We start from the raw sequence: 57671 nt of genomic DNA, 5'->3' as shown, positions 1-57671 counted from the left end.
GGCGGGCCGTGCCTCCCCGGCGGGCAGCACCCGCTGGAACACCCGGCCGTCGCGCTCCGCGAACACGGTGCGCAGGGCCTCGTGCCGGGCCGTGACGTCGGCCAGGGCGGCCTCCCAGGCGTCGGCGTCGAGGGGGCCGCGCAGCCGCAGGACCAGCGGGAAGTTGTAGGCGGCGGAGCCGGACTCGATCTTCTGGACGACCCAGAGGCGCTGCTGGGCGTGGGAGAGCGGCAGCTCGTCGGGGCGCTCGCCCGCGGTGAGGGCGGGCCGGGCGGGGCCCGCGGCGCGGTCGGCGCGCTCGATCAGCTCGGCGACCGTGGGGGCCTCGAACAGGTCGCGGATGGCGAGTTCGGCGGCGAGCGCGGTGCGGGCGCGGCTGACCAGGCGGGTGGCGAGGAGCGAGTGGCCGCCGAGGTCGAAGAAGTCGTCGTCGATGCCGACGGCCTCCCCGGGCAGTCCGAGGGCCTCGGCGAAGAGGTCCCGGAGGGTCTCCTCGCGCGGGGTGCGCGGGGCGCGGCCGGTTCCTCCGGCGCGGGCGGGGTCGGGGGCGGGCAGGGCGCGGACGTCGAGCTTGCCGTTGACGGTCAGCGGCAGGGTGTCCACGGCGGCGAGCGCGGCCGGGACCATGTAGTCGGGCAGGGCGGTCTTGAGGTGGGCGCGGAGCGCCTGCGGGTCGAGGGCGTCCTCCTCCGGCACGTAGTAGCCGACCAGCCGCTTGGTGCCGGTGTCGGTGTTGACGACGACCGCCGCGTGGGCGACCCCGGGGTGTGCGGACAGGGCCGTGGCGATCTCGCCGAGTTCGACGCGGTAGCCGCGGATCTTGACCTGGTCGTCGGTGCGGCCGAGGAAGTCGATCAGGCCGTCGGGCCGCTGCCGCACGAGGTCGCCGGTGCGGTACATCCGCTCGCCGGGCTCCCCGAAGGGGTCCGCGACGAAGCGCTCGGCGGTGAGGCCGGGGCGGTCGTGGTAGCCGCGGGCCAGGCCGGTGCCCGCGATGTACAGCTCGCCGGGGCAGCCCGGCGGGACCGGGCGGAGCATGGCGTCGAGGACGTGGGCGCGGGTGTTGCGGATGGGCCGGCCGACCGTGGGGGTCGCGCTGTCGGCCGTCGAGCCGCCGAGGGTGTTGATGGTGTACTCGGTCGGCCCGTACAGGTTGTAGCCGTAGCAGCCGTCGGTGTCCCGCAGCCGGTTCCACACCGTGTCGGAGACGGCCTCGCCGCCGAGCAGGACCAGGGCGGGCCGGTGCTTCCCGGCCGCCTCGTCCTGGTCGAGCAGGCCCTCCTCCACGAGGAGCTGGGCGTAGGTGGGGGTCACGTTGACGACGTCGACCCGGTGCCGGTCGCAGTAGGCGACCAGGGCCTCGGCGTCGCGGCGCAGCTCCTCGTCGCAGACGTGGACCTCGTGGCCCTCGACGAGCCAGAGCAGCTCCTCCCACGACATGTCGAAGGCGAAGGAGACGGTGTGCGCGATGCGCAGGCGCCGTCCGCCGGCCGAGGCGATGGCCGGGGCGAAGATCTCCTCCTGATGGTTGAGCTGCATGTTCGTCAGGCCCCGGTAGGGGGTGACGACGCCCTTGGGGCGGCCGGTGGAGCCGGAGGTGTAGATGACGTACGCCGGGTGTTCCAGGCGGTCCGGTACGTCGTGCGCGAACGCGGGCCGTTCGGCGTCGGTGACCGCGCCGCCGTCCAGGGCGTCCAGCTCGGCGGCCACGGCCGGGTCGTCCAGGAGGAGTCCGGGCGCGCCGGTGTCCAGGGCGGCGGCGACGGAGGCGGTGGAGACCAGGCAGAGCGGGCCGGTGTCCTCGACCATGAGGCGCAGCCGGTCGGCCGGGTGGTCGAGGTCGAGCGGCAGGTAGGCGGCGCCGGTGCGCAGGACGGCGAAGAGGGCGGCGACCATGTCGAGGGAGCGGGGCAGCGCGAGCGCCACGACCTTCTCGGGTCCGGCGCCCCGGGCGAGCAGCAGCCGGGCGATCCGGTTGACGCGCGCGTCGAGTGCGGCGTACGTGAGGGAGGTCTCGCCGAAGACCAGGGCGACGTCGTCGGGGGTGCGGGCGACCTGGGCCGCGAGCATGTCGGCGACGGTCTCGTTCGGCACGGGGTCGCGTCCGGCGGCGAGTCCGGCCGTCAGGGCGGCGCGCTCGGCCGGGAGCAGCAGGTCGACGGCGGCGGTGCGGACGGTGGCGGCACCGGGCCCGTCGAGGAGGTCCGCGAGCCGTTCCAGGACGGCCGTGAACCGGCCGAGGACCGTGGTGGCGGCCTCGGCGTCGAACAGGTCGGGGCGGGCCGCGAGGGTGACCCGGATCCGGGTGCCGGGGGTGACGATCAGGGTCAGCGGGAAGTGGGTGCCGTCGACGTTGGACACGCCGGTGATGCCGTGCCGGCGGCGGAGTTCGGCGGCCCGGTCCTCGCCGTCGGCGGAGCGCAGCACGAAGAGGGTGTCGAAGAGGCGGCGGTGGCCGGTCTCCCGCTGGAGGGTGCCGAGGCCGACGTACTCGTACGGCATGACGGCGGCCCGCTCGGTCTGGAGGCGGCGCAGCAGGCCGAGCAGCGGCTCGTCGGGGGCGAACGCGGTCCGGGCCGGGACGGTGTTGAGGAACATGCCGATGATGCCGGCGGCGTTCGGCAGGTCGGCGGGGCGGCCGGCGACCGCCGTGCCGAAGGCGACGTCGGGGCGGCCGGTGGTGGTGGAGAGGACCAGGCCCCAGGCGGCGTTGAGGACCGTGTTCGGGGTGAGGCCGTGGCGGCGGGCGGCGGCGCGCAGCCGGTCGCTCGTCCGCTCCGTCAGGACCGCGTCGAAGTCGGCCGGGATGACCGGGCCGGCGTCGCGGCCGGTCGGGGCGACCAGGGTCGGTTCGTCGAAGCCGGCGAGGGCACCGCGCCAGGCGTCGACGGCCTCGGCGGTGTCCTGGCCGTCCAGCCAGGCGAGGTAGTCGCGGTACGAGCCGGGGGCGGGCAGCCCGGTGGGGTCGCCGCCGTTCTCGTACAGGGTGAACAGCTCCTCCAGGAAGAGCCAGGCGGACCAGCCGTCCCACAGGATGAGGTGGTGGGTGACGACCAGCCGGTCGCGTCCTTCGGGGAGGCGGATCAGGTGGAGGCGGCAGAGCGGTGGGGCCGACAGGTCGAAGCGCCGCCGGCGGTCGGCCGCGAGGATCTCCTCCACGCGCGCGTGCCGCTCGTCGGCGGGCAGCGCGGACAGGTCGGTCTCGGTCAGCGGGACCTCGGCGCCGTCGACGACGAACTGGACGGGCCGGGGCAGGCCGTCGCCGGTGAACCCGGCGCGCAGCCCCTCGTTGCGGTCGAGGAGCGCCCGGCAGGCGGCGCGCAGCCGGTCGGCGTCGAGGCGGTGGTCGAGGTCCAGGGTCTCCTGCGACAGGTAGACGTCGAGGGCGTCCCCGGCGTCGTAGGTGGCGTGGAAGTACATGCCCTCCTGGAGCGGGGAGAGCGGCCAGACGTCGGCGACGGGCAGTCCCGCCGCGACCTCGGCGACGCGGGCGGTCTCCTCGTCGGTCAGCTCCAGGCCGCCGAGCGGGGCGGCCGGGGTCTGCGGCTCCTGCGGGGGCGCGGCGGCGGTGAGCTGGTCGAGGAGGGCCTTGAGGGCCGGGTCGACGGCCGCGCCCGCCAGGCTCTGCTGCGCGAGGACGGCCTGGAGCGCGGCGGCGGCCTGTCCGGCGTCGGTGGCGGAGACCGTGACGGCGGGGGCCCCGGTGCTCTCGCGGGGTTCGGGCTCGGGTTCGGCCGGTGCCGCCGCCGCGAGCGCGGCGGGGGTGCGGTGCCGGAACACGTCGCGCGGGCTGATCGTCAGTCCCCTCTCGCGGGCCCCGGTCGCGACGGCGATCGAGGTGAGGCTGTCGCCGCCGAGCACGAAGAAGTCGTCGTCGGCGCCGATGCCGGGAATGCCGAGGACGGCGGTGAAGACCTCGCACAGGGCGCGTTCGCGGGCGTCGCGGGGCGCGCGTCCGCCGGCCCGGGGGGCGGTGGACGGCGAGGGCAGGGCGTTCTGGTCGAGCTTGCCGCTGGGCGTCAGGGGCAGCGCGTCGAGGACGACGACGGCGCTGGGCACCAGGGGGGCGGGCAGGGCGCCGGCGAGGCCGTCGCGCAGGGCGTCGGCGTCCGGCGCGGGCGCGCCGGGGGCGGGCACCGCGTAGCCGACGAGGGCGCCGTCGCGGACGACCACGGCGGCGCGGGCCACGCCGGGCAGGCCGGCGAGGGCGGTCTCGATCTCGCCGAGTTCGACGCGGTTGCCCCGGATCTTGACCTGCCGGTCGGTGCGGCCGAGGTACTCGACGGCGCCGTCGGCCCGGCGGCGGACGAGGTCGCCGGTGCGGTACATGCGGCTGCCGGGCGCCCCGAAGGGGTCGGCGACGAACCGCTCGGCGGTCAGGGCGTGCCGCCCGTGGTAGCCGCGCGCCAGCTGGACCCCGGCGAGGTACAGCTCGCCGGGCACGCCGTCCGGGACGGGCCGCAGGAAGGAGTCGAGCACGTGCAGGCGGGTGTTCCAGACGGGCCGGCCGATCGGGACGGCGGGCCCGTCGGCGCCCTCGTACGGGAAGTGCGTGACGTCGACGGCGGCCTCGGTGGGCCCGTACAGGTTGTGCAGCGGTACGGGTCCCCGGCCGGGCCGGGAGGTCAGCTCCGCCCAGCGGCGGGCGTCGGGGCCGGTGAGCGCCTCGCCGCTGCAGAAGACCCGGCGCAGGGGCACCGCCCAGTCGGGGCCGCCGGGCGCGGCCTCCAGGGCCTGGACGAAGGCGGCCAGCATCGAGGGGACGAAGTGCAGGGTGGTGATCCGCTCGGCGCGGATCAGTTCGGCCAGGTAGCCGGGGTCGCGGTGGCCGTCGGGGCGGGCGAGGACGACGGCGGCGCCCTCGGTCAGGGCCCAGAAGAACTCCCACACGGACACGTCGAAGCTCGCCGGGGTCTTCTGGAGGACCCGGTCGTCGGCGGTCAGCCCGTACTCCCCCTGCATCCAGGCGAGGCGGTTGACGATCGCCCGGTGGGTGACGGCGACGCCCTTGGGGCGGCCGGTGGAGCCGGAGGTGTAGATCAGGTACGCGGGGTGGTCGGGGCCCGCGTCCGTGCGGGGCGCGTCGGGGGCCTCCTCCTCCCGGTCCACGAGGACGGCGTCGAGGCCCGGGACGCCGGGCAGCCGGCCGGCCGCTTCGGCGGTGGTGACGACCGTGCGCGCGCCGGAGTCGGCGAGCATGAACGCGACCCGGTCGGCGGGGTAGTCGAGGTCGAGGGGCAGATAGGCGGCGCCCGCCCTGTGGACGCCGAGGAGGGCGACCATCAGCTCGGCCGAGCGGGGCACCGCGACGGCGACGAACTCCTCGGGGCCGGCGCCCCGGGCCCGCAGCCGCCGGGCGAGGGCCTCGGCGCGGCGGTCGAGTTCCGCGTACGTGAGGGCGGCGCCCTCGTACACGACGGCGGGCGCGTCGGGGATCCGGGCGGCCCGCGCGGCGAAGAGGGACGCGAGGGTGGCGTCCGGGTCGGGGAGCGGGCGGTCGGTGGCGTTCAGCGCGGCGAGGCGCTCCTCCTCCCGGTCGGAGAGGAGTCCGACGCGGGCGGTCGGGCGGTCGGGGTCGGTGGCGAAGGCGCGCAGCAGCGCCTCGAAGCGGTGGGCGACGACGGCGACGGTCAGCCGGTCGAGGCGGGCCGGGTCGTGGGTGAAGCGGAGCGACAGGTGTCCGTCGCGGGGCTCGGCGACGAGCGCGAGCGGGTAGTGGACGGCGTCGAGCACCTCGGTGCCGGTGACCAGCGGGGTGGCGGCGGGCGGATCGGCCGGGTGGTTCTCGAACACCACGAGGGTGTCGAAGAGTTCGCCGCCGCCCGCGAGCCGCTGGATGTCGGCGAGGCCGAGGTGCTGGTGGTCGAGGAGCGCCGCGTGGTCGTCCTGGACGCGCCGCAGCAGCGCGGCGAGGGGTTCGCCGGCGCGCAGCCGGACCCGGACGGGGACGGTGTTGATGAAGAGGCCCACGGCCGCGTCCAGGCCCTCGACCTCGGTGGTGCGGCCGGAGACGGTGCTGCCGAAGACGACGTCCCGGGCGCCGGTCAGGCCGCCGAGGAGGAGGGCCCAGGCGCCGTTGAGGACGGTGCTCAGGGTGAGGCCCTCGCGCCGGGCGCGGGCGGTCAGTTCGTCGGTCAGGGCCTCGGGCAGGCGCACGTCGACGCGCTCGGTCCGGGTGCGGGGGGTGTCCGCGTCGCCGCCGGTGGCGGACGCGTCGGCGGCGGTCCCGGAGAGGGCGGGCAGCCGGGTCGGGCCCTCCAGGCCGGTCAGCGCCTCGCGCCAGGCGTCGCGGGCGGCGTCGCGGTCGCGCGTGGCCAGCCAGGCCAGGTAGGGGCGCGGGTCGGCGGGCTCGGGCAGGGTCTCCCCCGCGTACGCGGCGGTCAGTTCGCGCAGCAGGACCGTGACGGACCAGGCGTCGGCGACGATGTGGTGCAGGGTGAGCAGGAGCCGGTGGCGGTGTCCGTCGCGGACCAGGGTGGCGCGCAGCAGCGGCGGTTCGGCCGGGTCGAAGCCCCGGGCGCGGTCCTGCCGCAGGATCTCGTCCAGGCCGGTGCGGGCCGTGTCCGCCTCGTGCCACGGGAGGGTCGCGCGGTCCGCGAGCCGCTGGACGACCTCGCCGCCGGAGAGCTGGCGGAAGGAGGCGCGCAGCAGCGGGTGCCGGTCGAGGAGCAGTCGGAGGGCGTCGCGCAGCCGGTCCGGGTCGACGGGGTCCGCGAGGTCCAGGAGTTCCTGGACCACGTACAGGTCGTCGGCGTCCTCGTCGTACACCGCGTGGAAGAAGAAGCCCTCCTGGAGCGGTGAGACGGGCAGGGCGTCCTCGTCGAGGGCGACCGCCGGGAGCGGCGCGGGTCCGGTGGCGACGGGGGCGGCGTGCGCGGCGAGGGCCGCGACCGTGCGCAGCCGGAAGACGTCGCGCGGGGTGAGCGCGAGGCCGGCGGCGCGGGCGCGGTTGACGAGCTGGATCGCGACGATGCTGTCGCCGCCCAGTTCGAAGAAGCTGTCGTGGACGCCGACCGACGGCAGGCCGAGGACCTCGGCGAAGAGCGCGGCGAGCGCGGTCTCGTCGGGGGTGGTGGGCGCGTCGTCGCCGGCCATCGCGGTCCACCGGGGCTCGGGCAGGGCGCGGCGGTCGAGCTTGCCGTTCGGGGTGAGCGGCAGGGGGCCGTCGAGGCGGACGAGGGCGGAGGGGACCATGTGATCGGGGAGGGTCGCGGCGATCCGGGCGCGGGCCTCGGTGACGGCGGAGTCGGCGTCCGTGCCGGCCCCGGCCACGAGGTAGCCGACGAGGCGCTTGACGCCCCGGTGGTCGTCGCGGACGAGGACGGCGGCCTGGGCGATGCCGGGGCAGGCCATGAAGGCGCTCTCGACCTCGCCGGGTTCGACGCGGTGGCCGCGGATCTTGATCTGGCCGTCGGCGCGGCCGAGGAATTCGAGGTTGCCGTCGGCGCTCCAGCGGACCCGGTCGCCGGTGCGGTACATGCGGGCGCCGGGCTCGTCGGCGTACGGGTCGGCGACGAAGCGCTCCGAGGTGAGTCCGGGCCGGCCCAGGTAGCCGCGGGCGAGGCCGCGCCCGCCGACGTACAGCTCGCCCTCGGCGCCGACGGGGACGGGCCGCAGGGCCGAGTCGAGGACGTAGGCGCGGGTGTTGGGGTCGGGGCGGCCGATGGGGGCGGGGCCGGGCCGGTCGGCGTCGGCGAGCCAGAGGGTGGAGTTGACGGTGGCCTCGGTGAGGCCGTAGGCGACGACGACGCGGACGCGTCCGGCCCAGCGGGCGATGAGTTCGCCGGGCACGGCCTCCGTGCCGACGACGAGGACGGAGCCGTCGGGCAGGTCGCACTCCGGCGGCAGCGCGGAGACGAGGGAGGGCGGCAGGATCATGTGGGTGGCGCGGTGGCGGGCGATGTAGTCCGTGAGGGCCGGTCCGGCGACGCGGCGCTCGGTGGGGACGAGGATCACCCGGCCGCCGACGCACAGCGACATGACGAGGTCCCAGACGGTGACGTCGAAGCCGGCGGAGGCGAACTGCACGATCCGGCTGTCGGCGGTGACGCCGATGCGGTCGGTGGCGGTGGCGATCAGGCTGCCGACGCCGTCGTGGGAGACCACGACGCCCTTGGGGCGGCCGGTGGAGCCCGAGGTGTAGATGACGTACGCGGCCCCGTCGAGCGTCACGGGGACGGCGGGGTCGGAGGGGTCGAGGGCGGCGAGCCCGGCGGCCGTGGCCGGGTCGTCGAGCAGAACGCGGGCGACGCCCGGCGCGTCGGGCAGGGCGTCGGACAGCTCGCGGGTGGTGACGACCGTGCGCGCGCCGGCGTCCTCCAGCATGTAGGCGATGCGGTCCTGGGGGTGGTCGGCGTCCAGGGGCAGGTAGGCGGCGCCGGCCTTCATGACGGCGAGGAGGGCGACCACCAGGTCCGGGGAGCGGGGCAGGGCGACGGCGACGACGTCCTCGGGGCCCGCGCCCCGGGCGGTGAGGAGCCGGGCGAGGCGGTTCGCGGCGGCGTCCAGCTCGGCGTACGTCAGCTCCTCGTCCTCGCAGACGAGGGCGACGGCGTCGGGGGCGAGGCGGACCCGCTCGGCGAAGGCGGCGGGCCAGGTGGTCTCGGGGGCGGGCCGGGGCGCCGTGCCGAACGCGCCGAGCAGCCGGGCGCGTTCCTCCCCGGAGGTCAGCTCGATGTGTCCGACGGGCCGGTCGGGGTCCTCGGCGAGGGCGTCCAGGACGGCGAGGAAGCGCCGCCGGTGCTCGGCGAGGGCCGCTTCGTCGCAGACGTCGGCGTCCGCGTCGAGGTGGAGCCGGAGGCCGCCGCTCGCGCCGGGGTCCCCGAAGGTGAGGGTGAGGTCGCCGACCGGGCCGAGCCAGTGCGGGACGAACTCGGCCTCGGCGCCGTCGAAGCGGACCCCGTCGGGCTGGGGCAGGATGTTGACGGTGGGGCCGACGAGTTCCCGTACGCCGTCGGTCAGGCCTAGGTCCCTGGCGAGGTCCTCGGCGCGGTAGCGGCTGTGGGCGAGGAGGGCGGAGACGCCCGTGGCGACGTCGGCCAGGAGCCGGGCGGCGGTGGTGTCGGGGCGGACGGTGACGCGCAGCGGCAGGATGTTGGAGACCATGCCGGGGACGTCCCGCACGGCGGGGTCGCGGCGGGCGGTGACGGGGAGGCCGAGGACGAGGTCCTGTTCGCCGGTGGCGCGGTGCAGGTGGGCGGCGGTGGCGGCGAGCAGGAGCCGGGACAGCGGCACGCCGGCGCCGTCCGCGCGGGCGCTCAGCCGGGCGACGGTCGCGGGGTCGAGGAGGGTGGTGTCGCGGACGCGGCGGCGCATGGGGGCGGTGGCGCGCGGCAGGAGGCGGACCGGCTCGGGCCGGCCGGCCGTGCGCTCCCGCCAGTGGGCGCGGTCCGCCGCGTACTGCTCGGAGGAGGTGTACGCGGTGTCGGCGGCGACGAGCCGGGCGAGGGACCAGTCGGGGGCCGGGGCCGCGTCGCCGAGGGTGTGGAGGTCGCCGGCGCGGCGGCTGATCAGGGCGACGCCGGCGCCGTCGACGAGGAGGTGGTGGTAGCGCTGGTACCACCAGATCCGGTCGTCGGCGAGGCGGAGGAGGGCCTGGGCGAACAGCGGGCCGCCGACCGGGTCGGCGGGGCGGTCGCGGTCGGCCTCCATCCAGCGGTGGGCGGCCTCTTCGGGGTCGGCCTCGCCCCGCAGGTCGACGCGGGCCACGTCGACGGGGAAGCGGGTGGGGACCTGGCGCGGGGTGCCGTCGGCGTCGGTGATCCGGACGTGCAGGCTCTCCGCCTCCTCCACGGTCCGCCGGACGGCGGTCGCGAGGCGGTCGGGGTCGATGTCTCCGCGGAGTCTCAGGACGAAGGCGATGTTGTAGGCCGAGCCGTCCGGCTCGATCTGCTGGGCCAGCCAGATTCCGGACTGTCCGCCCGTGAGGGGGAGTCCGGCGGCGGTCGTCCGGTCCGACTCGACGTCAAACATCGTTCGAGGGTGCCTTTCCCTGGTGGTGCGTCGGTGGGTGGAGCGGGGTACGGCCGCCCGTCCGCACTCCGCCCGTCCGCCGGCCGGCCGTGGGGCCGGCGGCGGACGGGCGGAGGGGGGCGGAAGGGCCGTCGACGGCTACTTGACGGCCGTCAGGAGCGGCTCGATCTCGTCGATCGCGTAGGGGATCGAGAGGACCGTGTTGAAGGAGAAGGCGGCGCCGATGTCCGGGTCCTGGTAGGGCACGAACAGGTCGCGCTTCTCCTGGTTGACCTTCAGCTTCTTGTAGAGGGGCTCGGCCTTGATGCGGTCGTTGGCCTCGGTGCTGGAGGTGACCCAGACCAGGCGGTCGGCGTCGAGCACGTTCAGCTTCTCGGCGCTGAGCTCGGCGACGTTCCAGCCCGGCTTGGCGAGGGCGTCGATCTCGGGCTTCAGCTTGAAGCCGAGCTCGGAGAAGAAGATCGACTTGGGGTCGGTCTTGGTGAAGGCCGAGTACTTGCCGGCCTCGAAGCTGTCGGCCACGGTCAGGGCCTTGCCGGCCCACTCGGGGTGCTTCTCGCGGACGGCCTTGAAGCGGGCGTCGATGTCGGTGATCAGCTTCTCGGTCTCGGGGCCCTTGCCGAGCGCCTTGCCGATCTGGCGGGTCATGACCTGCCAGGGGGCGCCGTAGTCCGGGTGTTCCTTGGGCTGGGCGACGACCTTGGCGATCTTGGAGAGGGTGTCGTACTGCTCCTTCTTCATGCCCGAGTACTGCGCGACGATCAGGTCGGGCTTGAGCGCCGCGATCTTCTCGATGTTGTACTCGTCGCGCTCGCCGACGATCTGGGGCGGGGTCGAGCCCCACTTGTCCTTGGTCCACGGCCACTTGCCGTACGGCTGCTCCTTGAACCAGTCCACCGAGCCCACCGGCTTGACGCCCAGGGCGAGCACCGCGTCCTGGTCGGAGAGGCCGAGCGTGACGACCTTCTTCGGCTCGGCGTCGATCGTCGTGCTGCCGTACTTGTGCTCGACGGTCACCGGGAAGGCTCCGGCCGACGACGTGCTCGCGCTCGGCTCGCCCGACGGCTTGGCGCCCTCGGTCTTCTCCGTGCCGCCCCCACAGGCGGCCAGAGCGAGCGCGGCGACGGCGGCGACGGCCGCGCGGGGGACGTTTCTGACGAACCGCGTCAGAGCGGGGCGTGTGCCAGTGGACACGTGTGTTCCTTTCACGGGGACTTCACGGTGCTGCCGCGCACGCCCGGCGCGAGGCGCTGCCGGTGGTGCGCGGCGGTGTGGGGGGGTGGAGCGAGGAGGCCGCCCGGGTCGGTGCGATCCGTCCGGCGGGACGGGCGGTCAGGCGGTCAGGCGGCTCGTGCCGACGCCGCCGGCGACCGGGCGGACCGGATCGGAGGAGTCTCCCAGTCCCCGTTCGAGGATCGACTCCAGGATCTCGCCGACCCTGATCGCGGTGTTGGAGAGCAGGGACGACGTGATGCCGTGGGTGTGCTCGGTGCCGCCCTGGAGGTAGATGCCGCAGCGCAGCTCGGGGTCGGCGGCGACGCGGTAGTCGCGTTCGACGCGGACGCGGCCGAGTTCGTCGCGGCGGCAGCGGTCCGCGACTTCGCCGAGGAGGCCGAGGCCGTCGGCCTGCCGGTAGCCGGTGGCGAAGACCACGACGTCGGCCTCGATGACGCTGTCCTCGCCGGTGACGAGGTTGGCGACGGTGGCGCGGACGCCGTCCGGTCCCTCCTCGACCCCGGTCAGGCGGGACACGTTGATGAAGCGCAGCCGCTCGTTGCCGAGGACCTTCTCCTGGTACGCCTGGCGGTAGAGGTCGTCGATGAGGTCGATGTCCACCACGGAGTAGTTGGTGTTGCCGTGGTACTCCATCAGCTTGCGCTTGATGTCGTCGGGCGCCGTGTAGTACTCGTCGACCGCCGCGGGGTCGAAGATCCGGTTGGCGAAGCTGCTGTCGTCGGCGGGGCTGTAGCCGTAGCGCGAGAAGACGGCGCAGACCTCCGCGTCCGGGAAGCGGCGGTGGAGGTAGGCGACGTTCTCGGCGGCGCTCTGGCCGGCGCCGACGACCACGAAGCGGGCGGGGTCGGCGCCTTCGAGGCCGTCGACCTTGGCGAGGAGCTCGGAGTTGTGCCAGACGCGGTCGCCGCGCTCGACGCCCTCGGGCATGAGCGGGCGCAGTCCGGTGCCGACGACGAGGTTGCGGGCCCGGTGGACCACGGTCTCGGTGCCGGAGCGGGCCGTCACGTCCAGGTACTCGATCACGCCGTCGCGGACGACGGGTTCCACGGAGACGACCTCGTGGCCGTAGGAGACCATGTCGTCGACCTTGGCCGCCGCCCACTCGAAGTAGTCGTGGAACTCGACGCGCAGCGGGAAGAGGTTCTTGTGGTTGACGAAGTCGATCAACCGGCCCTTGCTCTGGAGGTAGCGCAGGAAGGTGTACTCGCTGCTCGGGTTCCGCAGGGTCACCAGGTCCTTGAGGAAGGAGACCTGCATGGTCGCGTCGTCGATGAGCATGCCGCGGTGCCAGCCGAAGCGGGGCTGCCGCTCGAAGAAGTGGGCGGTGACCGTGCTTTCTCTTCCGACGCTCGCGTTGTGCTCGCTGAGCGCGATCGCCATGGCCACGTTGGACGGCCCGAAGCCGATTCCTATGAGGTCGTGGATCAGCGGTGCGTCATCAGGAAGAGCCTGAGACATGTCACTCCCATCGTGCGGGACAGCCGCCTGTCAGGCGCACTGTCAGGCGTGGGGAAGGGCGGGGTCCGGACGCACCGGTGACGGGGGCGCCACCGATCCGAACTTAGGTAAAGCTAACCTGATCTGCCTGGACTGTCGACGGGACGAATCGGACATGAGCCATGCCGGCCCGGCCAACTGGCCGATAAAGGCACCCCGTTGCATCCTTAGGTTAGCCTTGCTTTACTTGCGAGTGATCCACCGCTCTCCCGAGGAGGAACTTGCCCATGCGGGTCGTCATGTTCGGCTATCAGACCTGGGGCCATCGCACCCTGCAGGCGCTCCTGGACTCCGAGCACGACGTGGTGACGGTGGTGACCCACCCTAAGAGCGAGCACGCCTACGAGAAGATCTGGAGCGACTCCGTCGCCGATCTGGCCGAGGAGCACGGCGTTCCCGTGGTCATCCGCAACCGGCCGGACGACGAGGAGCTGTTCCAGCTCCTCAAGGAGGCCGACCCGGACATCATCGTGGCCAACAACTGGCGCACCTGGATCCCGCCGCGCGTCTACACCCTGCCCCGGCACGGCACGCTGAACGTCCACGACTCGCTGCTGCCCAAGTACGCCGGCTTCTCACCCCTGATCTGGGCCCTCCTCAACGGCGAGACCGAAGTCGGCGTCACCGCCCACATGATGGACGAGGTGCTCGACGCCGGCGACATCGTGCTGCAGCGCGCGGTCGCGGTCGGGCCGAAGGACACGGCCACCGACCTCTTCCACAAGACCGTCGACCTCATCGCCCCGGTCACCGTCGGCGCGCTCGACCTGATCGCCTCGGGACACACGGACTTCACCCCGCAGGACCGGTCACAGGCCACCTTCTTCCACAAGCGGGCCGAGGAGGACGTCCGGATCGACTGGACCTGGCCCGCCGAGGTCCTGGAGCGGCTGGTCCGCGCCCAGTCCGCCCCGTACCCCAGCGCGTTCACCTTCCACCGGGGCGAGCGCCTCGAAGTCGTCTCCGCCGTCGTCTCCGAGGGCCGCTACGGCGGCACCCCCGGACGGATCTTCTACCGGGAGGGCGAGGGCGTGGTGATCGTCGCCGGCGCCGACGCCCGCACCGGCCGCAATCGCGGGCTCGCGATCACCCGCGTCCGCACCGCGGACGGCCGGGAACTGCCCGCCACGGAGTACTTCACCTCCATGGGCGGCTATCTGACCGCCCGCCCCTGACGGACGGTCACCGAGAACACCGGTCCGCCCCGGACGGTCCCGGGGCGGACCGGCATCGTAGAGCAAAACTAGGTTAGGCTCACCTAACCTCGATGGTCCGTGCGGCAGTTCGGGCCCGCTTACGGCATGTGGACAGCGAGGAACAGCGATGGAGCAACCGGTCTTCTCCGGCACCGCACACGACCCGAGCGGCGCGCGGTTCGCCGTCGTCGGCATATCGAACATGCCGACCGACTGGGCGCAGGTGCTCAAGGGCCTCGCGGGCGCCGACCTGACGCTCCTCACCGCCCCGCCCGCCACCGCCGTGGCCGGCGCCGCCGTCGTCGGGGCCGCGGACCCGGAGGCCGGCGCGGACCGTCCGGCCGCCGGGCCCCCGTCGATGAGCATGACCCCGCCCAGCGTGCTCGGCCTCAACGCGTACCTGATGTACGCGCTCGGCAAGGCCGCGCGGCGCAGACTCCAGGACCGGCTGACCTCACGGGGATTAAGGCTCTGGCACCTCACCGTGCTCGCCCTTCTCTCCGATCTGGGCCCCCAGATGAAGACCGTCCTCGCCGCGCGGCTCGACATGAACGCCAGCGACCTGGTGCGGATCGTCAACGACCTGGTCAAGACGGGGTACGTGGTCTGCGCCCGGGACCCGGAGGACCGGCGCCGGATCGTGGTGCGCCTGACCCCCGAGGGCGGGTCCGCCCTGGCCGAACTGGGCGCGGACATCGCCTCGGCCGACGACGACGTCCTCGCCCCCCTCGACGCCGAGGAGCGCCGGCTCCTCTCCTCGCTGCTGCGCCGCGTGCACACCCACCTGGAGGCGGGAGCGAGGACGGCCGCGCGCCCCTGACGCGGGGCGCGCGGCCGTCCGTACCCGGGTCCTCCCCGGAAGACCCGGGACCCGGTGGTCCTCAGCGGCGGCTGCGGACGAGCAGGTGGAGGAAGTACGGCGTGCCGATGACGGCCGTCATCATGCCGGCGCCGAGCTGGGCCGGTGCGATCACCGTCCGGCCCACCAGGTCCGCGGTGCAGACGAGCACTCCGCCCAGGAGCACCGCCACCGGGACCACGCGCGCGTGCCGGCGGCCCACCAGGGCGCGGGCGGCGTGCGGGGCGACGAGCCCGACGAAGCCGATCGTGCCGGCGGCGGCCACCGCGGTGGCGCTGAGCAGGACGCTCAGCACGAGGAAGCCCAGGCGCCCGCGGCCGAGGTCGAGCCCGAGGAGCCGGGGGGTGTCCTCGTCGAGCGAGACGAGGTCGAGCTCCGCGCGCCGCAGGACGGCGACGACCAGACCCGCCGTCAGGACCACGGCGAGGGGCACCGCGTCGGGGAAGGTCCGCCCGTAGGTGGAGCCCGACAGCCAGGTGAGCGCCTTCGCCGCGTTGAACGGGTCGGTGAGGACGATGAGCAGGCTGATGAGGGCGGCGCTCGCGGTGGCCGCACCGAAGCCGACGAGCACGAGCCGGTTCTGCTGGAACCCGCCGCGCGCGGCGAGTCCGAAGACCAGGACCGAGCTGACGGCGGCGCCCGCGAACGCGGCGCCGGCCACGCTCCACGAGTCGGCCAGCGGCACCGTGGTGACGAGGAGGACGGCGCCGAGCGCGGCGCCGTGGGAGACGCCGAGGATGCCGGGCTCCGCGAGCGGGTTGCGGGTGACGGCCTGGACGAGCGTGCCGGACAGGGCGAGGGCCGCGCCCGCGAGGAGCGCCGCGACGACCCGGGGCACCCGGGTGTCGAGCACGAAGGTGACGGTCCGGCCCGCCCGGCCCTGGGCCCAGTTCACGACGTCGCCCAGGAGCAGCTTGGAGTCGCCGAGCAGCACGCTCGCGACGACCAGGACGACGACCAGGACGACGAGCACTCCGGTGGTGACGAGGAAGGCGGTCCGGCTCCTGATGCGCAGCTTCTCGACCGGCGTGGCTCCGGCCGTGTCCTTGACCCTGACGGCCATGGCGATCAGGAAGACGGCGCCGACGAGGCTGGTGACGATGCCGGTCGGCACGGCGACGGCGACGTCCGCGGGGATGACGGCGCGCAGCAGCACGTCCGAGCCGAGGACGAGGGCGGCGCCGGTGAGGCCCGCGACCGGCAGGCCCACGCGGGAGCGGTGCAGCCGCTGGGCCCGGCGCGCCAGGCCGCGGACGAGCGCGGGGGCGCAGAGGCCGACGAAGCCGATCGGTCCGGCGAGCGTGACCGCGGCGGCCGAGAGGAGCGCGGCGAGGACGACGGCCGTGACCCGGGTGGAGCGGACGGGGACGCCGAGGCCGCGGGCCGCGTCGTCGCCGAGGGCCAGGGCGTCGACCCGGCGGGCGAGCAGGATCAGTCCGGCGAGGGCGGCGAGGGCGACGGGCGCCATCTGCAGGACGCCGTCGAAGCCGTTCTGCGAGATGCTGCCCTGGTTCCACTGGTAGAGGCCCTCGGTCTCCTTGGGGAAGAGCAGGAGCAGGCCCTCGGTGACGGCGGTGAGGCCGAGGGTGAGGGCGCTTCCGGCGAGGACGAGCCGGACGGTGCCCGCGCCGAGGCCGGAGAGGCCGAGGACGACGGCGGCCGCGGCCAGGCCGCCGGCGAAGGCGACCCCGGAGGTGGCGAAGAGCGGCAGCGAGACGCCGGTGACGGCGGCGAGGCCGAGCGACAGGTAGGAGCCGGCGTTGACCGCGAGGGTGTCCGGCGAGGCGATGACGTTGCGGCTGACGGCCTGGAGGGCGGAGCCCGCCATGCCGAGGGCGGCCCCGACGAGGAGTCCGGCGACGGCCCTGGGCAGCCGGGAGGCGATGACGACGGACGCGTCGGTGGGGTCGGCCCGGCCGGTGAGGGCCTTCCAGACCTCGGCGCCGCCGACGGCGGCGGTGCCCTGGGTGACGTCGACGAGGGCGAGGCCCGCCACTAGGAGGGCCAGTGCGGCCGTCACCGCGGCCGCGCTCCTCCGGGACGTGACCGTCGTCGGACGGGTGGAGGGGGTGGTTGCGGTGACGGCCATGGTGTTACTTCGTCAGCTCCCCGACGGCGGAGTCGATGTACTTGCCCATCGACTCGGGTCCGCCGAACATCCAGATGCCGTCGGGCAGGCGGTGGACGTTGCCCTTCTTGACGAACGGCAGGGAGGTCCAGACCTTGTCCTTGGTGAGGACGCCGCCGAACGGGGTGCTGCTCGGGTCCTGCTCGTTGGCGATGTACGCGAAGTGCACGTCGCCGAGCTTGGTGAGGCCTTCGACGTCGGTGCTGCCGAGACCGTAGGCCGGGTCGCCCTCGACGGTCCAGGCGTTCTTCAGGCCGAGCCGCTCGTTGACGGCGCCGATGAGCGAGCCGCTGGTGTAGGGCCGAATGGAGACCTGGTTGGAGACGAGGTAGCCGTCGGCGAAGGCGTACCGCGCACCGGCGAGACCGGCGGTGGCGAGCTTCTTCCTACCGTCCTCGATCCTGGTGTCGAAGTCTTTCTTGAGCTGGTCGGCCTTGGCGGTGGTGCCGGTGGCCCGGGCGATGAGGTCCAGGTTCTTCGTCATCTGCCCGATCGGGTCGGCCCCGTCGGCGGCCTTGAGCTCCAGGACGGGCGCGACCTTGCGCAGCTGCTTCACGACGGCCGGCTTCAGGTCGTTGGTGGCGACGATGAGGTCGGGCGCGAGGGCGGCGACGGTCTCCACGCTCGGCTCGCCGCGGGTGCCGATGTCCTTGGCGTCGTTCTTCAGCGGGACGGCGGTGTCCCACGCCTTGTAGCCCTTGACGTCCGCGACGCCGACGGGGGCGACGCCGAGGGAGATCAGGCTCTCGACGACGTTCCACTCGGTGCCGACGACCTTCTTGGCGGGGCCGTCGAGGACGACCTTGGCGCCGGTGGAGTCGGTGAGGGTGATGCTCTCGGCGGTCTTCTCCGCCTTCTTGTCCGCGGCGGGCTCGGTGGTGCCGCAGGCGGTCAGGGCGAGGGCCGCGACGGTGGCGGTGGCCGTGGTGAGGAGGAGGCGTCTCATGACGGAGTGGTGAGCCTTTCGCTTCGCGTGTGGTGCCGTCCGACGGCGCGCGTGCGCAGCCGGCCGGTCAGGGGGTCGGTGTCGACTTCGATGCGGATGCCGTACGTGTCGGTCAGCCGCTCCGCCGTCAGGACGTCCTGCGGGGAGCCGTCGGCGACGACCCGTCCCGCGTGGAGGAGCACGACCCGGTCGGCGACGGCGGCCGCCTGGTCGAGGTCGTGCAGGACGGCTCCGACGGCGATGCCGTGGTCGTCCGCCAGGTCGCGGACGAGGTCGAGGAGTTCGACCTGGTAGCGGAGGTCGAGGTAGGTGGTGGGTTCGTCCAGGAGCAGAACGCCGGTCTCCTGGGCGAGGCAGCTCGCGAGCCAGACGCGCTGGAGCTGTCCGCCGGAGAGGTGCTCGGCGCCCCGGTCGGCGAACTCGGCGACGCCCGTCAGGGCGAGGGCGCGGTCCACGGCGGCGCGGCCGTCCGGGTCGGCCTTCCCCCAGCGGCCCCGGTACGGGTAGCGGCCGAACTCGACCACGTCGCGCACGGTCAGGCCGCCGGGGGTGGGGCGCCCCTGGGTGAGCAGGGCGACGTGGCGCGAGAAGTCGCGGGGGGACAGCGCGAGGCCGTCGGTGGCGTCGTCGATGACGAGCGTGGCGGTCCGCGGCTTCTGGAGCCGCGAGATCGTCCGCAGGAGCGTCGACTTCCCGCTGCCGTTCGGGCCGACGAGGACGGTGACCTCACCGGGGCGCAGCGTCAGCGCAGCGTCGTGGACGACGTCGACGCCCTCGTAGGCCACGGTGACTCCCGTGGCCGCCAGTTCGTGACCGCGGGGACCACCGACCGCGGATCTCTCTTCTCCAGCTCGCACAGCCGTAGGTTAGCCTAACCTAAGTGTTAGGCGAAACGGGGGGTTGCGTCTGCGCGGACAAGAGGAAAATCCGCCAATCCGTCGGCCATCGGCGCACGGCGGGTAGGGGGCCGGAGAGGACTTCCCCCTTCCGGACGGAGCGGACCGACCGTGTGCACTGCCGAGGACTACCCCGCACGGGCCGCCGCCCGGGCGCGCACCCCCGCCGGCCTCGACGCGCGGCTCGTGCGGTGCCGGGCCTGCCCGCGCCTGGTGGACTGGCGGGAGGAGACCGCCCGCACCGGGCGCGCCGCGTTCCGGGGCCAGGAGTACTGGGGGCGCCCGGTGCCCGGCTTCGGCCCGCCGGACGCCGCCCTCCTGATCAGCGGCCTGGCGCCCGCCGCGCACGGCGGGAACCGCACCGGCCGGATGTTCACCGGCGACCGGGCCGGCGACCTGCTGTACGCGACGCTGTACGAACTCGGCCTGGCCTCGCGGGAGACGGTCACGGGCCTCGACGACGGCCTCGAACTGTACGGGGTGAGGGTCACGGCGCCGGTGCACTGCGCCCCACCCGACAACCGCCCCACACCCGGCGAGCGGGACGCCTGCCGCCCCTGGCTGGTCCGTGAGGCCCGGCTGCTGCGCCCGACGCTGCGCTCCGTCGTCGTCCTGGGCGGCTTCGGCTGGCAGGCGGCGCTGCCCGCCCTGGCCGAGGCCGGCTGGCTCCTGCCCCGGCCGCGCCCGAAGTTCGGGCACGGCGTGCGGACGGTCCTGGCCCCAGCCTCCCCCGGGGACCCTCCGCTCACGGTGTTCGGCAGCTACCACGTGAGCCAGCGGAACGTGTTCACCGGCCGGCTCACGCGGGAGATGCTGCGCGAGGTGCTCGCGGAGGCCGCCCGCACGGCCGGCCTCCCGGTGCCGGGGTGAAGGGCGTCACACGTCCTGGACCCGCCGGAACGGCCGGTCCGCCTCCAGCTCGAACGCGATCTCCAGCAGGGTCCGTTCGGCGCCGGGCCGCCCCGCGAACATGACGCCGACGGGCAGCCCGTCCTCCGTCGCGCCCACGGGCAGGGACAGCGACGGCGTGCCCACGACGTTGTCGATCGGCGTGAACGCGACGTACGCGAGGATCCGCTCGATCAGCGTCGGGTACGGGACGCCCGGGGCGAGGTGGCCGAGCCGGGGCGCGGGGTGGGCGAGGACCGGGGAGAGGACCAGGTCGAGGCCGCGGAAGGCCGCCGCGTACGCCTCCTTCGTGCGCCGCAGCCTGCGCAGGACGCCCGGGGTGCTCCGCCAGTTCTCCAGGTAGGCCGCGCGCAGGCCCCGGCTGAGGCCGTCCATGCGGTGCCGGTCGAAGTCGGCGCCGAGGGTGCGGCCCGTGGTGCCGAGGAGGAACGACAGGAAGCCCCAGTAGGTGAGGAAGTCGCCGGTGAAACGGGGGTCGACGGCGATCCGCACCGGCTCCACCGCGTGGCCGAGCCGTTCGAGCCGCGCCGCGGTCTCCTCGACGGCCGCCCGGGTCGCGTCGTCGGAGGTGACGCCGGTCGGCGAGTCGAGGAGGAAGCCGACGCGCAGCCGGCGCCCCGAGGGGCCCTCCACCAGGCCGAGGGGCGGCATCTTCGGGTTGCGCCAGTGCAGCTCGGCGGCGGCGAGGAAGGCGGCCGAGTCCCGTACGGAACGGCTGACGATCCCGTCGGAGACGATGTCGAGCGGGAGTTGGCGGCCCTGGGCGCTGGGCACGACCCGGCCCCGGCTCGGCTTGAGCCCGACGAGGCCGCAGCAGGCGGCCGGGATCCGGATGGAGCCGCCGCCGTCGTTGGCGTGCGCGATCGGCACCGCTCCGGCGGCCACGAGCGCCGCGCTGCCGCCCGAGGAGCCGCCCGCCGAGCGGTCGGTGTTCCAGGGGTTGCGGACGGGCTCGGCGCCCTCGTACTCCGTGGACGGGCTGAAGCCGAACTCGGGGAGCCTGGTCTTGCCGAGGACGGTGACGCCGCTGCTGAGGAACTGCCGGGTGAAGGCCGCGTGCCGGCGGGCGGGCCCCGGCGTGAAGGCGGCGCTGCCGTGGCCGGTGGGCAGCCCCCGGTAGTCGGTGTTGTCCTTGACGAAGGTGGGCACTCCGGCGAGGAGGCCCGTCCCCGGTCCGGGCAGCGGGTGTTCGGCGTGCGCCTGGACGGCGTGGAGCCGCCCCTCCACGGCCCGTACGCGCTCGGCCGCGTCCCGGGCCGCCTCGGCGGCGCTCACCTCGCCCCGCCGGATCGCCGCCGCGAGGCCCACCGCGTCGTGCTCCCCCAGGGCGTCGTCCCGGAAGGCGTGCACCGTGGTCCGTTCGTCGAAAGTCGTCACCGCTGCCCCAAGTCCCCGCGTGTGGTCGGTCGGACCCCATCATCGCGTACCCACGGGTAACAGGCGAGTCCCGGAAGGAAGGTGAGTTCTTTTCAACCATCCCGAAGGGCAAATAGTTAGGTTAGGCTAAGCTAACTGGATTTCACGCGACCGGCCCACGGCCGCCGCGGCAGGGAGGGAACAAGCCATGGGACTGCCGGCCATCGATTCCTACGCCATGCCCGACCGGTCGGACCTCCCCCGCTCCAGCGCCCCCTGGCGCATCGACCCGGAGCGCGCCGCCCTGCTCGTCCACGACATGCAGAACCACTTCGTCGGGCGCTTCCCGGCCCAGCAGCCGCCCGTCGTGGACCTCGTCGGCAACATCGTGGCGCTGCGCGAACTGGCCGGGGCCCTCGGCCTGCCCGTGGTCTTCAGCGCCGAGCCGACCGTGCAGCGCGGGCTCGCCGCGGACGTCTGGGGCCCGGCGATCGGCGACGGCCCCGGGGACGCCGCGATCATCGAGCCCCTCACCCCGCGCCCCGGCGAGCACCTGCTCCCCAACGCCCGGCAGAACGCCTTCCTCCGCAGCCACCTCGGCCGGCTGCTGCGCGAGGAGGGGCGCGACCAGCTCATCATCTGCGGGGTCTACGCCCACCTCGGGGTGCTGCTGACCGCCGCCGACGCCTTCATGAACGACATACAGCCCTTCGTCGTCGCCGACGCCGTGGCCGACTACTCCGCCGAGGAGCACGAGATGGCCCTGCGCTGGGCCGCGCGCAGCGGCGTGGTCTGTACGACCGACGACCTGCTGCGCGGCCTGCTCCTCGGCAGGAACCGGCGCGACGCGTGATGCGGGCGGCGCCCCCTCGGAAGGGGGCGCCGCCCGCCGGGCCTTCTAGGAGGCCGCGCGCTCCAGGACCCAGAGGCGGTGGTCCCAGCCGACGTCGGCGCGGGAGCGCACGGCGAGGCCCGCGGCCGCGGCGAGCGCCGCGACCTCCTCGGCGTCGCGCACCCCGGAGCCGAAGGCGCACTTGAGGCGCAGGTGGTGCAGGACCGCCTCCATGTCCTCGGGGTCGCCGGTCGCGACCTGCTCGACCAGGAGCAGGGTGCCGTCCTCAGCGAGCGAGGCGGCGGCCTCGGAGAGGGTGTGCGCCGCGTCCTCGTCGTCCTGCCACTCCAGCTGGCGTGACATCAGCAGGGTGCGCGTGCCGGCCGGTACGGCGCCGGAGCCGGCGACCAGGTCGATCCGCGGCAGCAGGTCCTCGTCGATGATCGCCTCGCGCAGCACCCGGAGCACCGAGGGCATGGCGACGATCCGCGCGCGCAGCTCCGGGAACTCCTTGACCAGGGTCTCGACGACGGTCGCGACGCCGTGGCCGGTGGCGGTCAGCTCGGTGACGGCCGACCAGTCGTGGGCGCGCAGCACGCCGGGGGCGATCCAGCGGGCCTCGTCCTCGACGGCGGCGCGGGCGGTGTCGGCGATCCGCGACTCCCGGGCCATCTCCTCGGTCAGGGTGCGCCCGGCGAGGGTGCGGTAGCCGGCCTTCCCGGTGCAGACGGTGTGCAGCAGACCGGAGAGGGAGGCGTCGAACGCGGCCTCGGCGCCCTCCAGGTGGTACTCCTCCGCCGAGTGGTCGTCCTCGACCAGTTCCTCGCTGATCGGGGTGAGGCTGTAGTTGCCCTCGCCGTCGGTGGCGAGCAGCTCGATCCCCACGAGGTAGTCCAGGAGGGCCTTGAGGGTGGCCGGGTGGGCCTCGGCGCTCCGGGCGATCCCGGCGGCGCTTCGCACGCCCCGGTCGACCAGGTCGAAGACGCCGAGGGTGACGGCGGTGCGGATGGCGTAGGGGGGCGCGAGGTCGGTGAGTTCGTGGAGGCGCTCGTGCGCGTCGTCCTCGTCCTCCTCCGTCACCACGGGGGCGTCGGGCAGCGCCTCGGCCGAGGCGGAGTCGGCGGGGACGGCGGGCGCGGTGCGGCGCCAGTATCCCGTGATGTGGGTCTGCTCGCGCGGGACCTGGCGCTCCGTCGCCAGGTGGCGGCGGATGCCCTTGAGGGTGACGGCCTCGCCGGCGACCCAGGCGAAGACGGTGCCGGGCAGCCAGTCGGCGGCGCGGACGGCCTGCTCCAGGAGGTCGGTGGTGCCGGCCGGGGCGCCGTTCCGGGAGAGCCAGACGATCTCGGCGTCGGCCTTGGTGGGCAGTTCCTGGCGGTGGCTGTCCTCGCCGACCTCGATGAAGACGCGGGCCTTGGTGCCCTCGGGCATCTCGGCGAGCCAGCGGCCGATGGCCGGCAGGGCGGTCTCGTCGCCGACGACGAGGATCCAGTCGGCGCCCTCGGGGTGGCTATGGGACATCTTCGGGCCGGCGATCCAGGCGCTGTCGCCCGGGGCGGCGTTCTCGGCCCAGGTGGAGGCGACGCCGCCGTCGTGGCGGACGAAGTCGAAGACGATCTCGCCCTTGTCGGCGTCGTGGCCGACCGGGGTGTAGTCCTTGGCGACGGGCCGCCCGTCCGACCAGTCGAGGCTGCTGACCTGCTGCCGGGGCAGGACGAGACGCCCGGTCTCGTCGGCGAAGAAGAACTTCACGTGGTCGTCGAAGCCCTCGGTGCGCAGGGCGGGGAGTTCCAGGCCGTCCTTGACGAAGGCGTCGAGCTGGGGCCCGCCGAGGGTGAGGCGGCGCATCCCGGGGGTGAGGTTCTCGGCGCGCAGCACGGTCAGCTCGCGCAGCACGATGGGGAAGGTGACGACCGAGCGGGGGCTGCGGGTGGGCATGGGTGCTGCTCCTTCGTGCGCGGCGCCGGGCGGGCGCCGCGGGACGGACCGGTGGGCCGGGCGGGCCGGTGGCGCGGTGCGCCCGGCCCACCCGGCCCGGGCGGGTGGTGAGGTGCTCCCCTGCGGGAGCGGGGGTCACTTGCCGGCGACGGCCCCGGCGAGGATCGGCGTCAGCTTCTCGACGATCCAGGGGGCGCTGAGGGCGTCCGGGTAGGCGACGGCGGAGGAGAGGGTGTTCTCCGAGGGGATGACCGCGTAGTGCTTGCCCTTGACGACCTGGAGGGACTGGAAGAGCTTGTTGCTCTCCAGCTCCTTGGCGCTGAGCAGGCCGTTGTCACCGAAGGGGTACGTCATGAGCAGGACGTCGGCCTCCAGCTCGTCCAGGTTCTCCAGGCTGACGGCGTTCTTGTCGGCCTTGTAGTTCTTGGCCTTGTCCGTCTTCTTGAAGCCGAGCTGCTCGAAGACGCCCGGGTCCTGGTCCGCGTAGGACATGAAGGTGATCTGCTCGGGGTGGACGACCGCGTAGGTGTACCTCTTGCCCTTGAACTCCGGGTGCGCGGCGGCCGCGTCGGCGGTGGCCTTCTCGTTGGCGGCGATGACCTTCTCGGCCTCGGCGGTCATGCCGAGCGCCTTGGCGGCGGTCTTCAGGCGCTCCTGCCAGGTGAGGGTGTCGGAGTGCGCCTTGTCGGTGAAGGTGACGACCGGGGCGATCGGCGCGAGCTTGGCGTAGTCGGTGTCCATCGACCAGGTGTTCATGCCGAGGATGACGTCCGGGGCCTCGGCGGCGATGGCCTCGTAGTCGGTGCCGTCGGTGTCGTCGTACTTCTTGAGCTTGCCGGCGCCGAGCTTGGTGAGGGCGCGCTGCTTGTACTCGGGGACGGGGCCGCCGTCCTCGGCGTCCGGGGTGATGACCGGGACGATGCCGAGGGCGAGGGCGATGTCGGTGTCGCCGTCGGAGACGGTGGCGACCTTGAGCGGCTTCTTCGCGACCTCCGTCTTGCCCCAGGCGTTGGGGAGGGTGACCGGGAAGGCGGCCTCGGCGGCGCCGGTGCTCGCGCCGGCGGACGGCTTGTCGCCGCCGGTCTTCTCGCCCTTGTCGTCCTTGCCGCCGCAGCCGGCGAGCAGGGCGGCGCACGCGACGGCGGCGAGGAGGGTACGGGCGGTGGAGCGCCGTGCGAACGGTCTGGCGGGGCGGTTCATGGTCAGTTCTCCTGCGAGTGGTGACGGCGGCCGAGGGGGAAGATCTGCGGCCTGGCGTTGTAGGGGTGGGGTACGACGACGCACGTGAGGCCGAAGACCTCGGCCACGGTCCGTTCGTCGAGGACCTCTTCGGGCGGGCCCTGCCGGATGACGCGTCCGTCGCGCATGGCGACGATCGTCGAGGCGTACAGGGCAGCCTGGTTGAGGTCGTGGGAGACGAGCACGATGGTCTTGCCCGTCTGTTCGTTGAGGTCCGCGAGGAGGTCCATGACCTCGATCTGGTGCGCGACGTCCAGGTAGGTGGTGGGTTCGTCGAGCAGCAGGGTGGGGGTGTCCTGGGCGAGGGCGAGGGCGATCCACACGCGCTGGCGCTGGCCGCCGGAGAGCTGGTCGACGGGGCGGTCGACGAGTTCGGCGGTGCCGGTGGCCCGGAGGGCCTCGGCGATGATCGCGTCCTCGCGCTCGTCGCGGCGGCGGCCGAACTGGCGGTGCGGGTGGCGGCCGCGCCAGACCAGGTCGCCGACGGTGATGCTCTCGGGGGCGACCGGGGACTGCGGCAGGACGCCGAGCCTGCGCGCCACCTCGCGGGTGGGCAGGCGGTGGATGTCGGCGCCTTCGAGGAGGACCGATCCGGCGGCCAGGGGCAGCAGTCGGGCGATGGACTTGAGGAGGGTGGACTTGCCGCAGGCGTTGGGGCCGACGAGGGCGGTGATGCGGCCCTTCTCGATCCGCAGGGACAGGTCCTCGATGACGGGCGTCTTCCCGTACCCGGCGCTGATGCCGCGGGCTTCGAGCTGGTGGGGCGCGGTGGCCTCGGGGCTCTCGGTCTGCGGGGTCACGGTGTGTGTCACGAGGCTCCCTGCCTGCGTCGAAGGATCAGCCAGACGAAGTAGGGGGCGCCGAGCAGCGCGGTGAGGACGCCGGTGGGCACCGGGCTGATCAGGGGTGCGTGCTGGGCGAGGACGTCGGCGCCGATGACGACGACGGCGCCGATGAGCGGGGCGAGGAGGGTGGAGCGTTCGGTGCCCACCAGGCGCACGGCGATGGGGCCGCTGATGAGGGAGACGAAGCCGATGGGGCCGACGACGCTGGTGGCGAGGGCCGCGGCGGCGGCGCCGAGGAGCAGGACGCCGACGCGGGAGGCGGTCACCCGGGTGCCGAGGCCGGAGGCGAAGTCGTCGCCCAGGGTGAGGGTGGCGAGGGGGCGGGCGAGGAAGAGCGCGGCGAACGCGCAGGCGCCGAAGCCGACGGCGAGGGTGGTGACGCCGTCCCAGTCGGCGGCGCTGGTGCTGCCGACCGTCCAGCGCATGGCGATGGCGATGCTCTGCTGGTCCGCCACGGTGAACAGGTAGTTGGTGTAGGCGGTGCAGACCGCGCTGAGCCCGATGCCGACGAGGACGAGGCGGTACGTGTCGATCCCGCCGCGCCAGCTGAGCGCCTGGACGGCGGCGACGAGGACGAAGGAGCCGATGACGGCGGCGACCGGGACGCCGAGGGTGAAGGCGGCGGGTGCGTAGAGCAGGGCGGTCGCGGCGCCGGCGCCGGCGCCGGCGGAGATGCCGACGATGTCGGGGGTGGCGAGCGGGTTGCGGATCAGCCGCTGGTAGAGCGAGCCGGCCAGGCCGAAGAGGGCTCCGGCGAGGAGTGCGGAGAGCGCCCTCGGCATCCGGAGCTGGAAGATCATGTAGTCGGCGAGGCCGTCCCGCAGGCCGAAGGCGGCGGGCAGGACGTCTGCGGGGTCGAGCCGGCCGATGCCGCCGAGCAGCACGGAGGCGGCGGTGAGTCCGAGCAGGGCGACGGTGAGCACGGCGGCGGTCACGGCGGCGCGGCGGTTGCGGGCGCGGCGGTCGGAGCGCAGGTGCGCGACGACGGCGGGCGTGGTCGGGGAGTCCGGCCGCGGGGGCCGGGTGTCGAGTGCGGTCATCACATCCGCACCAGGTCGCGGCGGCGGGCCAGCCAGACGAAGAAGGGGGTGCCGACGACGGCGGTCATGAGGCCCACCTGGACCTCGCCGTGGTCGAGGACCAGCCGGCCGGCCGTGTCGGCGCCGGTGAGGAGGACCGCGCCGACGGCCATGGAGACCGGCAGGGACCAGCGGTGGTCCGGTCCGACGAGGAGCCGGGCGCAGTGCGCGGCGACCAGGCCGACGAAGGCGACGGGGCCGACGGCGGCGGTGGCGGCGGCGCAGAGCAGGACGGCGACGGCCGTGGCGGTGAGGCGGGCGCGTTCGACGCGGACGCCGAGGGCGCGGGCGGTCTCGTCGCCGAGGCCGAGGATGTTGAGGGTGCGGCCCAGCGGCAGGGCGAGGAGCAGTCCGACGATCACGAAGGGCATGACCTGGCTGAGGACCTCGGCGCGGCCGGTGAGCTGGCCGACGGACCAGAAGCGGAGGTGGGCGAAGGCCTCCTTGTCGCGGACGACGAGGAGGGTGATGAGGGAGGACATCACGGCGGCCATGGCGACGCCGGCGAGGACGAGGCCGACGGCCGAACTCCCGGCGTCGGTGCGGGTCCCGATGAGGTAGACGAGGGTGGCGGCCACGGAGGAGCCGAGGAGGGCGAGCCAGAAGTAGCCGCCGGCGTCGGTGACGCCGAGGAACATGATGCCGAAGACGACGAACATCGAGGCGCCCTGTTCGACGCCGAGGATGCCCGGGTCCGCGAGGGGGTTGGCGGTGAGCGCCTGCATGACGAGACCGGCGGCGCCGAGCGCCGCGCCCACCGCGAGGCCGAGGAAGGTCCGGGGGATGCGCTCGGTCCACAGGACGTGGGTGTCGAACGCCTGGTCGCCGGGGTTGAGCAGGATCCGGACGACCTCCAGGGGCGAGATGTCCCGGGCGCCGAGCCCGATGCCCGCGACGAGGGTCACCACCACCGCCGTGACGGCGAGTACGGCGACGGCCGTGCCCCGGGAGGCCCGGGTGCGGACCGGGGGAACCCCCGGTTTCCGTTCCGGCACCGGGGGTTTCACCACCGACGGGGGCGGTTGTGTCATCTGTTGTCCTTGTTCTCACGGCTCGTACGGCGACTTAGGTTACCCTTGCCTAACCTTCGGGGATCCAACCCGGAGGCCGACCGATCACAACGAGGGGCCGGGGTGCGACCGGCCCCCCGACCCCGGGGGGGGTGGCCCTGATGGCCGACGGAAGAACGCGGACCACGGACGAGGACCTCATCACGGCGACGGGCCACCCGACGCACGTGCACGACTTCCACCAGCTCCTGTACGCACCCCTGGGGCGGATCGCCGTCACCACGCCGGACGGTGAGCACGAACTCACCTCGCCCCTGGCCCTGTGGCTCCCGGCGGGCACCCCGCACAGCGCCCGGTTCGACCCCGAATCCCTGGTCCTGGCCGAGCCGTTCGACTCCGTCGCGCACCGCCTGCCGTTCACCCGGACCACCGCAATCCGCCTCGACGACGCCGTGCGCCGGCAGTTGCTCGCCCGAACGCGCGGGGCGGGCGCGGATGCCGATGACGCGGCGCTGTTCGCCGCGCTGACCTGCACCCGGACCCGCCGGGACGTCCGGCTGCCGCTGCCCCGCCCGACCAGCGAGGCGGCGCGCGCCGTCGCCGGGACCCTGCTGCGCAGGCCCGACGACCAGCGCACCGCGACGGAGTGGGCCGAGAGCCTCTACGTCAGCTCGACGAGCCTGCGCCGGGCCTTCCGCGCCGAGACCGGACTCGCCTTCTCCGAGTGGCGGACCCGGGTGCGCCTCAACCACTCGCTGGAACTCCTGACCCAGGGGCACCAGGTCGGAGCGGTCGCCGCCAAGGTCGGCTTCACGAGCACGAACGGCTACATACTGGCGTTCCGGCGGCACTTCGGGCGCACTCCGGGCGCCTGGAGCAAGGAGTGCGCGGGGCGCTCGGCGGGGTGAAGGAAGGCAGGCCCACGGGCCTCCGCGCCGCCGGGAGGGGCCCCGGGGAGTGACTTGACAGTCACACACCTCTAGGAGATTTTAGGTAAGCCTTACCTAAACGCCCGCTTCCCGGGCGCCCCACCGACCCGAACCAACGGCCCTCCGCACGTCCGCCCCGCCGGGCGGTCGCACGCAGGGCCGCACCGGCGCGAGGAGAGACCCATGACCGCGACCAACCCCTTCGAGGACGACGACGCCCGCTACTACGTGCTCGTCAACTCCGAGAACCAGCACTCGCTCTGGCCGGCCTTCGCCGAGGTGCCGGACGGCTGGACCGTGGTGCACGGTGAGGACTCCCGGCAGGGCTGTGCCGCGTACACCGAGGAGCACTGGACGGACCTGCGTCCGGCGAGCCTCGCCGCCCGCTCCTGAGGCGGATCCGCACCCGCCGCCGCTCCCGGCCGGTCCCCCGGCCGGGAGCGGTCCGGTCCGGCCGCGTCACCCGACGGCGCGGACCAGGACCCGGGAGCCGCGCGCGGGGTCGAGCGAGGCCCGCCACGCGGGCGGCGCCTCCTCCTCACCGCCGACGGCGAACCCGTACCTCAGGAACAGCAGCCCGCTACCGGTGGTCGCCGTGAACACGCGGACGGCGCCCCGCGCGGCGGCCTCGCCGAGGGCGGCGTCGAGCAGCGCGGAGCCGACGCCCCGCCCCTGATGCCCGGGAGCGACGCAGAAGTTGTAGAGCACGACCGCCACCCGCCCCCGCGCGTCGGTACGGGTACGGAGCCCCACGCAGCCCGCGAGCCCCTCGCGCCCGGCCTCCACGACCAGGAAGTCCGCCGCGCGAAGGGCGAGTTCGGCGACCGTGCGCTCGCGCAGGGCCCCTTCGCGCACGAACGGCCGGGACAGCCGGTGGACCGCGCCGACGTCCTCGACCCCGGCGGTCCGGACGGCGACGGGGGCCGCCGGGAGCTCCGGGCGGGGCAGGGCAGTGCTCAACGTCTTCTCGCTCTCTGATGACTGACGACTCGACGGACCGCCGTGACACCACGGCACCCGTTTGACTACACGATAGTGAGTTAGGTAAGCCTTACCTAACTAATCTTGATCCATCGGACGGGAAGAAGAGGACCCACCCATGGCCAACACGGCCGGACAGCAGACCTTCGCCCTGGAGCGGCTCGTGCGCGACGTCGCCGACGTGCTCTACGTCGAGGCCGAGGAGGTCGACCCGGACGAGAGCCTGCTCGACCAGGGCCTCGACTCGATCCGGCTGATGGCCCTGGTGGAGACCTGGCGGGCCGACGGCGCCGAGGTCGGTTTCGTCGAACTCGCCGAGCGCCCCACCCTCCGCGACTGGGCCGCCCTCCTCGGACAGCCATTCGGAGCGTCCCGTGCGCGCCAGTGACCTCCTCATCGACATCGGCCCGCTGCGGACCAGCCGGGACTTCCGGGCGATCTTCATCGCCCGGATCGTGTCCCTCTTCGGTCTCGGCATGGCCATGGTGGCCCTCTCCAAGCAGGTCTACACCCTGACGGGATCCAGCTTCGGCGTCGCCGTCTCCAGCATGATCATGAGCGTCACCGTCCTGGCGGGCTCCCTCTGGGGCGGCTGGGCGGCCGACCGCATGGACCGGCGGAAGCTGATCCTGTGGGCCCGCGCCTCCGCCGCCCTCGCCTTCGCCGGCCTCGCGGCCAACGCCTTCACGCCCGACCCGCAGCTGTGGGCGATCTACCTGTGCGTCGCCTGGGACGGGCTCGCCACCGGGGTGAGCGTCACCGCCCTGATGGCCGTCGCCCCCACCCTGGTCCGCCCCGACCAGCTCCCCGCCGCCGGCGCCCTGATCTCCCTGACCGGCGAGATCGGCTCGGTCGCCGCCCCCTTCCTCGGCGGCGTGCTGCTCGCCCTGGCGGGCCCCGCACCGGTCTTCGCCTTCACCGCCCTCACCACCGGCGTCACCACCCTGCTGCTCCTCAGGCTGCGGCCGCTGCCGCCGTTCGAGGACGACGAGGACGACGACACCGAGGACTCGGGCTCGCCCCTCACGGCCTTCCGGTACGCGGTGCGCAACCGCGTCGTCGGCGGACTGCTCGCCCTCGGCGGGGTCAACGCGGTGTTCAACATGCCGGTGGTCCTCTTCCCCGAGATGATCGACAAGCGGTTCGGCGGCGGCGACGTCATGCTCGGCCTGCTCTACACCGCCCCGGCCATCGGCGCGATCGTCGTCTCCGCCACCAGCGGCTGGATCAGCCGCGCCGCCCGCCCCGGACGCCTGCTGCTCACCGCCGCGTTCGTCGGCGGCCTGGCCATCGTCGGCTTCGGCCTCAGCGGCAGCGTCGTCGTGGCCTTCGTGATGCTGGCCGTGGGCGGCGCCGCCGGCACGGTGTACGAGATCCTCGAGTACGCCCTCGTCCAGCACAACACCCCGGACCGGCTGCGCGGCCGCATGGTCAGCGTCCTCACCGCCCAGGGCACCACCGGCGGCGTCGTCGGAGACGGCGAGGTCGCCCTGGTGGCCAAGTGGTTCAGCCCGGCGGGCGCCGCCTTCGTGAACGGCGTGGTGTGCGCGGCGGCCGCCGTGGTCGTGGCCGTCGCCGTCCCCGGGCTGCGCAGGGCCACCCTCCCCCGCGAGGAGGAGGAGCACGAGGACGACGGCCCGCCCGGCGGCGGCGCCCCGGCCCCCGTCGGCGCGGCCGCCCCTTCCCTCGCGAAGCCCGTCCCCGCCGGGGACGCCCCGTCGGCCACCGGCTGACACCGACCGGGCGGGGCGCCGCCGGTGCCACCGGCCCGGCACCGCCCCGGCGCCCCGCCCTCCCTCCCCTCCCCCTCTCCGTCCCGTCCCGCGGCCGGCCCCGAGCCGCCGCGGGTGACCCCTGGAGCAAGATCCATGACCGAGCGTGCTCTGCGACGCCTCGCCCTGACCGGGGCCCAGACCGGAGTCTGGTACGGCCAGCGGCTCGACCCCGACTCCCCGGTCTACAACGTCGGGCAGTACGTCGCCGTCGACGGCGCGCTCGACACCGGCCTCTTCGCGACGGCCCTGCGCCGGGTCGTCGGGGAGTGCGAGGCGCTCACCGTCCGCTTCGAGGAGGACGAGAACGGGCAGCCCGCCCAGTTCCTCGCCGACGCGCCCCCGGCCGGGCCCGTCGTCGAGGTCGTGGACCACCTCGGCGCCCCGGACCCGGAGGCCGCCGCGCTCGCCGCGATGCGCGCCGACATGGCCGCGCCCGCCGACCCGGCCACCGCGCCGCTGTTCGGCTTCGCCCTGCACCGGGTCGCCCCGGACCGCACGCTCTGGTACCAGCGCGTCCACCACATCGCGCTCGACGCCTACGGCTTCTCGCTCCTGTCCCGCCGCACCGCCGAGGTCTACACGGCGCTCGCGAACGGCGAGGAGCCCGCCCCCTCGCCGTTCGGCCCGCTGTCCGCCGTCGTCGACGAGGAGGCCGCCTACCGGGACGGCGAGCGGTACGCCGCCGACCGCGCGTACTGGCTGGACCGGCTCGCGGACCGGGGCGACCACGAGCCGCTGGCCGGCGCCTCCTTCCCGGCCGCCCCCGACTTCCTGCGCGCCTCGGCCGCGCTCGACCCCGAGGCCACCGCCGGGGTGTTCGCGCTCGCCCGCGCCGCCAAGGCCACCTGGGCGGACGTCGTGACGGCCGCCTTCGCCGCCTTCCTGCACCGCTCGACCGGCGAGCGGGACGTCCTGCTCTCGCTGCCCGCGATGGCCCGCCTGGGCTCGGCCTCCCTCTCCGTCCCGGCGATGGTGGTCAACGTGCTGCCGCTGCGGGTCGCGGTCCGCCCGGACCTCCCCCTGGCCGAACTGGTCGCCGAGGTCGCCGCCGGCGTCCGCGACCTGCGCCGCCACCAGCGCTACCGCGCCGAGGACATCCGCCGAGACCTCGGCCTCGTCGGCCGCGACCGGGGCCCGCTCGGCCCGATGGTCAACGTCAAGGCCTTCGACAACGCCCTCGACTTCGCCGGCGCCCCCGGCACCGTGCACAACGTGGCCGCCGGACCGGTCGACGACCTCACCCTGGCCGTCCGCCACGACACGGCCGCCGGCCGGATCGCCTTCGAGCTCGACGCCAACCCGCTCGCCTACGACGCCGAGGGCCTGAACGCCCGCTGCGCCGAGTTCGTCCACTTCCTCACCGAGGCCGTGACCGCCGGCCCCGGCACCCCCGTGGGCCGCCCCGACCTCCTCGACGGCGCTCTCCTGGAGACGCTCGCCGGGCAGGCCGCCGCGACCGCCCGCGCGATCGCGCCCGGCACCGTCGTCGAGGCCTTCGCCGCCCAGGCGCGGGAGCACCCCGAGGCCGTCGCGCTCGTCGCGGGCGACGAGGAGCTCACGTACGCGGAACTCGACGCCCGCGTCGACCGGCTGGCCCGCCTCCTCGCCGCGCGCGGCGTCGGACCCGAGCGGTTCGTCGGCATCGCCCTGCCGCGCGGCGCCGACCTGATCGTGGCCCTGCTCGCCGTGCTCAGAGCCGGCGGCGCCTATCTGCCGCTCGACCTCGAATACCCGGCCGAACGCCTGGAGTTCATGGTCGAGGACGCCCGCCCGGTGTGCGTCCTCACCACCCTGGCCGCCGCGCCCGACGCCCCCGACGTGCCCGGCACCGAGACCCTCGTCCTGGACTCCCCCGACGCCCTGTCCGCCCTGGCGGATCTCGCCGACCCCACGGCCGAGCCCACTGCGGCCCTGCCTCTCCCGGACGGCGACCACCCGGCGTACGTCATCCACACCTCCGGCTCCACCGGCCGCCCCAAGGGCGTGGTGATCCCGCACTCCGCGCTCGCCAACTTCCTGCGCATGCAGGCCCACGAGCTGGCCATGGAGCCCGGCGACGGGCTCGTCGCCGTCACCACGGTCTCCTTCGACATCGCCGCCCTGGAGATCCACGTCCCGCTGATCAGCGGCGCGGCGGTGGTCCTCGCGGGCCGCGACACCGTCCGCGACCCGGCGGCGCTCGCCGCCCTGGTCGAGGCCCACCGGCCGACCGTGATGCAGGCGACGCCGTCGCTGTGGCACGCCCTCCTGGAGGAGGGCGCCCCGAGCGCGCTCGCCCGGACCAAGGTCCTCGTCGGCGGCGAGGCGCTGCCCGCCGCCCTCGCCGAACGCCTGGCCCGCACGGCCGCCTCGGTCACCAACGTGTACGGGCCGACCGAGGTGACCGTCTGGGCCACGTCCTCGGTTCTCTCCCCCGCGCACACCGGCGCCCCGGACATCGGCCTGCCGTTCTGGAACACCCGCGCCCACGTCCTCGACTCCGCGCTCCGCCCCGTCCCGCACGGCCGCCCCGGCGAGCTGTACCTGTCGGGCGACCAGCTCGCGCGCGGCTACCTCGGCCGCCCGGCGCTCACCTCCGAGCGGTTCACGGCCGACCCGTACGGCCCGGCCGGCTCCCGCATGTACCGCACCGGCGACCTGGTGCGCCGCCGCCCCGACGGCGTCATCGACTTCCTGGGCCGCGCCGACGACCAGGTGAAGGTGCGCGGCTTCCGCATCGAACTCGGCGAGATCGAGACCGCCCTGACGGACCGTCCGGAGGTGGACCGGGCCGTGGTCGTGGTCCGCGAGGACATACCCGGCTCCCCGCTCCTGGTCGGCTACGTCACCGGCGCGGGCGGCTCCGCCCCGGACGCGGCCGGGCTGCGCGCGGCCGTGGGCGAGCGCCTGCCCGCGCACATGGTGCCGTCGGCCGTGGTGGTCCTGGACTCCTTCCCGCTCACCGCCAACGGCAAGGTGGACCGGCGTTCGCTGCCCGCGCCCGACCTGGCCGGGTCCGCCGCGACCGCCGGCCGGACCCCTCGCGACGCCCGCGAGGAGATCGTCGCCGGGGCGTACGCGGACGTCCTGGAGCTGGCCTCGGCCGGCCCCGACGACGACTTCTTCGACCTCGGCGGGCACTCGCTGCTCGCCGCCCGCGTCGCCGCCCGGCTGCGCACCGCGCTCGGCGCCGACTGCGGCGTGCGGGACGTGTTCGAGGCCCGTACGCCCGCGGCCCTGGCCGAGCGGCTCGCCGCCCGCACCGCGTCGGGCGCCCGTCCGGCGCTCACCGCCGGGGAGCGGCCCGCGACGCTTCCGCTGTCCGACGCGCAGCACCGGCTCTGGTTCCTGCACCAGCTCGAAGGCCCCAGCGCCACGTACAACATCCCGTTCGTGGCCCGGTTCGGCACGCTCCTGGACCCCGCCGCCCTGGACGCGGCCCTCGGGGACGTGGTGGCCCGGCACGAGACGCTGCGCACGGTCTTCGCGGAGCACGACGGCGAGCCGTACCAGCGGATCCTGCCCCCGGCCGACGCCGGGGTGCGGCTGCGCGTGGAGGAGACCGCCCCGGACCGCGTCGACGCGGCCGTGGACGCGGCCCTCGGCCACCTCTTCGACCTGTCGGCCGAGGCCCCGGTGCGGGTCACCCTGGTCCGCGACGCCGAGCGCGGCGCCGACGCCCTGGTGGTGCTGCTCCACCACATCGCCAGCGACGAGTGGTCGATGGGCCCGTTCCTGAACGGCCTCGAACACGCCTACGCGGCCCGGCTCCGGGGCGAGGCCCCGGAGTTCGCCCCGCTGCCGGTGCAGTACGCCGACTTCGCGCTCTGGCAGCGCGAGGCCCTGGGCGACCCGGCCGACCCGGAGTCCCCCGCCGCCCGGCAGGCCGCGCACTGGCGCGAGGCGCTCGCCGGCCTTCCGGCCGAGGCGACCCCGCCCGCCGACCGGCCCCGGCCCGCCGAGCCCGACAACGCGGGCGGCATGGTGCACCACGAGGTGCCCGCCGCCCTCGCCTCCGGCATCCGCCGCCTGGCCCGCGAGTCCGGCACCAGCGTCTTCATGGTCGTCCACGCGGCCGTCGCCACCCTGCTCCACCGGCTCGGCGCGGGCGACGACATCCCGCTCGGCAGCCCGGTCGCGGGCCGGTCCGACCCGGCCCTGGACGGTCTCGTCGGCTTCTTCGTGAACACGGTGGTGCTGCGCGCCGACCTGTCCGGCGACCCGACGTTCGCCGCCCTCCTGGAGCGGGTGCGCGGCACCGACCTGGCCGCGCTCGACCACGCCGACCTGCCGTTCGACGCGGTGGTGGAGGCGGTCAACCCGGAGCGCTCCCTCACCCGGCACCCGCTCTTCCAGACCATGGTGTCGCACAGCACCGTCACCCAGGACGTGCGCGCCCTGTTCGGCCTGGACGCGGCCGTGGACCGCACCGACCCGGGCGTCACCAAGTTCGACCTCGACGTCACCTTCTCCGACAGCGCCCACGGCGACGAACTGGACCTGGAGGTCTTCTACTCGTCCGCCCTGTACGACCGGGCCACGGCCGACGCGTTCGCCGTCCGGCTGCTCGGCCTCCTGGAGCAGGCCGTCACGGACCCGGAGGCCCCGGTCTCCGCGTACGAGCTGCGCTCCGAGGAGGAGCGGGCGCTCCTGGAGCGGTGGAACGACACCGCCGTGGACCACCCGGACGCCACGGTCGTGGAGATCCTGGCCGAGCGCGTCGCGGCGACGCCCGACGCGACCGCCCTGGTCTGCGGCGAGGAGCGCCTCACCTTCGCCGAGCTCGACGACCGGGTCAACCGGCTCGCGCTGCTGCTCGCCGGGGAGGGCGTCGGCCCGGACGCCGTCGTGGCGCTCGCCGTGCCCCGCTCGGCCGAGTCCGTCGTCGCCGCCTTCGCCGTCCTCACGGCCGGCGGCGCCTACCTGCCGCTCGACCTGGACCACCCGGAGGAGCGCCTGGCGTACATGCTGGGCGACGCCGCGCCCGTCTGCGTCGTCACCACCCGGGCCGTGGACGGGCGGGTCCCGGACGCGAACGGCGCGGCCCGGCTCGTCCTGGACGACCCGGCGGTCCAGGACCGGCTGGCCGCCTCCGAGGGCCCGGCGCCCCGCGCGCCGCGGCCGGACGACCTGGCGTACGTCATCTACACCTCCGGCTCCACCGGCCGTCCCAAGGGCGTCGGCCTGCACCACGCCGGTCTGACGAACCTGTACCGGGACCACGAGCGGCAGCTCTACCGCCCGGTCGCGGAGCGCCTCGGGCGGCGCGTGCGGGCCCTGCACACCGCCTCGTTCTCCTTCGACTCCTCGTGGGAGCAGCTGCTATGGCTGATCGCGGGCCACGAGCTGCACGTCCTCGACGAGTACGGGCGCCGCGACGCGGACGCCGTCGTCGCCCACGTGCGGGAGGCGCGGATCGACGCGCTCGACGTCACCCCGTCGTACGGCCGCCACCTGCTCGACGCGGGCCTGCTCACCGGCGACCACCGGCCCCCGCTGTTCCTGCTCGGCGGCGAGGCCGTGCCGCCCGCCCTGTGGACGGAGCTGCGCGCGGTCCCCGGCGTGGAGACGGTCAACTACTACGGTCCCACCGAGTTCACGGTGGACGCCCTGGTCGCCCGGGTCACCGACTGCGAGTCCCCCGTGGTGGGCCGCCCGCTCGACAACACCCGGGCGCACGTCCTGGACGCCCGGCTGCGGCCGGTGCCGCCCGGCGTGCCCGGTGAGCTGTACCTCGCGGGCGTCCAGAACGCCCGCGGCTACCTGGGCCGTGCCGTGCTCACCTCCGAGCGGTTCACGGCCGACCCGTACGGCCCCGCCGGCTCCCGCATGTACCGCACGGGCGACCTGGCGCGCCGCCGCGCCGACGGCCTGATCGAGTTCCTCGGCCGCACCGACGACCAGGTCAAGATCCGCGGCTTCCGCGTCGAACTCGGTGAGATCGAGGCCGAGCTGACGGCCTGCGAGGGCGTCGCCTCGGCCGCCGTCCTGGTCCGCGAGGACGTCCCGGGCGTGCCGCGCCTGGTGGCGTACACGACCGGCGGCGCCGACCCGGACGCGGTGCGCCGCGAGGTCGCCGGGCGCCTGCCCGAGTACATGGTCCCGGCGGCGGTCGTCGCCCTGGACGTCCTGCCGGTGAACGTCAACGGCAAGCTGGACCGCACCGCCCTGCCCGCGCCCGCCGTGACGGCCGCCGCGCCGTCCCGCGCCCCGCGCGGCGAGACGGAGGAGCGCCTCGCGGAGGCGTTCGCGGAGGTCCTGGGCCTCGCGTCGGTCGGCGCCGAGGACGACTTCTTCGCGCTCGGCGGCCACTCCCTGCTCGCGACGCGCCTGGTGGCCCGGGTGCGGGCGGCGGGCCGCGCCTGCTCGGTGCGGGACGTGTTCGAGGCCCGTACGGTCGCGGCCCTCGCGGCCCGGCTCGCGGAGCGGACCGCCTCCGCGCGGCCCGCCCTCGCCCCCGCCGCACGACCCGAGCGGCTGCCGCTCTCGTACGCCCAGCGGCGCCTGTGGTTCCAGTACGACATGGACGGCGCGAGCTCCACGTACACCGTCCCGCTGGCCCTGCGGCTGCGGGAGCGGCCCGACGCCGACGCCCTGCGCGCCGCGTTCGGGGACCTGGTGGCGCGCCACGAGGTGCTGCGGACCGTGTTCGCGGAGGCCGACGGCGAGCCGTACCAGCGGATCCTGGCGCCCGGCGAGACCCGGGTGCCGTTCACGGTCCGCGAGGTGGCCCCGGAGGCGCTCGCGGACGCGGTGGAGGCGGCGGTCGCGGAGCCCCTGGGCCTGGAGGACGAACTCCCCCTGCGGGTCACGCTGTTCGGCGCGTCCGACGACGAGCACGTCCTCGTGGTGCTGCTGCACCACATCGCGACCGACGAGTGGTCCACCGGACCGCTCCTGACCGACCTGGACACCGCCTACACCGCCCGCCTCGCGGGCCGGACCCCCGAGTTCCCCGAACTCCCCGTCCAGTACGCCGACTACGCCCTCTGGCAGCGCGAGCTCCTGGGCGACGCGGCGGACGACTCCTCCCTGGCCGCCCGCCAGTCCGCCTTCTGGCGGGGTGCCCTCGCCGGGCTGCCGGAGGAGCTGGCGCTGCCCGCCGACCGGCCCCGGCCCGCCGTCCCGACCCACCGCGGCGACACCGTCACGGCCGAGCTCCCGGCCGACCTGGTGGCCCGGCTCGACCGGCTGGCGGCGGACTCCGGCGCGACGATGTTCATGGTGGTGCACGCGGCCGTCGCGGCCCTGCTCCACCGGCTCGGCGCCGGGGACGACATCCCCCTCGGCACCCCGGTCGCGGGACGCGGCGACAGCGCCCTCGACGGGCTCGTGGGCTTCTTCGTCAACACGGCCGTCCTGCGCACCGACCTGTCCGGCGACCCGTCCTTCACCGAGCTGCTCGACCGCGCCCGTACGGCGGGCCTCGCGGTCCTCGACCACGCCGACCTGCCCTTCGACGCCGTCGTGGAGGCGGTCGCCCCGGTCCGCTCGCTCGCCCGCCACCCGCTGTTCCAGACGATGGTGGCGTACGAGGGCGGCGGCCCGGACCTGTCCCGGCTGCTCGGCACGGACGCCGGGGAGTTCCCGGTGCGGGGCGGCGCGGCCAAGTTCGACCTGGAGATCCTGTTCCGGCGTACGCAGGACGCGGGCGGCGCCGGCATGACCTGCGGCGTGCGCTACGCGACCGACCTGTTCGAGCGCGCGGGCGCCGAACGCCTGACGGAGCGGCTCGTCCGCCTCCTGGACGCCGTGGCGGCCGCGCCCGACGCGCCCGTGTCCTCGGCCGCGCTGATGGACGGGGACGAGCGGCGACGGGTCCTGGAGGAGTGGAACGCGACCGACCGCGTCGTGGACGGTCCGCGCACCCTCGCGGACCTGGTCGCGGCGGGCGCCGAGAAGGCGGAGGGCCCCGCGCTGGTCTTCGAGGACGAGGAGCTGTCCCGCAGCGAGTTCGACGCACGCGTCAACCGGCTCGCCCGGCTGCTCATCGGCCGGGGCGTGGGACCGGAGTCGGTCGTCGCCGTGGCCCTGCCCCGCTCGCTCGACCTCCTTGTCGCCATCCACGCCGTCGTACGGGCCGGTGGCGCCTACCTGCCGCTCGACCTCACCCTGCCCGCCGACCGCCTCACCCACATGACGGACACCGCGCGTCCGCTGTGCGTCCTGACCGACCTTCCGTCGCTGGGCGCGCTGCCGGACGGCGTGGAGGCCGAGCCGGTGGTCCTGGACGCGCCCGAGGTGCGCGCGGAGCTGGACGGCCTGGCCGACGCCGTGATCACGGACGCGGACCGTTCGGCTCCGCTGCTGCCGCGCCACCCGGCGTACGTCATCTTCACCTCCGGCTCCACCGGACGCCCCAAGGGCGTCATGGTCGAGCACGAGGCCATCGTCAACCGTCTGGCCTGGATGGAGGACACGTACCGGCTGACCCCGTCCGACCGGGTCCTCCAGAAGACCCCGACGACGTTCGACGTCTCCGTCTGGGAGCTGTTCTGGCCGCTCGCCCAGGGCGTGCCGCTGGTCGTCGCCCGGCCCGAGGGGCACCGGGACCCGGAGTACCTCGCGGAGCTGATCCGCGAGCGGCGCGTCAGCGTGCTGCACTTCGTGCCGTCGATGTTCCAGGCGTTCCTGGACTCGGTGGACGTGGCGGACTGCCCGGGCCTGCGCCTGGTCGTGTGCAGCGGCGAGGCCCTGCCCACCGGCCTGGTGGACCGGTTCCACGCCTCCGCCGGGGGCCGCGCGGTCGCCCTGGAGAACCTCTACGGGCCCACCGAGGCCGCCGTCGACGTCACCGCCGCCACCGCCCTCCCGGGTGCCACCACGGCCTCGGCCTCCATCGGCTCCCCGGTCTGGAACACCCGCGTCCACGTCCTGGACGGGCGCCTCCAGCCGGTCCCGGTCGGCGTGCCCGGCGAGTTCTACCTCGCCGGAGTCCAGCTCGCCCGCGGCTACCTCTCCCGTCCCGACCTGACGGCGGAACGATTCGTCGCCGACCCGTACGGCCCCGCCGGCTCCCGCATGTACCGCACGGGCGACCTCGTCGTCCGCCACGCGGACGGCCGGATCCAGTACCTCGGCCGCACCGACGACCAGGTCAAGCTGCGCGGCCTGCGCATCGAGCTCGGCGAGATCGACGCAGTCGTGGCCTCCGCCCCCGGCGTGGCGCACGCGGTGACGCTGGTCCGCGAGGACCGGCCCGGCGTGCAGCGGCTCGTGGGGTACGTCGTCGCCGCCGGCGACGGGCCGGTCCCCGTGGACGCGGTGCGCGCCCACGCGGCCTCCCGCCTGCCGGAGTACATGGTCCCGAACGTGTTCCTGGAGATCCCGGCCGTTCCCCTCTCCCCCAACGGCAAGCTCGATCGCCGGGCCCTGCCCGTGCCGCCGGACGCCGTCGCCGGGCCCTCGCGGGCGCCGAGGGACGCGCGTGAGGAGATCCTGCTCGGGATCGTCGCGGCCGTGCTCGGTCTGGAGACGGCCGGGGTCGAGGACGACTTCTTCGACCTCGGCGGCCACTCCCTGCTCGCGGCCCGCGCGGCGAGCCGGATGCGGTCCGCGCTCGGCGTGGAGTGCTCGGTGCGGGACGTGTTCGAGGCGCGGACGGTCGCGGCGCTCGCGGCCCGGCTCGCGGAGCGGACCGCCTCCGCGCGGCCCGCCCTCGCCCCCGCCGTGCGGCCGGAGCGGCTGCCGCTCTCGTACGCCCAGCGGCGCCTGTGGCTCTTCGACAGCGTGCGGGGTCCGGGGACCGCGTACAACGTGCCCTTCGCGGTCCGTCTCGACGGGCCCGTGGACGCGGGTGCCGTGCGGGCCGCCGTGGAGGACGTGGTGGCGCGGCACGAGGTGCTGCGGACCGTGTTCGCGGAGGCCGACGGCGAGCCGTACCAGCGCATCCTGGCGTCCGGCGAGGCGCAGGTGCCGTTCGTGGTGCGCCGCGTCCGCGCCGACGTCCTGGCCGCCGAGGCGGAGGCCGCCTCCCGGCACGTCTTCGACCTGGCCCGGGAGATCCCGGTGCGGGTGACGCTGCTCAGCGCGTCCGACGAGGAGCACGTGCTGGTGGTGCTGCTGCACCACATCGCGACCGACGAGTGGTCCACCGGACCGCTCCTCACCGACCTGGACACCGCCTACGCGGCCCGTGCCGCCGGCCGGGCCCCCGAGTTCCCCGAACTCCCCGTCCAGTACGCCGACTACGCCCTCTGGCAGCGCGAACTCCTCGGTGACGCCGAGGATTCGGACTCGGCGGCGGCGCGCCAGGCCGCGTACTGGCGGGAGGCGCTGGCCGGGGTTCCGGAGGAGCTGGGGCTGTTCACCGACACCCCGCGTCCGGCGACGCCGACGCACGGCGGCGACGTGGTCCCGTTCGACGTGTCCGCCGCGACGGGCGCCGGGCTGGCCCGGATCGCCCGCGACTCCGGCGCGACGATGTTCATGGTGGTGCACGCGGCCGTCGCGGCCCTGCTCCACCGGCTCGGCGCCGGGGACGACATCCCCCTCGGCGCCCCGGTCTCCGGGCGCGGCGACGAGCAGCTCGACGGACTCGTGGGCTTCTTCCTGAACACGCTCGTGCTGCGCGCGGACGTGTCGGGCGAGCCGACGTTCGCCGAGCTGGTCGACCGGGTGCGGGACGCCGGGCTCGCGGGCTTCGCCCACGCCGACCTGCCGCTCGAAGCGGTGGCGGAGGCGGTGGGCGCGGCCCGCTCGCAGGCCCGCAACCCGCTGTTCCAGGCGATGGTGACCTACCACTCGGTGTCCACCGAGGTCTCCTCGCTCTTCGGGGTCGCGGCCCGCGAACTGCCGGTGGAGATCGGCGGGTCGAAGGTCGACCTGGAGTTCGCGTTCGGCGGCTCGGAGGACGACGGGCGGATCGAGGGCGGTCTGCGGTACGCGACCGACCTCTTCGGCCGGCCGGGCGCCGAGCGGCTCGTGGAGCGGCTCGTCCGCCTCCTGGACGCCGTGGCGGCCGACCCGGGCGCCCCGGTCTCCTCCCTGGACCTGATGGACGGGGACGAGCGGCACGCCCTGGAGGGGTGGAACGCGACCGACCGGGTCGTGGACGGCCCACGGACGCTGGCGGACCTGGTGGCGGCGGGCGCGGCGAAGGCCGAGGGTCCGGCGCTGGTCTTCGAGGACGAGGAGCTGTCCCGCAGCGAGTTCGACGCACGGGTCAACCGCCTCGCCCGGCTGCTCATCGGCCGGGGCGTGGGACCGGAGTCGGTCGTCGCCGTGGCCCTGCCCCGCTCGCTCGACCTGCTGATCGCGATCCACGCCGTCGTGCGGGCCGGTGGCGCCTACCTGCCGCTCGACCTCACCCTGCCCGCCGACCGCCTCGCCCACATGTGCGAGACGGCCCGGCCGGTCGCCGTCCTCACCGACGCGGCCTCGGCGCCGGACCTTCCGGCGGGGCTCGCGGCGGAGCGGATCGTGCTCGACTCGGCCGCCGTGGCGGCGGAGTGGACCGGCGCGGACGCGCACGCGGTGACGGACGCGGACCGCTCGGCTCCGCTGCTTCCCCGCCACCCGGCGTACGTCATCTTCACCTCCGGCTCCACCGGACGCCCCAAGGGCGTCATGGTCGAGCACGAGGCCATCGTCAACCGCCTCCAGTGGATGCAGGGCGCGTACGGGCTCACGCCCGCCGACCGGGTCCTCCAGAAGACGCCGACCACCTTCGACGTCTCCGTCTGGGAGCTGTTCTGGCCGGTGACGCAGGGCGTGCCGCTCGTCGTCGCGCGGCCGGACGGGCACAAGGACCCGGAGTACCTGGCCGAGGTGATCCGCGAACGGCGGGTCAGCGTGCTGCACTTCGTGCCGTCGATGCTGGCCGCGTTCGTCGCGGGGGTGGAGGTCGTGGACTGCCCGAGCCTGCGGCTCGTGGTGTGCAGCGGCGAGGCCCTGCCGACGGACCTGGTGGACCGGTTCCACTCCTCCGCCGGGGGCCGCGCGGTCGCCCTGGAGAACCTCTACGGGCCCACCGAGGCCGCGGTGGACGTCACCGCCGCCACCGCCCTCCCGGGCTCGACGGCGGCCTCGGCCTCCATCGGCTCCCCCGTGTGGAACACCCGCGTCCACGTCCTGGACCACCGGCTGCGGCCGGTACCGGTCGGCGTCCCCGGTGAGCTCTACCTCGCGGGCGTCCAGCTCGCCCGCGGCTACCTCTCCCGCCCCGACCTGACGGCGGAACGATTCGTCGCCGACCCGTACGGCCCCGCCGGCTCCCGCATGTACCGGACCGGTGACCTGGTCGTCCGCCACGACGACGGCCGGATCCAGTACCTCGGCCGCACCGACGACCAGGTCAAGCTGCGCGGCCTGCGGATCGAGCTGGGCGAGATCGACGCGGTGCTCTCCGGGGCTCCCGGGGTGGCCCGTGCCGTCTCGGTGGTCCGCGAGGACCGGCCGGGCGTGCGCAGGCTCGTCGCCTACGCCGTCCCGGCGGGCGACGGGCCGCTGGACCCGGACGCGCTGCGGGCGCACGCGGCGACGCGGCTCCCCGAGTACATGGTCCCGGCCGTGATCCTGGAGATCCCGTCCGTGCCGCTCTCCCCGAACGGCAAGCTGGACCGGCGCGCCCTGCCGGTGCCGCCGGAGCCCCGCCCCGCGACGGCACCGACGGCGGCCGTCCCGGCCGCCGCGTCCGAGACGCCTGCCGAGCTGCTCGCGCGGCTCATGGCCGAGGTCCTGGGGCTGCCCGCCGTGGGTCCCGACGACAACTTCTTCGAGCTGGGCGGCGACAGCATCGTCTCCATCCGGTACGTCAGCCAGGCCCGCAAGGCCGGGTTCACGGTGACGGCCCGTCAGGTGTTCCAGCACCCGACGCCGGCCGGTCTGGCGGCCGTCGCCGCGCCCGCCGCCCCGGCGGGCAAGGCGCCGGAGCGTCCGGCCGAGCAGGCGACGGGCCCGCTGGTCCTGCCTCCGGTGGCGCACTGGTTCGCGGGGCGCGGCGGCGCGTACCGCCGGTTCTGCCAGGCCCGTCTGGTGCTGCTGCCCGCCGGGGTGCGGCACGCGGACCTGGAGACCGCGCTCCAGGCGGTCCTGGACCGGCACGACGGTCTGCGGCAGGTGCTGACCGTGGCGCGGCCCGGGGTGTGGAGCGCCGAGGTCGCCCCGGTCGGCTCGCTGGAGGCGGCCTCGGTGCTGCGGACGGTGGACGCGGCCGGGCTCGACGCGGAGGCCCTGCGGGAGCTGGTCTCCCGCGAGTCGGACCGGGCGGCGGACGAGGTGGACCCGGAGTCCGGGCGGACCGTGCGGGCCGTGCGCTTCGACGCCGGTCCCGGCGAGCCGGGCAGGCTGCTGCTCGTCGCCCACCACCTGGTGGTGGACGAGGTGTCGTGGCAGATCCTGCTGCCGGACCTGCGGGCCGCGTGCGAGGCGGCGGCGGAGGGGCGGACGCCCGCCCTCGACGCCGTGCCGACGGCGCTGCGCACCTGGACGGCGGGGCTGCTCGCCGAGGCGCAGAGCGCGCGCCGGACCGCCGAGCTGGATCGGTGGCTCACCGAGTCCGCGACCGGCGGGCGGCTCCTGACGGACCGTGCCCTCGACCCGGCGCGGGACACGGTGGCGACCGCGCGGCGGCTCACCGTGCGGCTCTCCGCCGAGCGCACCGAACCGCTCCTGACCGCCGTGCCGCAGGCCTTCCACGGCACGGTCAACGACACGCTGCTCACCGCGCTCGCGCTCGCCGCGGGCGACTGGGCGGCCCGGCACGGGAAGCCGGCGAACGGCCTGACCGTGGAGCTGGAGGGCCACGGGCGGGAGCAGGACCTCGTCCCGGGCGCCGACCTGACCCGTACGGTCGGCTGGCTGACCGGCGTGTACCCGCTGCGGCTCACGGCGGACTCCTACGACGCGCGTGCGGTCGTGGGCGGGACGCAGGACGCGGGGGCGGCCCTGAAGGAGATCAAGGAGCGGATCCGCGGGGTCCCGGACGGCGGCGTCGGCGCCGGGCTGCTGCGGTACGCCAACGCCGCCACCGCCGGTCTGTTCGACCCGGAGGACCGCCCGGAGATCCTGTGGAACTACCTGGGCCGGCAGACCGCCGCCCGGCAGTCCGCGTGGGGCCCGGCCGAGGAGGCCGACGCGCTCGCCGTCGGCCCGGAGCCGGACGCCCCGCTCGCGTACCCCCTCCAGGTGGACGCGGAGGTGGAGCAGGGCCCGGACGGGCCGGAGCTGGCCGCCTCCTTCCTGTGGGCGGGCGACGCCCTGTCGCAGGACACGGTCGCGGCGCTCGCGGACGGCTGGACGGCCGCCCTCGACGCGCTCGCCGCCTGGGCCGCGGGCGGGGTCACCGCCGGCCACACCCCGTCCGACCTCGACCTGCTCGACCTCGACCAGAACCAGATCACCATGCTCGAAGAAATGTGGAGGGCCCAGCAGTGACGCAGGCTCGTATCGAGGACATGCTGCCGCTGTCCCCCCTTCAGCAGGGCATGCTGTTCCACTCCGTCTACGACGACGGGGCGGCCGACGTGTACACCGTGCAGGTGTCGGTGGCGCTCGCGGGCCCCGTCGATGCCGCCCGCCTGGAGCGGGCGGCCGCGGCGCTGCTGCGCCGGCACCCGAACCTGCGGGCCGGCTTCTGGCACGAGGGGGTGCCGCAGCCGGTGCAGTTCGTGCCGGCGGAGGTTCCCTTCGCACTGGAGCGGGTGGACCTGACGGAGACCGGCGGCGCGGGCTCGTCCGGCGCGTCGGGTGCTTCGGGTGCTTCGGGTGCTTCGGTGGAGGACCGGCTCGCCGGGCTGCGCCGGGCCGAGCTGGCCCGCCGCTTCCAGCTGCACCGGCCGCCGCTGCTGCGCCTGGTCCTCGCCCGGGTGGGCGAGGACGACCACCGCCTGGTGATCACGGTCCACCACATCCTGGTCGACGGCTGGTCGATGCCGCTGCTCGTGGGCGATCTGCTCGCCCTGTACGCGGCGGACGGGGACGCCTCGGGGCTGCCGCCGGTGCGCCCGTACCGCGCCTATCTGAAGTGGCTGAAGGAGCAGGACGCGCCGGCCGCCGAGGCCGCCTGGCGCGACGCGCTGGCCGGGGTCGAGGAGGCGACGCTGGTCGCGGAGCCCGACCCGGCGCGCACCCCGGTGCGGCCGGGCGTGCGGTCCCTGGAGCTGTCGGAGGAGGCCACCGCCCGTCTGACGGCGGCGGCCCGGCGCCTCGGCACCACGCCCAGCACCCTGATCCAGTGCGCCTGGGGCCTGCTCGTGGGCGGTCTGACGGGCCGTCGCGACGTGCTGTTCGGTCTGACCGTGTCGGGCCGTCCGGACGAGATACCCGGTGTCGAGTCGATGCTCGGCCTGTTCATCACGACCGTGCCGGTGCGGCTCTCGGTCCGCAACGAGGAGACCGTCGAGGGGCTGCTGCGCCGCTTCCGCGACGAGCAGAACGCCCTCCTGGCCCACCACCACCTGGGGCTGCGCCTCATCCGCAAGCAGAGCGACGCGGGCGAGCTGTTCGACACCCTCGTCGTCATCGAGAACTACCCGGTGGACCCGGCGGCGCGCGAGACCGTCGCCGCCGGGGTGCGGGTGACCGGGGTCGAGGCGGAGGACGCCACCCACTACCCGCTGACCCTCGCGGTGTCGCTGGACGAGCGGGCGCTGCTGCGCCTGGAGTACCGCCCGGACGTCTTCAACGACCGGCGCGCGGGTCTGATCGCGGACCGGCTGGCCCACGTCCTGGACCGGATCGCGGAGGAGCCCGGCACGGCGGTCGGGGCGCTGCCCCTGCTGCCGGAGGCCGAGTCGGCGCGGGTGCGCGGGAGCTGGCCGGGGACGGTGCGGGACGTGCCGGCGGGCACGGTCGCGGACGTGTTCGCGGAGCGGGCGGCCCGTACCCCCGACGAGGTCGCGGTGGTGTGCGGCGGGGAGTCGCTCACCTTCGCGGAGGTCGACGCGCGGGCCGCGCGGCTCGCGTCGCTGCTCGCCGGGCGGGGCGTGGGCCCCGAGTCGGTGGTGGCGCTCGCCGTGCCGCGCTCGGCGGAGACGGTCGTGGCGATCCTCGCCGTCCTGAAGGCAGGCGGCGCGTACCTGCCGCTGGACCTGGACTACCCGGCGGAGCGGCTCGGTCTGATGGTCGACGACGCGCGTCCGGTGTGCGTGGTGACCACCGCGCGCGGTCTGGAGCTGCTGCCGGAGGCCGGCGACGGTCCGGAGCGGATCGTCCTGGACGCGCCGGAGACGGCCGCCGCCCTGGCCGCGGCCCCGGCGGAGTTCACCTCCCCGGCCGTCGCGGACGGGCACCCGGCGTACGTCATCTACACGTCCGGCTCGACCGGTCGCCCCAAGGGCGTCGTCCTCACCCACGGCGGTCTGTCCAACCTGTACGCGAACCACGTCGCGGACGTCTTCGGTCCGGTGGTCGAGGCGACCGGCGGCCGAAGGCTGCGCGCCCTGCACACGGCGTCGTTCAGCTTCGACACCTCCTGGGAGCAGCTGTTCTGGCTGGTCGCCGGGCACGAGCTGCACGTCCTGGACGAGACGGGCCGCCGGGACGCCGAGTTCGTCGTGTCGTACGTGCGGGAGCACCGGATCGAGACGATGGACGTCACCCCGACGTACGCGCTCGGCCTGCTCGACCAGGGCCTCCTGGACCCGGCCGCGCACCGTCCGGCGCTGCTGCTGCTCGGCGGCGAGGCAGTGCCGGAGGCGCTGTGGTCGGCGGTGCGGACGGCGACCGGTGTGATGTCGGTGAACCTGTACGGCCCGACCGAGTACACGGTGGACGCGCTCGCGGCGGACCTGGCGGCCTCGGCCACCCCGGTGGTGGGCCGGCCGATCGGCAACACGCGCGCGTACCTCCTCGATTCGGCGCTGCGGCCGGTGCCGGCCGGGGCGACGGGCGAGCTGTACCTCGCGGGGCACGGCATCGCGCGCGGCTACCTGGGCCGGTTCGCGCTGACGGCGGAGCGGTTCGTGGCCGACCCGTACGGCGCCCCGGGGTCGCGGATGTACCGCACGGGCGACCTGGCGCGGCTGCGCGCCGACGGGGAGATCGAGTATCTGGGCCGGGCCGACGACCAGGTGAAGATCCGGGGCTTCCGGATCGAGCTGGGCGAGGTCGAGTCCGCGCTCGCGGCGGTCGGCGGGGTCGGCGCGGCGGCCGTGGTGGTCCGCGAGGACACGCCGGGGGTGAAGCGGCTTGTCGGCTATGTGACGGGCACGGCCGACCCGGTGGCGGTCCGCGAGGAGCTGGCCGTGAGCCTGCCGGACTACATGGTTCCGGCGGCGGTCGTGGTCCTGGACGCGCTGCCGTTCACGGTGAACGGCAAGCTGGACCGGGCGGCGCTGCCCGCGCCGGTGTTCGGCGGCTCCGAGGGGTCGCGGGCGCCGAGCGGGGAGCGCGAGGAGGCCCTGTGCCGGGTCTTCACCGACGTCCTGGGGCTCGCTTCGGTGGGCGTGGACGACGACTTCTTCGCCCTGGGCGGCGACAGCATCGTCTCCATCCAGCTGGTGACCCGGGCCCGCAAGGAGGGCCTGGTGCTCTCCCCGCGCGACGTGTTCGAGCGGCGGACGGTCGCGGCGCTCGCGCTCGCGGCCCGGACGCCGGAGAAGAAGGCGGCGGCCACGGCGGCGCCGGACGCGGACGCCCCGCTTGTGGAGCTCGACGCGTCCGGCCGGGCGGTCCTGGAGCAGGTGTTCCCGGGTGCCGAGGAGGTGCTGCCGCTGGCTCCGCTCCAGGAGGGCCTGTACTTCCACGCCCAGTACGACGACCGGGCGCTCGACGTCTACCTGATGCAGAACTTCGTGGAGCTGCGGCACGCCGTGGACACGGCCGCGCTGCGCTCGGCGTTCGACGCGATGCTGCGCCGCCACCCGAACCTGCGCTCGGCGTTCTGGCACGAGGGCCTGCCGGGCCCGGTGCAGGTGGTCCCGGCCGCGTGGGAACTGCCGTGGGAGGTCCGCGACCTGACGGGGCTCGACCGGGCCGCGCAGGACGAGGCGCAGCGGGAGTTCTCGCTGGCGGACGCGGCGACCCGGTTCGACCTGTCGGCGCCGCCGCTGATGCGCGTGACGCTGCTGAAGTTCGCCGAGGACCGCTGGATGCTGTGCGTGACGCAGCACCACATCCTCACCGACGGCTGGTCGGAGTCGCTGTTCTTCGAGGAGCTGTTCGCGCTGTACGGGGCGGGCGGGCGCGAGGAGATCCTGCCGCCGGTCACGCCGTACCGGGAGTACCTGCGCTGGCTGGCGGGCACCGACCGGGAGGCGGCGCGGGCCGCCTGGCGCGACCACCTGTCGGGCCTGGACCAGGCGACGCTGGTCGCGCCGGCCGACCCGACGCGGCAGCCGGTGACCGCCGAGGTGGTGGACATCGCGCTCGGCGAGGAGGTCAGCGACCGGCTGCGGTCGTTCGCGCGGGGCTCCGGCGTCACCCTGAACACGGTCCTCTCGGCGGCCTGGGCGCTGTCCCTGTCCGGGATGACCGGGCGGGACGACGTGGTGTTCGGCGCGACGGTCTCGGGCCGTCCGGCGGACGTGCCGGGCGTCGACCAGATGATCGGCATGTTCATGAACACGCTGCCGTTCCGGGTGACGCTGCGTCCCTCGGAGACGCTGCGGGACCTGCTCGTACGGATGCAGGGCGAGCACGCGGACCTGCTGCCGCACCACTACCTGGGGCTCGGCCCGATCCAGCAGGGCACGGGGATCGGGCAGCTCTTCGACACGCTGTACGTGTTCCGGAACACGCCGCTGGACGACGCGGCGCGCGAGGAGGCGGTGGAGCGGCACCAGATCGGCTGGACGCACAGCGTCGACGGCACGCACTACCCGCTGACCCTGGCGGTCACGCCGGAGCGCTCGCTCGAACTGAGCCTGGCGTACCGGCCGGACCTGTACGACCGGGAGACCGCCGAGCGGCTCGCGGGTCGGCTGCGGCTGCTCGTGGAGCAGTTCGCGGCGGGCGGGGCGACGCCGGTGGGCCGGCTGCGGACCCTGGAGTCCGCCGAGCGGAACGCGCTGCTCGCGCTGGGCGACGACACCGGGCACGACGTGCCGGACGTGCCGCTGGTGGACCTGTTCGCCCGGCAGGCGGCGCGGACCCCGGAGGCCACGGCCCTGGTCTTCGAGGACGAGCGGCTGACCTACGCGGAGCTCGACGAGCGGGCCAACCGGCTCGCGCGGGCGCTGATCGCGCGCGGGGCCGGTCCGGAGCGGACGGTGGCCCTCGGGCTGCCGCGCTCGGCGGACTTCGTGGTCGCGCTGTTCGCGGTGCTCAAGGCGGGGGCGGCGTATCTGCCGCTGGACCTGGACCACCCGGTGGACCGCCTGGCCGCGATGGTCGAGGACGCGGTGCCGGTCTGCCTGGTCACCGTGGACGCCGTACGGGGCCGGGTCCCGGTGGTGGACGGCGTGCCGCCGCTCGCCCTGGACGACCCGGCGGTGGTCGCCGAACTGGCGGCGCTGTCCGGCGGTCCGGTCGCGGAGGAGGAGCTGACCGAGCCGCGCGACGGGCGCCACCCGGCGTACCTGATCTACACCTCGGGTTCGACCGGCCGCCCCAAGGGCGTGGTGGTGCCGGGCTCGGGTCTGGTCAACATGCTGCTCAACCACCGGGAGCGGATCTTCGACCCGGCGGTGAAGCTGGCGGGCGGGCGCCGGATGCGGGTCGCGCACACGGTGTCGTTCGCGTTCGACATGTCGTGGGAGGAGTTCTTCTGGCTGGTCGACGGGCACGAGGTGCACGTCATCGGCGAGGAGCTGCGGCTCGACCCGGCGGCCCTGACGGCGCACTACGACCGGGTCGGCATCGACGTCGTCAACGTCACCCCGTCGTACGGGCAGCAGCTGGTCGACGCGGGCCTGCTCGACGCGGACCGGCACCGTCCGGCGCTCGTCCTGCTCGGCGGCGAGGCCGTGCCGGACTCCCTCTGGTCGCTCCTGGAGGAGACCGAGGGCACGATGGGCTACAACCTGTACGGGCCCACCGAGTACACGATCAACGCGCTGGGCGCCGACGTGGAGATGAGCGTCTCCTCCTGCGTGGGCCGCCCGATCTTCAACACCCGCGCCTACGTGCTCGACAGCGCGCTGCGGCCGGTGCCGCGCGGGGTGCCGGGCGAGCTGTACCTGGCGGGCGCGGGTCTGGCCCGGGGCTACTTCGCGCGGCCGGCGCTGACGGCGGAGCGGTTCGTGGCCGACCCGTTCGGTGAGCCGGGCACGCTGATGTACCGCACGGGCGACCTGGTGCGCTGGCGCGAGGACGGGCAGATCGACTACCTGGGCCGGGCCGACCACCAGGTGAAGATCCGCGGCTTCCGGATCGAGCTGGGCGAGATCGAGTCGGCGCTCGCCGCCGCTCCCGGAGTGGCCGCCGCCGCGGTGGTCGTGCACACCGGGGCGAACGGCGTGAAGCGGCTCGTGGCGTACACCGTGCCCGCCTCGGACGCGGTCCGCACCGACCCGGAGGCGGAGACGGCGGCGCTGCGCGCCCTGCTGTCGGCGACGCTTCCGGAGTTCATGGTGCCGTCGGCGTTCGTCGAACTGGCGGCGCTGCCGCTGACGGTGAACGGCAAGGTGGACCGGGCCGCGCTGCCCGCCCCGGTGTTCGCGGACGCGGGCGGCGGCCGGCCGCCGAAGGACGCCCGCGAGGAGCTACTCTGCGGGATCTTCGCGGACGTGCTCGGTCTGGAGCGGGTCGGCGTGGAGGACAACTTCTTCGAGCTGGGCGGGCATTCGCTGCTCGCGATGCGGCTCGTGGGGCGCATCCGCGACGAGCTGGGCGTGCCGGTGCAGGTGGGCACGGTGATGTCGGCGCCGACGGTCGCGGACGTGGCGGCCCGGATCGGTTCGGACTCGCGCCGGGACGCGCTGCGGGTGCTGCTGCCGCTGCGCGAACGGGGCACGAAGGAGCCGCTGTTCTGCTTCCACCCGGCGTCCGGGTTCAGCTGGCAGTACACGGGTCTGCTGCGCCACCTGGACGCGGACCGGCCGCTGTACGGCGTGCAGTCGCCGGGTCTGGCCGGGGCGCTGCCGGACGCGGCCGACGTGGCGGAGCTCGCCGAGCTGTACCTGACCGCGATCCGGGAGGTGCAGCCGGAGGGTCCGTACCACTTCGCGGGCTATTCCTTCGGCGGGACGGTGGCGCACACGCTGGCGTCGATGCTCCGGGAGCGGGGTGAGGAGGTCGCCTTCCTGGCGCTGCTCGACGCCTATCCGCCGGAGCGGGACGACTGGTCGTACCTGGACGGGCCGGACTGGCGCGAGCGCCTGGAGCGGGAGGAGAACGGCTTCCTGCTCTCGGTGGCGGGCCTGGGCGCGGAGGAGTCCGGGCGCGGCGGGGTGACGCGGGAGGAGGCCGTCGCGGCGATCCGGGACAGCCAGGGCCTGCTCGCCGGGTTCGACGAGGAGCTGCTGCGGGCGATCGTGGACACCAACGTGCACTGCGTGCGGCTGCTCTCGCGCAGCACGACCCGTCACTTCGACGGCGACGTGCTGTTCTTCACGGCCTCGCGCACGACCGCGCCGGAGGACGCGCCGGGCACGGTGTGGCCGGCGCACGTGTCGGGGGAGTTCACCGAGCACGTCCTGGACCGAGGCCACGACGAGCTGATGGCTCCGGAGGCGCTGGCGGAGATCGGTCCGCTCCTGGACGGGGCGCTGCGCGCCGCCGCCGGGAAGCGCCCGGTTCCCGTACGGGCGGGGTCCGTTCGGCAGGCTCCGGAGCGCGAACGCCTTTGAACGACCCCCGGGAACCGATGGGCAACCGATGAGACTTAGGCTAGGCTTACCTAAGTACGAGGAGAGATCGTGACGGATATCAACGGACCGGGCAGACCCGGACCGGGCGGAAACGGGCCGGACGGCACCGGCGGCGGTACCGGCCCCCACGGTATCGGCTCGCGCGGCGAGTTCGCGGGCCGTGTGGCGCTGGTCACCGGCGCCGCCCAGGGCATCGGCGAGGCGGTGGTGCGCGCCCTCTCCGCGCGCGGGGCCACCGTCGCGGCCACCGACCGCTCGGACCAGGAGCTGAAGCGCAGCGTCGCCCGGCTGTCCGAGGACACCGGCGCGGACCCGGCCGCCGGGCCGGTCGTCCCGTACCGGCTCGACGTCACCTCGGCGGACGACGTGACGGAGACCGTGGAGCGCGTCTCGCGCGAACTCGGCCCCGTGGAAATCCTGGTGAACGTCGCCGGGGTGCTGCGGACCGGTCCGGCCGTCGAGACGACGGACCGCGACTGGGCGGACGTCTTCGCGGTCAACACGACCGGGGTCTTCCACCTGTCCCGCGCCGTCGTCGCCGGCATGGCCGACCGGGGCTCCGGCTCCGTGGTGACGGTCGCCTCCAACGCCGCGGGCGTGCCCCGCGCGGACATGAGCGTGTACGCCGCCTCCAAGGCGGCCGCCGTGGCCTTCACCAAGTGTCTGGGCCTGGAGGTGGCCGCCCGGGGCGTGCGCTGCAACGCCGTCTGTCCCGGTTCCACCGACACGCCGATGCAGCGCTCGCTCTGGGCCGGCGACTCCGTCCCCGACAGCGTCCTCGACGGCGATCTCGCCGCCCACCGCACCGGCATACCCCTGCGCCGCATCGCCCAGCCGGAGGACATCGCGGAGGCGGTCGTCTTCCTCGCCTCCGACCGGGCCCGCCACATCACCATGCAGGACCTCTACGTCGACGGCGGCGCCACCCTGCGCTGACGGCCCGCGCGGCGCGGACCCCGGCCCGGGAGTCCGCGCCGCCCACCCACCTCACCGAACCAAGGAGCCCACCCGTGTCGACGGTCCCCCAGGTCGCCGCGCACCCGCCCGCGTCCGCCTCCATACCCTCCCCCTCCCCCGCGCCGCTCGCCGCGCCCGTCCGCTCCGCCCCCACGTCCTCGGCCGTCGGCGCCGCCACCGGACTGCTCGACGCCTTCCGCGCCGGCGACCGCTTCCTCGCCACGCCCACCCGGACCCTGCTCGCCCACGGCGTGCTGGCCGAGGTCCCGCACGGCACCGACCCGATCGCCGAGCGGGTGGCCGACGCCCTCGCCGAGGCCCGCGCCGGACGCCACGCCGCCCCCGTCGTGATGGGCGCCATCCCCTTCGACCAGGACGCCCCGGCCGCGCTCGTCGTGCCCGAGACGGTCCGCACCGGACCGGCCCTCGCCTCCGACCCGCTCGTCGCGCTGCCCGCCGACGCGCCCCGCGCCGGCGCCTGGACCGTCCGCCCGCACCCGGAGCCGGAGACGTACGCCAAGGGCGTCGCCGCCGCCGTCGACCGCATGTGGAAGGGCGAGTTCAGCAAGGTGGTGCTCGCCCGCACCCTGGAGGTCACCGGCCCCGACGAGCTGGACATCGCCGCCATGCTCCGCCGGCTCGCCCGCCGCGACCCCTGCGGCTACACCTTCGCGCTGCCCACCCACCCCGGCCGCACCCTGCTCGGGGCCAGCCCCGAACTCCTGGTGTCCCGGCGCGGCAACCAGCTCGTCTCCAACCCGCTGGCCGGCTCCACCCCTCGCAGCGACGACCTCGCCGAGGACGTGCGGCGCGCGGCGGCCCTCCTGGAGTCCGCCAAGGACCTGCACGAGCACGCGGTCGTCGTCGACGCCGTGCACCAGGCGATGGCCCCGTACTGCTCCTCCATCGACGTGCCCGCCCGGCCGTCGCTGATCCGCACCGCCGCCATGTGGCACCTCTCCACCACGGTCACCGGCACCCTGGCCCACCCCGAGGTGTCGGCCCTGGAGATCGCCTCCTCGCTCCACCCGACCCCGGCGGTCTGCGGCACCCCGACGCCGCTGGCCCGCGAGGTCATCCGGGAGACCGAGCCCTTCGACCGCGGCTTCTTCACCGGCATCGTCGGCTGGGGCGACGCGGACGGCAACGGCGAATGGGTCGTCACCATCCGCTGCGCCGAGGCCGAGGAGCGCACCCTGCGCCTGTACGCGGGTGCCGGCGTCGTCGCCGCGTCGGTGCCGGAGGACGAGACCGCCGAGACCGCCGCGAAGTTCCGCACCTTCCTGCACGCCGTGGGAGCCGAGCTGTGACCGCCCCGACCCGTCCCGCGTCCCTCGACGAGCCGTCCGGGGACGTCCCGTACACCGCCCCCACCTGGCCGGCGGAGTTCGCCGAGCGGTACCGGGCGGCCGGCTGGTGGGAGGGCGTCACCTTCGGGACGATGCTCCGCACCCGGGCCGAGGCCCACCCCGACCGCGTCGCCGTCGTCGACCACGCGGGCCCCGGCGGCGCCCGGCGCGCCTGGACCTACGCCGAACTCGACCTGCGCGCCGACCGGCTCGCGGCCGGCCTCGCGGCCCGGGGCATCGGCGCCGGCGACAAGGTCGTCGTCCAGCTCCCCAACGTCGCCGAGTTCCTCGAAGTGGTCTTCGCGCTCTTCCGCCTCGGCGCGCTCCCCGTCTTCGCGCTGCCCGCGCACCGCGAGTCGGAGATCTCCTACTTCTGCTCCTTCACCGGGGCCGCCGCCTACGTGATCCCCGACGTCCACGGCGGCTTCGACCACCGCGCCCTGGCGACCACGGTCCTCGCCCGCTCCCCCGAGCTGCGGCACGTCTTCGTCGTCGGCGGGGACGCCGGGGCCTTCGAGGCGCTGGCCGACGTCCCGGCCGAGCCCGTCGACCTGCCCGACCGCGACCCCTCCGAGACGGCGTTCCTCCAGCTCTCCGGCGGCAGCACCGGCGTGCCCAAGCTGATCCCCCGGACGCACGACGACTACGTGTACTCACTGCGCGGCTCCGCCGAGATCTGCGCGCTCGACGAGGACAGCGTGTACCTGTGCGCGCTGCCCGCCGCCCACAACTTCCCGCTCTCCTCGCCCGGTTCGCTGGGCACCCTGTACGCGGGCGGGCGGGTCGTCATGTGCCCGCAGCCGGCCCCCGACGTGGCGTTCCCGCTGATCCGGGACGAGGGCGTGACCATCACCGGCCTCGTGCCGCCGCTCGCGCTCGCCTGGATCGACGCCGCCCCCGGCTCCGCGTACGACCTCTCCACCCTCGACGTGCTCCTGGTCGGCGGCGCGAAGCTCTCCGACGAGGCGGCCCGCCGGGTCCGGCCCGCCCTGGGCTGCACCCTCCAGCAGGTCTTCGGGATGGCCGAGGGCCTGGTCTGCTACACCCGGCTCGACGACGACCCGGAGACGGTCGTCACCACCCAGGGCAGGCCGATCTCCCCCGACGACGAGATCAGGGTCGTCGACGACGAGGACGAGGACCTGCCGGTCGGCACCACCGGCCACCTGCTGACCCGGGGGCCGTACACGATCCGCGGCTACTGGAACGCGCCGGAGCACAACGCCCGCGCGTTCACCGAGGACGGCTTCTACCGGACCGGCGACCTCGTCCGGCTCACCCCGAGCGGCCACCTGGTGGTCGAGGGGCGCGCCAAGGACCAGATCAACCGCGGCGGCGAGAAGATCGCGGCCGAGGAGGTCGAGAACCACCTCCTGGCCCACCCCTCGGTGCACGACGCCAACGTGGTGGCCGAGCCCGACCCGTACCTCGGCGAGCGCAGCTGCGCGTACGTGATCCGCCGCCAGGGCGCGGAGGAGGTCAAGGCACTGGTGCTCAAGCGCTTCGTGCGGGAGCGCGGGCTCGCCGCCTACAAGGTCCCCGACCGGATCGTCTTCGTCGACGCCTTCCCGACGACGGGCGTCGGCAAGATCTCCAAGAAGGACCTCCGCGCGGAGAGCGCGGGCGCCTGACCGACCGCCTCCCGCACCCCCCCGCCCCACCCTCCTCGAAACGGACCGTCATGAGCCTCCCCGCCGTCCCGCCCTACCCGATGCCCCGCCCCGACGACCTGCCGGCCAACCGGGTGGACTGGACCGTCGACCCGGACCGCGCCGTGCTCCTCGTGCACGACCTCCAGAACCACTTCCTCACCCCGTTCGACGCGGAGGCGGAGCCGCTCACCGCGCTGCTCGCCAATCTGAACCGGCTCCGCAAGGAGGCCGCCCGGCTCGGCGTGCCCGTCGTCTACACCGCCCAGCCCGGCGGGCAGACGCCCGAGCAGCGCGGCCTCCAGCAGGACTTCTGGGGCCCCGGCGTCCCGGACGACCCGCACGCCGTGGCCATCGCGGACGCCGTCGCGCCCGAGCCCGGCGACATCCGCCTCACCAAGTGGAAGTACAGCGCCTTCGTC

27 protein-coding genes (2 of these 27 cut by a window edge) are annotated in these 57671 nt (G+C 74.9%); 14 read left to right on the top strand and 13 right to left on the bottom strand.

The window, feature by feature from the left end; genetic code table 11:
• The 3 genes from AB0398_RS07185 to AB0398_RS07175 all read right to left on the bottom strand — a co-directional run.
• Nucleotides 1-9972, bottom strand: the 5' portion of a protein-coding gene (locus AB0398_RS07185; protein ID WP_366372850.1) for an amino acid adenylation domain-containing protein. It extends 4242 nt beyond the left edge of the window; the window shows 9972 of its 14214 coding nt (coding positions 1-9972); it begins with the start codon at nt 9970-9972; the stop codon falls past the left edge of the window.
• A 138-nt stretch (nt 9973-10110) separates the two neighbouring features.
• Nucleotides 10111-11166, bottom strand: a complete 1056-nt coding sequence (locus AB0398_RS07180) for an iron-siderophore ABC transporter substrate-binding protein (RefSeq protein ID WP_366372849.1) — start codon at nt 11164-11166, stop codon at nt 10111-10113.
• Nucleotides 11167-11304: 138 nt separating this feature from the next.
• Complete coding sequence (locus AB0398_RS07175) at nt 11305-12666, bottom strand: lysine N(6)-hydroxylase/L-ornithine N(5)-oxygenase family protein (RefSeq protein WP_366372848.1); 1362 nt, start codon at nt 12664-12666, stop codon at nt 11305-11307.
• Between the two features lie 266 nt (nt 12667-12932).
• Here AB0398_RS07175 and AB0398_RS07170 point away from each other — a divergent pair, with 266 nt between their 5' ends.
• Nucleotides 12933-13880: a methionyl-tRNA formyltransferase gene (locus AB0398_RS07170; RefSeq protein WP_366372847.1), complete on the top strand. Its 948-nt coding sequence runs from the start codon at nt 12933-12935 to the stop codon at nt 13878-13880.
• A 148-nt stretch (nt 13881-14028) separates the two neighbouring features.
• Nucleotides 14029-14721, top strand: coding sequence for a MarR family transcriptional regulator (locus tag AB0398_RS07165; RefSeq protein ID WP_366372846.1), 693 nt, complete (start codon nt 14029-14031; stop codon nt 14719-14721).
• Between the two features lie 61 nt (nt 14722-14782).
• Here AB0398_RS07165 and AB0398_RS07160 read toward each other — a convergent pair whose 3' ends face one another.
• Genes AB0398_RS07160 through AB0398_RS07150 form a run of 3 tightly spaced genes read right to left on the bottom strand, consistent with a single transcriptional unit; the run spans nt 14783 to nt 18691 of the window.
• Entirely contained in the window at nt 14783-16849 is a 2067-nt protein-coding gene (locus tag AB0398_RS07160; protein ID WP_366372845.1) for an iron ABC transporter permease, read from the bottom strand.
• A gap of 4 nt (nt 16850-16853) precedes the next feature.
• Nucleotides 16854-17834 (bottom strand): iron-siderophore ABC transporter substrate-binding protein, encoded by a 981-nt coding sequence (locus AB0398_RS07155; protein WP_366372844.1) that lies wholly within the window; start codon nt 17832-17834, stop codon nt 16854-16856.
• Complete coding sequence (locus tag AB0398_RS07150; protein WP_366372843.1) at nt 17831-18691, bottom strand: ABC transporter ATP-binding protein; 861 nt, start codon at nt 18689-18691, stop codon at nt 17831-17833. The genes AB0398_RS07155 and AB0398_RS07150 overlap by 4 nt, the downstream gene beginning before the upstream one ends.
• Nucleotides 18692-18841: 150 nt before the next feature.
• Between AB0398_RS07150 and AB0398_RS07145 the strand changes: the two genes are divergently transcribed.
• Complete coding sequence (locus AB0398_RS07145; RefSeq protein WP_366372842.1) at nt 18842-19600, top strand: uracil-DNA glycosylase; 759 nt, start codon at nt 18842-18844, stop codon at nt 19598-19600.
• Between the two features lie 6 nt (nt 19601-19606).
• Here AB0398_RS07145 and AB0398_RS07140 read toward each other — a convergent pair whose 3' ends face one another.
• Entirely contained in the window at nt 19607-21016 is a 1410-nt protein-coding gene (locus AB0398_RS07140; RefSeq protein WP_366372841.1) for an amidase, read from the bottom strand.
• A 187-nt stretch (nt 21017-21203) separates the two neighbouring features.
• Between AB0398_RS07140 and AB0398_RS07135 the strand changes: the two genes are divergently transcribed.
• Nucleotides 21204-21848, top strand: a complete 645-nt coding sequence (locus AB0398_RS07135; protein ID WP_366372840.1) for an isochorismatase family protein — start codon at nt 21204-21206, stop codon at nt 21846-21848.
• Nucleotides 21849-21893: 45 nt separating this feature from the next.
• Here AB0398_RS07135 and AB0398_RS07130 read toward each other — a convergent pair whose 3' ends face one another.
• The 5 genes from AB0398_RS07130 to AB0398_RS07110 form a co-directional block, all read right to left on the bottom strand.
• Nucleotides 21894-23765, bottom strand: coding sequence for an SIP domain-containing protein (locus tag AB0398_RS07130; protein ID WP_366372839.1), 1872 nt, complete (start codon nt 23763-23765; stop codon nt 21894-21896).
• A 135-nt stretch (nt 23766-23900) separates the two neighbouring features.
• Nucleotides 23901-24965, bottom strand: a complete 1065-nt coding sequence (locus tag AB0398_RS07125) for an ABC transporter substrate-binding protein (RefSeq protein ID WP_366372838.1) — start codon at nt 24963-24965, stop codon at nt 23901-23903.
• A 2-nt stretch (nt 24966-24967) separates the two neighbouring features.
• Entirely contained in the window at nt 24968-25816 is an 849-nt protein-coding gene (locus AB0398_RS07120) for an ABC transporter ATP-binding protein (RefSeq protein ID WP_366372837.1), read from the bottom strand.
• Nucleotides 25813-26889, bottom strand: coding sequence for an iron ABC transporter permease (locus tag AB0398_RS07115; RefSeq protein ID WP_366372836.1), 1077 nt, complete (start codon nt 26887-26889; stop codon nt 25813-25815). Before AB0398_RS07115 ends, AB0398_RS07120 begins: the two co-directional genes overlap by 4 nt.
• Nucleotides 26889-27959, bottom strand: coding sequence for an iron ABC transporter permease (locus tag AB0398_RS07110; RefSeq protein ID WP_366372835.1), 1071 nt, complete (start codon nt 27957-27959; stop codon nt 26889-26891). The genes AB0398_RS07115 and AB0398_RS07110 overlap by 1 nt, the downstream gene beginning before the upstream one ends.
• Before the next feature lie 140 nt (nt 27960-28099).
• Here AB0398_RS07110 and AB0398_RS07105 point away from each other — a divergent pair, with 140 nt between their 5' ends.
• Both AB0398_RS07105 and AB0398_RS07100 read left to right on the top strand, forming a co-directional pair.
• The gene (locus AB0398_RS07105) at nt 28100-28846 is read left to right on the top strand and encodes an AraC family transcriptional regulator (RefSeq protein WP_366372834.1); all 747 of its coding nucleotides are present in this window, start codon (nt 28100-28102) and stop codon (nt 28844-28846) included.
• Nucleotides 28847-29050: 204 nt separating this feature from the next.
• Nucleotides 29051-29260, top strand: coding sequence for an MbtH family protein (locus tag AB0398_RS07100; RefSeq protein WP_366372833.1), 210 nt, complete (start codon nt 29051-29053; stop codon nt 29258-29260).
• Between the two features lie 66 nt (nt 29261-29326).
• Here AB0398_RS07100 and AB0398_RS07095 read toward each other — a convergent pair whose 3' ends face one another.
• Nucleotides 29327-29827 carry a GNAT family N-acetyltransferase gene (locus AB0398_RS07095; protein ID WP_366372832.1) on the bottom strand — a complete coding sequence of 167 codons (501 nt, stop codon included), beginning with the start codon at nt 29825-29827 and terminating at the stop codon, nt 29327-29329.
• Nucleotides 29828-29966: 139 nt separating this feature from the next.
• Between AB0398_RS07095 and AB0398_RS07090 the strand changes: the two genes are divergently transcribed.
• The 8 genes from AB0398_RS07090 to AB0398_RS07055 all read left to right on the top strand — a co-directional run.
• A complete protein-coding gene (locus AB0398_RS07090) occupies nt 29967-30236 on the top strand; it encodes a phosphopantetheine-binding protein (protein WP_366372831.1) in 270 nt (89 codons plus the stop codon).
• Nucleotides 30223-31581 carry an enterobactin transporter EntS gene (entS, locus tag AB0398_RS07085; RefSeq protein ID WP_366372830.1) on the top strand — a complete coding sequence of 453 codons (1359 nt, stop codon included), beginning with the start codon at nt 30223-30225 and terminating at the stop codon, nt 31579-31581. Before AB0398_RS07090 ends, entS begins: the two co-directional genes overlap by 14 nt.
• Nucleotides 31582-31716: 135 nt before the next feature.
• On the top strand, nt 31717-45978 hold the full coding sequence (locus AB0398_RS07080) for an amino acid adenylation domain-containing protein (RefSeq protein WP_366372829.1): 14262 nt from the start codon (nt 31717-31719) through the stop codon (nt 45976-45978).
• Nucleotides 45975-53273: an amino acid adenylation domain-containing protein gene (locus tag AB0398_RS07075; protein WP_366372828.1), complete on the top strand. Its 7299-nt coding sequence runs from the start codon at nt 45975-45977 to the stop codon at nt 53271-53273. The genes AB0398_RS07080 and AB0398_RS07075 overlap by 4 nt, the downstream gene beginning before the upstream one ends.
• A gap of 153 nt (nt 53274-53426) precedes the next feature.
• Nucleotides 53427-54230 carry a 2,3-dihydro-2,3-dihydroxybenzoate dehydrogenase gene (locus AB0398_RS07070; protein WP_366373021.1) on the top strand — a complete coding sequence of 268 codons (804 nt, stop codon included), beginning with the start codon at nt 53427-53429 and terminating at the stop codon, nt 54228-54230.
• Nucleotides 54231-54352: 122 nt separating this feature from the next.
• A complete protein-coding gene (dhbC, locus tag AB0398_RS07065; RefSeq protein ID WP_366373020.1) occupies nt 54353-55561 on the top strand; it encodes an isochorismate synthase DhbC in 1209 nt (402 codons plus the stop codon).
• Entirely contained in the window at nt 55558-57231 is a 1674-nt protein-coding gene (locus AB0398_RS07060) for a (2,3-dihydroxybenzoyl)adenylate synthase (RefSeq protein ID WP_366372827.1), read from the top strand. The genes dhbC and AB0398_RS07060 overlap by 4 nt, the downstream gene beginning before the upstream one ends.
• Before the next feature lie 50 nt (nt 57232-57281).
• Nucleotides 57282-57671: the 5' portion of an isochorismatase family protein gene (locus AB0398_RS07055; protein ID WP_366372826.1), read on the top strand. The gene runs 234 nt beyond the window's last position; 390 of the gene's 624 nt are visible here — the first part of the coding sequence; the start codon lies at nt 57282-57284; its stop codon lies off the right edge, out of view.

It is taken from the genome of Streptomyces sp. NPDC086147, from assembly GCF_040702165.1.
Lineage (GTDB): Bacteria > Actinomycetota > Actinomycetes > Streptomycetales > Streptomycetaceae > Streptomyces.
Note: the sequence above shows the minus strand (reverse complement) of the source record. Positions and strands in the feature narration are given on the sequence as shown.

What these genes read in the sequence shown, in the direction of transcription:
- AB0398_RS07105 (WP_366372834.1), top strand. Translation starts at nt 28,100, where the DNA reads ATGGCCGACGGAAGAACGCGGACCACGGACGAGGACCTCATCACGGCG.
- AB0398_RS07175 (WP_366372848.1), bottom strand. Translation starts at nt 12,666, where the DNA reads ATGTCTCAGGCTCTTCCTGATGACGCACCGCTGATCCACGACCTCATA.
- AB0398_RS07110 (WP_366372835.1), bottom strand. Translation starts at nt 27,959, where the DNA reads ATGACACAACCGCCCCCGTCGGTGGTGAAACCCCCGGTGCCGGAACGG.
- AB0398_RS07125 (WP_366372838.1), bottom strand. Translation starts at nt 24,965, where the DNA reads ATGAACCGCCCCGCCAGACCGTTCGCACGGCGCTCCACCGCCCGTACC.
- AB0398_RS07135 (WP_366372840.1), top strand. Translation starts at nt 21,204, where the DNA reads ATGGGACTGCCGGCCATCGATTCCTACGCCATGCCCGACCGGTCGGAC.
- AB0398_RS07170 (WP_366372847.1), top strand. Translation starts at nt 12,933, where the DNA reads ATGCGGGTCGTCATGTTCGGCTATCAGACCTGGGGCCATCGCACCCTG.
- AB0398_RS07090 (WP_366372831.1), top strand. Translation starts at nt 29,967, where the DNA reads ATGGCCAACACGGCCGGACAGCAGACCTTCGCCCTGGAGCGGCTCGTG.
- AB0398_RS07115 (WP_366372836.1), bottom strand. Translation starts at nt 26,889, where the DNA reads ATGACCGCACTCGACACCCGGCCCCCGCGGCCGGACTCCCCGACCACG.
- AB0398_RS07130 (WP_366372839.1), bottom strand. Translation starts at nt 23,765, where the DNA reads ATGCCCACCCGCAGCCCCCGCTCGGTCGTCACCTTCCCCATCGTGCTG.
- AB0398_RS07165 (WP_366372846.1), top strand. Translation starts at nt 14,029, where the DNA reads ATGGAGCAACCGGTCTTCTCCGGCACCGCACACGACCCGAGCGGCGCG.
- AB0398_RS07080 (WP_366372829.1), top strand. Translation starts at nt 31,717, where the DNA reads ATGACCGAGCGTGCTCTGCGACGCCTCGCCCTGACCGGGGCCCAGACC.
- AB0398_RS07155 (WP_366372844.1), bottom strand. Translation starts at nt 17,834, where the DNA reads ATGAGACGCCTCCTCCTCACCACGGCCACCGCCACCGTCGCGGCCCTC.
- AB0398_RS07160 (WP_366372845.1), bottom strand. Translation starts at nt 16,849, where the DNA reads ATGGCCGTCACCGCAACCACCCCCTCCACCCGTCCGACGACGGTCACG.
- AB0398_RS07100 (WP_366372833.1), top strand. Translation starts at nt 29,051, where the DNA reads ATGACCGCGACCAACCCCTTCGAGGACGACGACGCCCGCTACTACGTG.